The organism is Ferdinandcohnia sp. SAFN-114 (genome assembly GCF_059415045.1).
This window is the reverse complement of the sequence record NZ_JBPFDQ010000035.1, coordinates 1-53,667: the sequence shown is the minus strand read 5'-3', so window position 1 is coordinate 53,667 and position 53,667 is coordinate 1. Positions and strand designations below refer to the sequence as shown.

Annotated in this window: 48 protein-coding genes and 4 pseudogenes; 39 read left to right on the top strand and 13 right to left on the bottom strand. The window is 37.4% G+C overall.

What is annotated here, in order from left to right; translation table 11 throughout:
- Together ACR65M_RS12945 and ACR65M_RS12940 are read left to right on the top strand one after the other, a co-directional pair.
- On the top strand, positions 1 to 212 hold a 212-nt coding region (locus tag ACR65M_RS12945; protein ID WP_440273491.1), incomplete at its 5' end, for a helix-turn-helix domain-containing protein.
- Positions 213 to 575: 363 nt separating this feature from the next.
- Positions 576 to 722 carry a hypothetical protein gene (locus ACR65M_RS12940; RefSeq protein ID WP_018705607.1) on the top strand — a complete coding sequence of 49 codons (147 nt, stop codon included), beginning with the start codon at positions 576 to 578 and terminating at the stop codon, positions 720 to 722.
- A 188-nt stretch (positions 723 to 910) separates the two neighbouring features.
- Here ACR65M_RS12940 and ACR65M_RS12935 read toward each other — a convergent pair whose 3' ends face one another.
- Together ACR65M_RS12935 and drcA are read right to left on the bottom strand one after the other, a co-directional pair.
- Positions 911 to 2,836, bottom strand: a complete 1,926-nt coding sequence (locus ACR65M_RS12935; RefSeq protein ID WP_018705606.1) for an ABC transporter permease — start codon at positions 2,834 to 2,836, stop codon at positions 911 to 913.
- Positions 2,823 to 3,590: a daptomycin efflux ABC transporter ATP-binding protein DrcA gene (drcA, locus tag ACR65M_RS12930; protein ID WP_033826644.1), complete on the bottom strand. Its 768-nt coding sequence runs from the start codon at positions 3,588 to 3,590 to the stop codon at positions 2,823 to 2,825. The genes ACR65M_RS12935 and drcA overlap by 14 nt, the downstream gene beginning before the upstream one ends.
- A 206-nt stretch (positions 3,591 to 3,796) precedes the next feature.
- On the opposite strand from drcA, the gene ACR65M_RS12925 reads away from it, so the two are divergent.
- The 9 genes and pseudogenes from ACR65M_RS12925 to ACR65M_RS12885 all read left to right on the top strand — a co-directional run bounded on the left by ACR65M_RS12925 (position 3,797) and on the right by ACR65M_RS12885 (position 11,435).
- Entirely contained in the window at positions 3,797 to 4,468 is a 672-nt protein-coding gene (locus ACR65M_RS12925; protein ID WP_095239542.1) for a response regulator transcription factor, read from the top strand.
- Positions 4,465 to 5,490: a sensor histidine kinase gene (locus ACR65M_RS12920; protein ID WP_095312434.1), complete on the top strand. Its 1,026-nt coding sequence runs from the start codon at positions 4,465 to 4,467 to the stop codon at positions 5,488 to 5,490. The genes ACR65M_RS12925 and ACR65M_RS12920 overlap by 4 nt, the downstream gene beginning before the upstream one ends.
- Positions 5,491 to 6,103: 613 nt before the next feature.
- Complete coding sequence (locus ACR65M_RS12915; protein WP_033826641.1) at positions 6,104 to 6,325, top strand: hypothetical protein; 222 nt, start codon at positions 6,104 to 6,106, stop codon at positions 6,323 to 6,325.
- Between the two features lie 164 nt (positions 6,326 to 6,489).
- Positions 6,490 to 6,696 carry a hypothetical protein gene (locus ACR65M_RS12910; RefSeq protein WP_033826640.1) on the top strand — a complete coding sequence of 69 codons (207 nt, stop codon included), beginning with the start codon at positions 6,490 to 6,492 and terminating at the stop codon, positions 6,694 to 6,696.
- A gap of 545 nt (positions 6,697 to 7,241) precedes the next feature.
- Positions 7,242 to 7,388, top strand: a complete 147-nt coding sequence (locus tag ACR65M_RS12905; RefSeq protein WP_230199681.1) for a hypothetical protein — start codon at positions 7,242 to 7,244, stop codon at positions 7,386 to 7,388.
- 182 nt (positions 7,389 to 7,570) lie between these two features.
- Complete coding sequence (locus ACR65M_RS12900) at positions 7,571 to 7,714, top strand: hypothetical protein (RefSeq protein WP_440273490.1); 144 nt, start codon at positions 7,571 to 7,573, stop codon at positions 7,712 to 7,714.
- 364 nt (positions 7,715 to 8,078) lie between these two features.
- Positions 8,079 to 8,225, top strand: a complete 147-nt coding sequence (locus ACR65M_RS12895) for a conjugal transfer protein (RefSeq protein ID WP_306068122.1) — start codon at positions 8,079 to 8,081, stop codon at positions 8,223 to 8,225.
- Between the two features lie 61 nt (positions 8,226 to 8,286).
- Positions 8,287 to 10,047 (top strand): recombinase family protein, encoded by a 1,761-nt coding sequence (locus ACR65M_RS12890; RefSeq protein ID WP_440273489.1) that lies wholly within the window; start codon positions 8,287 to 8,289, stop codon positions 10,045 to 10,047.
- A gap of 419 nt (positions 10,048 to 10,466) precedes the next feature.
- Positions 10,467 to 11,435 (top strand): annotated as a pseudogene (locus ACR65M_RS12885) (cation diffusion facilitator family transporter).
- A gap of 55 nt (positions 11,436 to 11,490) precedes the next feature.
- Here ACR65M_RS12885 and ACR65M_RS12880 read toward each other — a convergent pair.
- On the bottom strand, positions 11,491 to 13,023 hold the full coding sequence (locus tag ACR65M_RS12880; RefSeq protein WP_440273488.1) for a glycine betaine uptake BCCT transporter: 1,533 nt from the start codon (positions 13,021 to 13,023) through the stop codon (positions 11,491 to 11,493).
- A gap of 238 nt (positions 13,024 to 13,261) precedes the next feature.
- On the opposite strand from ACR65M_RS12880, the gene ACR65M_RS12875 reads away from it, so the two are divergent.
- Complete coding sequence (locus tag ACR65M_RS12875) at positions 13,262 to 15,886, top strand: EAL domain-containing protein (protein ID WP_341332755.1); 2,625 nt, start codon at positions 13,262 to 13,264, stop codon at positions 15,884 to 15,886.
- 121 nt (positions 15,887 to 16,007) lie between these two features.
- Here ACR65M_RS12875 and ACR65M_RS12870 read toward each other — a convergent pair whose 3' ends face one another.
- A complete protein-coding gene (locus ACR65M_RS12870; RefSeq protein WP_099352882.1) occupies positions 16,008 to 16,301 on the bottom strand; it encodes a hypothetical protein in 294 nt (97 codons plus the stop codon).
- Between the two features lie 74 nt (positions 16,302 to 16,375).
- Positions 16,376 to 17,605, bottom strand: a complete 1,230-nt coding sequence (locus ACR65M_RS12865) for a benzoate/H(+) symporter BenE family transporter (RefSeq protein ID WP_341332754.1) — start codon at positions 17,603 to 17,605, stop codon at positions 16,376 to 16,378.
- Between the two features lie 277 nt (positions 17,606 to 17,882).
- Here ACR65M_RS12865 and ACR65M_RS12860 point away from each other — a divergent pair, with 277 nt between their 5' ends.
- The 22 genes and pseudogenes from ACR65M_RS12860 to ACR65M_RS12755 all read left to right on the top strand — a co-directional run bounded on the left by ACR65M_RS12860 (position 17,883) and on the right by ACR65M_RS12755 (position 40,665).
- Complete coding sequence (locus tag ACR65M_RS12860) at positions 17,883 to 18,680, top strand: enoyl-CoA hydratase-related protein (RefSeq protein ID WP_121447828.1); 798 nt, start codon at positions 17,883 to 17,885, stop codon at positions 18,678 to 18,680.
- Between the two features lie 250 nt (positions 18,681 to 18,930).
- Positions 18,931 to 19,380 (top strand): acyl-CoA thioesterase, encoded by a 450-nt coding sequence (locus ACR65M_RS12855; RefSeq protein WP_341332753.1) that lies wholly within the window; start codon positions 18,931 to 18,933, stop codon positions 19,378 to 19,380.
- 62 nt (positions 19,381 to 19,442) lie between these two features.
- Positions 19,443 to 20,316: pseudogene (locus ACR65M_RS12850) on the top strand (PaaX family transcriptional regulator).
- A gap of 241 nt (positions 20,317 to 20,557) precedes the next feature.
- On the top strand, positions 20,558 to 21,517 hold the full coding sequence (locus ACR65M_RS12845; protein ID WP_341332751.1) for an MBL fold metallo-hydrolase: 960 nt from the start codon (positions 20,558 to 20,560) through the stop codon (positions 21,515 to 21,517).
- 1,692 nt (positions 21,518 to 23,209) lie between these two features.
- Positions 23,210 to 24,151: a Phenylacetic acid catabolic protein gene (locus ACR65M_RS12840; protein ID WP_440273487.1), complete on the top strand. Its 942-nt coding sequence runs from the start codon at positions 23,210 to 23,212 to the stop codon at positions 24,149 to 24,151.
- Between the two features lie 2 nt (positions 24,152 to 24,153).
- Positions 24,154 to 24,483 carry an iron-sulfur cluster assembly protein gene (locus ACR65M_RS12835; protein ID WP_207899938.1) on the top strand — a complete coding sequence of 110 codons (330 nt, stop codon included), beginning with the start codon at positions 24,154 to 24,156 and terminating at the stop codon, positions 24,481 to 24,483.
- Entirely contained in the window at positions 24,480 to 24,704 is a 225-nt protein-coding gene (locus ACR65M_RS12830) for a hypothetical protein (protein WP_121447833.1), read from the top strand. The genes ACR65M_RS12835 and ACR65M_RS12830 overlap by 4 nt, the downstream gene beginning before the upstream one ends.
- Before the next feature lie 5 nt (positions 24,705 to 24,709).
- Positions 24,710 to 25,339 (top strand): Phenylacetic acid catabolic protein, encoded by a 630-nt coding sequence (locus ACR65M_RS12825; RefSeq protein WP_341332750.1) that lies wholly within the window; start codon positions 24,710 to 24,712, stop codon positions 25,337 to 25,339.
- Entirely contained in the window at positions 25,314 to 25,493 is a 180-nt protein-coding gene (locus tag ACR65M_RS12820; RefSeq protein WP_440273486.1) for a PaaD-like zinc ribbon domain-containing protein, read from the top strand. The genes ACR65M_RS12825 and ACR65M_RS12820 overlap by 26 nt, the downstream gene beginning before the upstream one ends.
- 215 nt (positions 25,494 to 25,708) lie before the next feature.
- The gene (locus tag ACR65M_RS12815; protein ID WP_440273485.1) at positions 25,709 to 26,569 is read left to right on the top strand and encodes a 3-hydroxyacyl-CoA dehydrogenase NAD-binding domain-containing protein; all 861 of its coding nucleotides are present in this window, start codon (positions 25,709 to 25,711) and stop codon (positions 26,567 to 26,569) included.
- On the top strand, positions 26,559 to 27,308 hold the full coding sequence (locus ACR65M_RS12810; protein ID WP_440273484.1) for a 3-hydroxyacyl-CoA dehydrogenase family protein: 750 nt from the start codon (positions 26,559 to 26,561) through the stop codon (positions 27,306 to 27,308). The genes ACR65M_RS12815 and ACR65M_RS12810 overlap by 11 nt, the downstream gene beginning before the upstream one ends.
- Positions 27,305 to 28,504 (top strand): thiolase family protein, encoded by a 1,200-nt coding sequence (locus ACR65M_RS12805; protein ID WP_440273483.1) that lies wholly within the window; start codon positions 27,305 to 27,307, stop codon positions 28,502 to 28,504. Before ACR65M_RS12810 ends, ACR65M_RS12805 begins: the two co-directional genes overlap by 4 nt.
- Before the next feature lie 17 nt (positions 28,505 to 28,521).
- On the top strand, positions 28,522 to 30,006 hold the full coding sequence (locus ACR65M_RS12800) for an aldehyde dehydrogenase family protein (protein WP_440273482.1): 1,485 nt from the start codon (positions 28,522 to 28,524) through the stop codon (positions 30,004 to 30,006).
- Positions 30,007 to 30,050: 44 nt separating this feature from the next.
- On the top strand, positions 30,051 to 30,845 hold the full coding sequence (locus tag ACR65M_RS12795; RefSeq protein WP_121447839.1) for an enoyl-CoA hydratase-related protein: 795 nt from the start codon (positions 30,051 to 30,053) through the stop codon (positions 30,843 to 30,845).
- A gap of 320 nt (positions 30,846 to 31,165) precedes the next feature.
- On the top strand, positions 31,166 to 32,740 hold the full coding sequence (locus tag ACR65M_RS12790; protein ID WP_341332745.1) for a benzoate-CoA ligase family protein: 1,575 nt from the start codon (positions 31,166 to 31,168) through the stop codon (positions 32,738 to 32,740).
- Between the two features lie 401 nt (positions 32,741 to 33,141).
- Positions 33,142 to 34,380: an ABC transporter substrate-binding protein gene (locus ACR65M_RS12785; protein ID WP_341332744.1), complete on the top strand. Its 1,239-nt coding sequence runs from the start codon at positions 33,142 to 33,144 to the stop codon at positions 34,378 to 34,380.
- A 288-nt stretch (positions 34,381 to 34,668) separates the two neighbouring features.
- Positions 34,669 to 35,532, top strand: a complete 864-nt coding sequence (locus ACR65M_RS12780; RefSeq protein ID WP_121447842.1) for an ABC transporter permease subunit — start codon at positions 34,669 to 34,671, stop codon at positions 35,530 to 35,532.
- Positions 35,533 to 36,546, top strand: a complete 1,014-nt coding sequence (locus ACR65M_RS12775; RefSeq protein ID WP_440273481.1) for a branched-chain amino acid ABC transporter permease — start codon at positions 35,533 to 35,535, stop codon at positions 36,544 to 36,546.
- Between the two features lie 11 nt (positions 36,547 to 36,557).
- Positions 36,558 to 37,322 (top strand): ABC transporter ATP-binding protein, encoded by a 765-nt coding sequence (locus tag ACR65M_RS12770; RefSeq protein ID WP_440273480.1) that lies wholly within the window; start codon positions 36,558 to 36,560, stop codon positions 37,320 to 37,322.
- Positions 37,315 to 38,013 (top strand): ABC transporter ATP-binding protein, encoded by a 699-nt coding sequence (locus ACR65M_RS12765; RefSeq protein WP_099364063.1) that lies wholly within the window; start codon positions 37,315 to 37,317, stop codon positions 38,011 to 38,013. Before ACR65M_RS12770 ends, ACR65M_RS12765 begins: the two co-directional genes overlap by 8 nt.
- Before the next feature lie 95 nt (positions 38,014 to 38,108).
- On the top strand, positions 38,109 to 39,038 hold the full coding sequence (gene glsA / locus ACR65M_RS12760) for a glutaminase A (protein WP_440273493.1): 930 nt from the start codon (positions 38,109 to 38,111) through the stop codon (positions 39,036 to 39,038).
- A gap of 124 nt (positions 39,039 to 39,162) precedes the next feature.
- Entirely contained in the window at positions 39,163 to 40,665 is a 1,503-nt protein-coding gene (locus ACR65M_RS12755) for a DHA2 family efflux MFS transporter permease subunit (protein WP_440273479.1), read from the top strand.
- A 39-nt stretch (positions 40,666 to 40,704) separates the two neighbouring features.
- Here the strand turns inward: ACR65M_RS12755 and ACR65M_RS12750 are convergent, their stop codons facing one another.
- Together ACR65M_RS12750 and ACR65M_RS12745 are read right to left on the bottom strand one after the other, a co-directional pair.
- Positions 40,705 to 41,457, bottom strand: coding sequence for a sensor histidine kinase (locus ACR65M_RS12750; RefSeq protein WP_440273492.1), 753 nt, complete (start codon positions 41,455 to 41,457; stop codon positions 40,705 to 40,707).
- Positions 41,458 to 41,476: 19 nt separating this feature from the next.
- Positions 41,477 to 42,175: a LytTR family transcriptional regulator DNA-binding domain-containing protein gene (locus ACR65M_RS12745; RefSeq protein ID WP_121447847.1), complete on the bottom strand. Its 699-nt coding sequence runs from the start codon at positions 42,173 to 42,175 to the stop codon at positions 41,477 to 41,479.
- 189 nt (positions 42,176 to 42,364) lie between these two features.
- Between ACR65M_RS12745 and ACR65M_RS12740 the strand changes: the two genes are divergently transcribed.
- Both ACR65M_RS12740 and ACR65M_RS12735 read left to right on the top strand, forming a co-directional pair.
- Positions 42,365 to 43,117 (top strand): ABC transporter ATP-binding protein, encoded by a 753-nt coding sequence (locus tag ACR65M_RS12740; RefSeq protein ID WP_341332735.1) that lies wholly within the window; start codon positions 42,365 to 42,367, stop codon positions 43,115 to 43,117.
- The gene (locus tag ACR65M_RS12735) at positions 43,107 to 44,264 is read left to right on the top strand and encodes an ABC transporter permease (RefSeq protein WP_341332734.1); all 1,158 of its coding nucleotides are present in this window, start codon (positions 43,107 to 43,109) and stop codon (positions 44,262 to 44,264) included. Before ACR65M_RS12740 ends, ACR65M_RS12735 begins: the two co-directional genes overlap by 11 nt.
- Positions 44,265 to 44,301: 37 nt before the next feature.
- Here ACR65M_RS12735 and ACR65M_RS12730 read toward each other — a convergent pair whose 3' ends face one another.
- Positions 44,302 to 44,643, bottom strand: a complete 342-nt coding sequence (locus tag ACR65M_RS12730; RefSeq protein WP_341332733.1) for a cupin domain-containing protein — start codon at positions 44,641 to 44,643, stop codon at positions 44,302 to 44,304.
- A gap of 196 nt (positions 44,644 to 44,839) precedes the next feature.
- Between ACR65M_RS12730 and ACR65M_RS12725 the strand changes: the two genes are divergently transcribed.
- Positions 44,840 to 46,330, top strand: a complete 1,491-nt coding sequence (locus ACR65M_RS12725) for an amino acid carrier protein (protein WP_494776424.1) — start codon at positions 44,840 to 44,842, stop codon at positions 46,328 to 46,330.
- Between the two features lie 45 nt (positions 46,331 to 46,375).
- Here the strand turns inward: ACR65M_RS12725 and ACR65M_RS12720 are convergent.
- Positions 46,376 to 47,206, bottom strand: a pseudogene (locus tag ACR65M_RS12720) (DegV family protein).
- Between the two features lie 174 nt (positions 47,207 to 47,380).
- Here ACR65M_RS12720 and ACR65M_RS12715 point away from each other — a divergent pair.
- Positions 47,381 to 48,547, top strand: coding sequence for a TraB/GumN family protein (locus ACR65M_RS12715; protein ID WP_341332731.1), 1,167 nt, complete (start codon positions 47,381 to 47,383; stop codon positions 48,545 to 48,547).
- Between the two features lie 642 nt (positions 48,548 to 49,189).
- Here the strand turns inward: ACR65M_RS12715 and ACR65M_RS12710 are convergent.
- Together ACR65M_RS12710 and ACR65M_RS12705 are read right to left on the bottom strand one after the other, a co-directional pair.
- Positions 49,190 to 50,683, bottom strand: coding sequence for a peptide MFS transporter (locus tag ACR65M_RS12710; RefSeq protein WP_341332730.1), 1,494 nt, complete (start codon positions 50,681 to 50,683; stop codon positions 49,190 to 49,192).
- Positions 50,684 to 50,890: 207 nt separating this feature from the next.
- Complete coding sequence (locus ACR65M_RS12705; protein WP_440273478.1) at positions 50,891 to 51,256, bottom strand: DoxX family protein; 366 nt, start codon at positions 51,254 to 51,256, stop codon at positions 50,891 to 50,893.
- A gap of 159 nt (positions 51,257 to 51,415) precedes the next feature.
- Between ACR65M_RS12705 and ACR65M_RS12700 the strand changes: the two genes are divergently transcribed.
- Positions 51,416 to 52,789 carry a TolB family protein gene (locus tag ACR65M_RS12700; protein ID WP_440273477.1) on the top strand — a complete coding sequence of 458 codons (1,374 nt, stop codon included), beginning with the start codon at positions 51,416 to 51,418 and terminating at the stop codon, positions 52,787 to 52,789.
- Positions 52,790 to 52,821: 32 nt separating this feature from the next.
- On the opposite strand, the gene ACR65M_RS12695 is transcribed toward ACR65M_RS12700, so the two are convergent.
- Both ACR65M_RS12695 and ACR65M_RS12690 read right to left on the bottom strand, forming a co-directional pair.
- Positions 52,822 to 52,998 (bottom strand): SE1832 family protein, encoded by a 177-nt coding sequence (locus ACR65M_RS12695; protein WP_341332727.1) that lies wholly within the window; start codon positions 52,996 to 52,998, stop codon positions 52,822 to 52,824.
- Between the two features lie 57 nt (positions 52,999 to 53,055).
- Positions 53,056 to 53,589 (bottom strand): annotated as a pseudogene (locus tag ACR65M_RS12690) (MFS transporter); the annotation flags it as partial.
- Between the last annotated feature and the right edge of the window lie 78 nt (positions 53,590 to 53,667).

Here is a 53,667-nt window from a genome sequence, read left to right as displayed (position 1 = left end):
GCTTATTACCGTATCCAATTATTTTAGCTGCAAATAAGGGTGATCCAGAAGCGATGAATTACGTTATTTTACATTATGGAAGCTATATGGCAAGTTTGTCTATGCGTAAACTTTATGATGAGCGTGGTAATACGTATTGGGGCATTGATGTAGACACACATGATCGTTTACGTTCGAAGCTTATGCAGGGCATTTTAGCTTTCAAGATTTAATTACATGGTTAAGTTTTCCCTTTCACATATATTGTTCTTTGACAAAGAAAGCACGGAAGATAACGCCGTGCAGTATAGACCGAAAATCAGATACGTTCTACTGATGACGAGCCACTTGATTCATACGCCATGACTTTCATTAGAAACGAGCGATAATCTATGAATCTAATGCAATCGTGGTGGATTGTTGGCGATAACCCATCAGTATAGATAATGATACTCCTCTACCGTCATGGTTCGAGCGTTCAAAGCGTCGCAAGCTATGAGTAGAGCTGGAAGGAATACTTGCAGGGGTGAAATTCCCGTGGAGCTGTACCAACAGCCGTCTGATTTTAATTGATTAATTATAAGGGGGCGTGTTTTTTGAAACAGAACTTGATTCCTTATAGTATGCAAATTGCTATGTTAAAACAACTGCTAACCCGTAAATTGATTACCAAGAAAGAATATTACATGGTTAAAAATAAATTAATGAAAGAATATGGCATCATTTCTGATATTACAGACTGAATTGTGTTTCTATTGGCGATACATTTTGTATAGGAGTTATCATTTTTTGTTGTTAGAAGATTTAAGGATGTTCAATTTGATCTTCAATAATATAATCGGTCTAGATTCCAGAGTAATGAGGATTTTTTTAACAAAGGAATACATGACAAAACACCCCCCGAACCGAACATTCGAGAGATGTTTCGCTCTTATTTGTTTACAATGCGATTGTACGTATTAACAGTTAATACGTAATAGACTGCATAGATGATAACAAAGAAGACTATAGCCATTAGAATAGGGAAGATAAGATTGATTCCAATGAGATTAGAAATAAAGTTGCTAGTAAAGTACAATGCCACACAACTGTGCAATATTCCTACGGTTAGTGGCAATCCAAACACAAATAATGACTGCCTTTTGATTGATTTACGTATATCCTTTTTATTGACACCGATTTTTCTAAGGATTTCATACTGTCCTTTCGCCTCATTCGCTTCTGTTAACTGTTTGAAATAAATGATACTTCCACTTGCCGCTAAAAATACAAGCCCCAAAAATCCAAAAATAAAAAGAGTAATTGCGTTTCCTTCTTTACCTTGCTTATACTCCGTATAAAATGATGAAGAAACTTGAAAATCGTTTCCAACCAGTTTATTTACTTTCTTTGATGTGGCCTGTGCCGTTACTTCATTTTCCACTTCATATACTTTATAAGTTAATGGAGCCTCTTTTTTGGCTATCTCAGCAAACATTTCGTTACTGACTACGAGAAAGAAATCGGGATAATCGAAAGGTAGCACATTACTTTCAACCATATGAACAAATGGCAGTTCGCTGCTTCCTTGAGGCAATTGAATCGTTATATTTTCTCCTTTAAAAACCGACTTCGTATATTCAGTAAACCTTGGCTGGATTACTGCTGCTTGATTTCTTGATAGTAAGACTGTTTCATCCTTATTTAAAGCATTCGCTGCTTTATTAAATGTACTTTCTGAGATTAATTGCACAGGATTTATGTCATAATCCAGTTGAAATGAGAGTATTCCTTTTACCTGAATGACGGGTATGTCTAGTTGGGCTTTTATTGGATGTCGATGATCTGCTTTTATTATTCTCTCCACCTGCGAATCAAATTCTGGACCTTTTGACAAATGCGAATAGCTGAACGGAACAACTTCCTCAGCTCTTTTTTCGTTGCTGTAATACCCACTGTAAGTTGCACCTAAGAAACAGATCGTTGCAGAACTCAACAATGCAATGACTGTAAAGGTACGTGCATTCCCTCTAATACGAAACAGTAAGCGAGATGTTTCAATTATTCTAGTTCCTCTGTAATAACGCGACTTATTTTTTTGTGATAATCTTAATAAATAGACCGTTACAGATCGAAAAAATAAATGGGTGCCAATGACGAGAGCAACAAAAGCAATACCATAATTTTTCATTAAATATTCCGTAGTAAATTCGTCAGGAAATGGTTTTAATATCAGCCAGTAACTAACGACAAGCAATATAACTCCGATAACAGCCGATATAAGTGAAACCTTTGGAATTTGTTCACCTTTTTTCTCATCATAGAATAATTCGATTAATGTAAAACGATAAATCAAACGGTAACCTTGAACGGAAGTGAATAAAATAATGACCATAAAGACTATGACTGTTTGGGTAATCGCTAGAATGGAAATACCGAAGTCCACCTCGGCAATTGAACCCATAAGTTTTATTAAAATCATTGCAAATAATTTGGAAAGTAAGGTTCCAAGAATAATTCCAATAACTATTGCAATGATTCCCATAATCAAATTTTCATAAAATAACATTTTTGCAATGGTTTTCTTGCGTAAACCAAGTATGGCGTACAATCCGACTTCTTTCTTCCTTTTTCTTGTGAAGAATGAATTGGAGTACAAAATAAAGATTGCTACGAATAAAATTAAGATAATTGATGATACCCCAAACATGAAACTCATTGTATCCGACAATTCAATGCTTTCCTGAATTTTTTCGCTATATTGCAAGGAAGTGAACGTATAATAAATAACCATGCTGAAGACGAGTGTAACAAAATAGACAAAATAATTATTGAAATTACCTTTAATATTTTTCCTTGCTAAACTAAATAACGTCATTTGCTCCACCCCCCAGTGCGGATAGAACATCCAACACCTTGTTGAAAAATTCTTTGCGGGATCTTTTCCCTTTTACAAGTTCTGTGAAGATTTTACCGTCTTTAATAAATAGGACGCGATTACAATAACTTGCCGCATAAGCATCATGGGTAACCATTAAAATTGTTGCCTTGTCTTGTTCATTAAGATCCTTTAAACTTTCTAATAAGTCTGTTGCTGATTTCGAATCCAACGCACCTGTTGGTTCATCTGCCAATATTAGGTTTGGCTTTGAAATAATCGCGCGTGATGCTGCCGTACGTTGCTTTTGTCCCCCAGAAATTTGGTACGGGTACTTATTTAAAATGTCGCGAATGCCAAACTTATCTGCCACTTCATCTGCTCTTCGTTCCAATTCCTCAACGTTCAATTTTGCCAAGGCTAACGGCAAGATAATATTTTCTTTCACAGTTAGAGTATCTAATAAATTATAGTCTTGGAAAAGGAAACCAAGTTTGTCACGGCGAAAGGCAGATAATTGCTCTTCATTCATCTTTGTCAAATTGATTCCATCAACCACGATGTCACCAGCAGTCGGCTCGTCAATTGTTGCCAATATATTTAGTAAAGTTGATTTACCAGAACCCGAGGGACCCATAATACCGACGAATTCACCTTCCATGACGGTTAAGTCTATATCCTCCAAAGCTGAAAATACATTTCCCTTTGCACCATAGACTTTTTTTATTTGTTTTGCTTCGACAATAGTTTTCATATTTAAATCCTCCATTCAGAATAGTTTTGTTTTATGTTTTTATTTTACAATAGTTGCCCTTTATATAAACTTACAGCTTGATCTCGTAACCTTACATTTTCGTCACATTGATAAAAAATATATTAAACACGATGTTTTCTTTGTATGTTGGTCGATATTCAATTAATATGATGTTACAGAAGGATGATTGTTTGGAGGGAAAAGGAATGAAAATCATGATTGTGGAAGATGATTTGACCATTCGTGATATGGTAGGGGAAACATTAGAAAAGTGGGGTTTTGAAACCGTTAAGATCGAAGACTTTGACCAAATCATGCAGGTATTTCTTAATCATGATCCTCACCTAGTCATCATGGATATCAATTTGCCATCGTTTGACGGATTTTACTGGTGTAATAAAATCAGAGAAATTTCAAAGGTCCCTATGATCTTTCTCTCTTCCCGTGATACACCAATGGATATAGTGATGTCGATGAACATGGGAGGAGATGATTATATTCAAAAACCTTTCCATATGGATGTATTGATTGCAAAAATTAATGCACTCCTTCGCAGAACGTATTCCTATATGGAAACACAGTCTCAGACAATGGAACATGATGGAATTATATTAAATCTTGAAAACGGAGAGGTCTTACATGGAGATCGAAAATCGGAACTCACGAAAACAGAATTTCTTATTTTAAAAATTCTTATGAAAAATAAAGGAATCATCGTCAGTCGTACGAAAATGATGCGTAGCCTTTGGAAGAATGAAAATTTCGTGGACGAAAATACATTGACGGTTAATATTGCTCGCCTGCGTAAAAAACTTGTTGAACTTGGAAAAGAACACTTTATTACAACTAAGAAAGGACAAGGTTATATAATTCAATGAATTTCTTTCATTACTTAAAAGATAAACGGAATTTCTTTATATTAAACATGATCATTATGTTCTTTGTTTCTTTGATGATGATTGTGAGCACAGATTCCAGAAACGCTGTAAGTAATATCGTATATACCAATATGGTTATCTTTTTTATTGTAGCTATATACGTAATCATCGAATACTATTACAATAGAGAATTTTATCGGGAATTAAATGATTTGGTTGAAAGTAATCATGAAGAATTTCTCGCAACTCTGCCTAAACCGCGAAACGATGAACAACTGTTATATCTTGAGTTATTAAAAAAAGTAAATAGTGTGCATGGCGATCAATTACAAAAGTTGTATAACGAAAAAATGGATCATCAAGACTTTATTACATCTTGGATTCATGAAGTCAAGGTTCCGATTGCGGCAGGTCGCTTGCTTATGGAAAACAGTAATGGAAGAACTGTTGAATACCTTGTGGACAAGTTTGAAGATGAGTTGGATAGAATAGAAAATTACGTAGAGCAGGCTCTTTATTATTCTCGCATCGATTCTTTTTCCAAAGATTATTTTATTTCCGAGGTAGTGTTGGATCAAGTCGCTAAAAACAGTGTAAAGAAATATGCTAAATCTTTTATTAACAAGCAAATTCGTTTTCATATGGACAATATTGAACAGGTTGTCCATACCGACAGTAAATGGCTTGGTTTTATTATCGATCAAGTTTTTTCAAATTCTTTAAAATATACAGGTGAAGGCGGTGAAATCTCCGTACAATTTGAGGAAGATCGAAAAGAAAAGCGGCTACAGATTCAAGATACAGGCATTGGAATTAAGCCAGAGGATATCAGCCGCGTATTTGAAAAAGGATTTACAGGATTTATTGGGAGAAGTCATGCCAAATCTACCGGTTTAGGTCTCTACCTTGCAAAAGAAATGGCTCTTAAATTAGGCCATGACCTTTCCATTCATTCAGAAGATGGGAAATATACGAAGGTCATCATCCACTTTCCAAAAATCAGAAATTATTATCATCTATAAGTATAATGGTGGGGTTAAAGAAATTGGTTAATCGGAAAAAAAGTATCAAATTAAAGGTGTTCAAGTAGAATAATGTTTTTCGTAAGGCTTAATAAATATTAAATAATATAGTCAATAGTAAGTGAATTAGGGTAACAAAAGGTTAACGCAATCAAAAATAAGGTAATAAAAGACGTAAAAAATATTCATTTATCTGGAGCTAGAATGGAAGAAGACCGGCGGATTTTTTGTTTATAAGAGCTATTAAATTAAATAAGGTTTAGTGAATTGTTTCCAACAGTAGATGTCGATAGTAGGGTCGATCTTAATTTAAAAACAATAAGTGAACTGAAACTATAGACTTTATACGTAGTTTAAATCAATATTACATTAATAAAAAAGGAGCATTCAATTGGATTCGTCGAAATTCAGTATTAGTCGGTTACTTTTGTATTTTATACCCGTTTCATTATTTCTCTTTGTATTCGGTAATGTTTGACATATTTGATAGAAATTCTAGGTATGGTTCGCAAATAGGTATGCTTTTACAAGGTACTCTATATGTTTAAAAGTAAAAATCCATCCATGTCTAAAAATAGGATTGAAGGGTGTAAATTCACGATCTAAATTGATCGTGGTAATTACGTTACCTTTTACATTACTTGTATCAGGTATTTTAACAGTTTTTTTATTTATTGGCATTGAAAATGTCAGGTTAAACTTAACAGCAAGTGTTTTAACTACAGTTTTAATCAATACAGTGACAGCATTTATCTATGAGGCATTTCCAGAGGAAGTCTTTATTCATGGATTAATATTTGAAGAGTTACATAAGAAATTTCGTTTCATCATCTAGCTGATTTACAACCATTAATTTTCATCTGTGTGCCGATTATGGTGATGGCATTGGAGCCAATATTCTTTAGTGAGCTAATTGAAATTACTATAGTTTATTTTATATTGCTCTTCACTTTTTGAATTGCTTTACAGCTATATAGAAAGTATGCAGGAACACTATGGATGAGTATTATCTTTCATATTATTTATCTTGAAGTTGCTAGATATATTTCCATGGGTGCGATGTATGATCCGGATTTTACTCTTTTGGAGTTTGATAAGACATTTGAAGGATTGATGACGTTATACTTGTTATTTCTGTTTATAGTGGTATTTAGTGTGGTTATGTTGACAGTATTATTACTAATTGATAAAAAAATGAGTAATTGAAAATAGCTATAACAGGTTTTTATTATTTTTTGATCGAACTTTTCAAAAATGGTTCTATTAATACCACGATAAATCAAAGTTATATGTCCTCTTTTTATCTCCAGTTCCAAGTATGGGAAATATTATCCATGGTTTCAACATGCATATGCTATGACTTTTGAAAATCGACTGAGGCTCAAATACTTTATTTAAGATTTTTATTTGGTTATATTTTTATGTTCTTACTATTTTATTTAGCTGGACCTTTCAAGTTTCATTACGTTTAACAGATAAGAAATGATTTTAAAAAAACTTTATTTTTGTATTATTCATTATTATGTTCGATTAGTTTTTATGTGAATTGTAATAAAATAGAGTTTGACATTTAAAGTATTTCTTGTTTTGGTTCTTAATAATAAAAATGATTCTACCTAACTGTTAATATTCAGTTGGGTTATTTTTTAAAACTTTTTCTCTGATTTTTGGCATTTTACAAAAAAAATTGTTGAAGATAATGAAAGGGGAAATCATCACACATCTTTACAGTTTCGAAGGGAGATGAGTGTATGGAGCCTTCTCGTACTGAACGGCAGAAACAGCTATCTAAGGGGATAACATTTTCAATTTTAACACTGCAAGAAGAAAATCAGCTCTATACCTTAGACATACACTACGAGGGAGAAGGAATAGAAGAACAATCAAGTAGCTGGTAAGAGAACTACTCCTACACTTCTTGCAAAAGCGATGCATAGCTTGCCAGTTTAGAAGCGTATTATCATCCTACTATACTACTTTTTTAATCTTTCTGATGTAAAAATCGGTCAATTGTTCAACATTTCACGTAGTACTGTACAGTATAGGCGAACGAGTTCTTTTAAACCGTTAAGACGCTTTTTTGAGAAGCATGCAGATGAATGGGATGATTAATACTATTATGGAAAACAATGAGCGTGGTAATACGTATTGGGGCATTGATGTAAACATACATGATCGTTTACGTTCGAAGCTTATGCAGGGCATTTTAGCTTTCAAGATTTAATTACATGGTTAAGTTTTCCCTTTCACATATATTGTTCTTTGACAAAGAAAGCACGGAAGATAACGCCGTGCAGTATAGACCGAAAATCAGATACGTTCTACTGATGATGAGCCACTTGATTCATACGCCATGACTTTCGATAGAAACGAGCGATTATCTATGAGTCTAATGCAATCGTGGTGGATTGCTGGCGATAACCCATCAGTATGGATAATGATACTCCTCTACCGTCATGGTTCGAACGTTCAAAGCGTCGCAAGCTATGAGTAGGGCTGGAAGGAATACTTGCAGGGGTGAAATTCCCGTGGAGCTGTACCAACAGCCGTCTGATTTTTAATTGATTAATTATAAGGGGGCGTGTTTTTTGAAACAGAATTTGATTCTTTATAGTATGCAAATTGCTATGTTAAAACAACTGCTAACCCGTAAATTGATTACTGAGAAAGAATATTACATGGTTAAAAATAAATTAATGAAAGAATATGGCATCATTTCTGATATTACAGGCTGAATTGTGTTTCTATTGGCGATACAATAGAAAGTAAATAGGGAACACAAAAGGAGGAACTGTTATGTCAAAAGTAGAAGTGATTCGTGCCAATAGTGACTTAGCCAGCCGGAAGCGTGGAAAAGAAATAAAACAGCTTAGGGTAGCAGCCTATTGTAGGGTAAGTACAGATTCGGAAGATCAGTTAAATAGCTATAAATCACAAGTCTCTTATTATTCTGATTTAATTCAGAAAAATGTTGAATGGGTGTTAGTTGATATCTATGCAGATGAAGCCATTACAGGCACACAAGTAACGAAACGTGAAGACTTTCAACGAATGATCAATGATTGTATGAATGGAGATATTGATATGGTGATTACGAAATCAATATCTAGATTTGCAAGGAATACATTAGATACGCTGAAATATGTTCGGATGTTAAAAGAAAGAGATATAGCCGTTTATTTTGAAGATGAAAAAATCAATACATTGACAATGGATGGAGAATTGTTGCTTGTCGTATTAAGTTCAGTCGCACAACAGGAAGTTGAGAATATATCCGCTAATGTTAAAAAAGGTTTAAAGATGAAAATGCAACGTGGAGAGTTAGTTGGTTTTCAAGGATGCCTTGGTTATGACTATCATCCAGAAGATAAAAGTATTTCAATTAATGAAAAAGAAGCGGAAATTGTTCGTTATATTTTTCAAAGATATATTGAGGGAGCCGGAGGGAGTATTATCTCAAGGGAGCTAGAGAATTTAGGCTACAAAACAAAGAGAGGTACTCCAACATGGGCTGAAACAACTGTACTCGGAATTATCAAGAATGAAAAATATAAAGGCGATATTTTAATGGGAAAAACTTTTACATTAGATCCCATTTCAAAACGTCGATTAGAAAACTTGGGTGAGGAAGATCAGTATTATTTACGAAATCACCATGAACCAATTGTCAGTGCTGAAATATTTGATAAAGCACAGGAAATCAGAATGAGAAGAAATCGGGGACGAAATACAGTAGAAAATTACGGCGGGAAGCGAGAGAAGTATAGTCGTAAATATGCGTTTAGTTGTATGATTGATTGTGCCTATTGTGGAGGTACACTAACAAGACGTAGATGGCATAGTTCAACGAAATATAGCAAAACGATTTGGCAGTGCGTTACAAGTACAAAGAAGGGAAAAAAGTTCTGTCCACACAGTAAAGGAATACCCGAAGAAGCTATTGAAAAAGCTTTTCTAGAAAGTTACCGAATTATGTGTAATAATAACAAAGACGTATTGGAAGAATTTTTGCAACGAATGGAAGAAGCATTAAGTTCCAATACGATTCATAAAGAAATAGCTAAAATAGAAAAAGAAATTCAAGGATTAGAAAACAAAAAGAATAAATTAGTGGATATGAGACTGGAGAATATTATCGATAAAGATACGTATGAAGATAAATATAATTCACTTATGCAAGAGATTAATGAGAAAGTACAAACAAGAGAAAAGTCCTTATCGAATTTAGAAGAAGAAAAGGATATTAAAAAACGCTTGTTAGCTTTCAAAAAAGTATTGGAACAAAATGAAGTGATTGATACGTTTGATCGGTATGTATTTGAAAGTGTCGTTGACAAGGTAATTGTAGGTGGAGTAGATGAAAATGGAAACAAAGATCCTGCCATGATTACATTTGTTTATAAAACAGGTTTAAGTAATTGTCTAGATGGCGAAAAATTTAAACCTGCCCGAAGAAATGCGAAAAAAGATAATACAAAAACATCTAACGAATTGTGTTCACATACAGACAACGAGGATAATAAATTGTGTTCACATAGTAGTGACGACACACGTTGAAGCAGTTGCATTACTTGTAAAAGAATAATGATAAGCTAAAGCCTTCCGGGTGTTCCGGAAGGCTTTCTATTTTGCTCCGAATCGAGGGTGTGTCCGATAAAATTAGGATAATGTCCGATAACTTGAAAGTAGTGTCCGATAAAATCAGGACTATGTCCGATATCTTGAAAATTGTGTCCGATAAATCAGTAACTTTGTCCGAAATCCAGCTAACTTCGTCCGAGGAAAATTATCCGATACATCAAAACTTTTCCATATAGTCGCCCTTCCGGAGAAACCGCCGGAAGGCTTTAAATAGGGCTCTAAATGGAAGTTTGCGGAACACACCCTTTCTAGATTACCGCAATTCTTCTGATAAATTTTTCAAAAGTAATAAATACTACAAGTATTACCAAAAGAATCATCCTTTGGAGGTCTCTATGTCGAAAAAACAAAGTTTATTAAAGAACGGAAATAAGTCATCTTTGATTGCTTCTATTGTAAATACTATAATTGCGATTATTAAAGGAGTTGCGTACTTCTTCACGGGGAATGTCGCGATGTTTGCTGAAACAATGCATTCACTAGGTGACGCAGCCAATCAATTTTTCGTATACATTGGTAGTGCATTAAGTAAAAAAATGCCGAACGAAAAATATCCAAACGGTTTTGGCCGCCTTGTTAATTTGGTTTTACTCGGTGCCGTGATCATTGTAGGGATTATGAGTTATGAAACAATAAAAGAGGGATATCATCATATTAAACACCCAACCGAATCGAGTGGGATTGCCATTAATCTGTCTGTTTTAGGGTTAGCTGTAATTTTGGAGTCTTATGTTCTTTTTAAGGCGATGAAGGAAGTTTTACATGAGGCACGGGTGGAAGCTAAAGGATTTGCAGCAATCGGCAAAAGTTTCAACAATTTAGGGAGAGCCACACCTGCCACGAAACTTGTATTCATGGAGGATTTAGTCGCAACCCTTGGTGGAGTCATTGCAATTCTTGGAATTCTGCTTTCCTATTATGGAGGTTGGCATGCCGCAGAAGGAATTGCATCAATCATAATTGGATTAATGATGTTTTACGTAGTGGGCAGAGTATTCTTGGATAATGCCAAAGGGGTACTTGGTGAAGCGGATGAAGAGCTAGAAAACAAAATTGCTGAGCTTATTTATACAAATCCAGAAATTAAAGACATAAACGCATTGTTTGCCATGAAGGAAGGAGAGGATTTCCATATCGAAATGAAGCTGGAGATAGACTGTAATATAACTGTTAGAGAGGCTGTTAAAATAAAAGAACGCATTTAGGAAAAAATCCAAGCAATGAATGGAGTGACTGATGTCATCATTGAATTTGTAGAAGATGATGGGGTTAAATCATGGAAACAAGGGTTAGTTACTAAGTGAAACCGAAAAGATTTTGCAAATCAAAAAAACCGGCACAATGCCGGTTTTTTGATTTTTACTGCTGTGGAGCAGGAGATTTTTTCTTAGGTTTTGGTTTCAAATACAAACCTAGTTCTTTTTTCTCTTTTGTTAATGAACGATATAGTGAAATCATCATCAGCACCATTATTATTGAAAATGGGAAAGCTGCTGCAATAAGGGCATTTTGTAATGCCTGTAAACCACCGCTATATAATAAAATAGCAGCTACTGTTGATTGAAGGATTCCCCAAGTCAGTTTTACAGTATTTGGGGGTGTTAGTGAACCGTATGTGGTTTGCATACCAAGTACAAATGTAGCTGAGTCCGCAGATGTAATAAAGAATGTTGAAACAAGTATAATCGCAACCACTGATAAAACCACCGATAGAGAAGATTCATTAAAGATTGCAAAAAGTACTTCTTCTGTAGCAAATTGTGAGAGATCCACGTTTCCTTCCTTTTGAACTTCTACAGCAGAAGTCCCAAATGCTGCAAACCAGAGAAAGCTTACTAATGCCGGAAGCAATAAAACACCGATAATAAATTGTCGAATTGTTCTTCCCTTTGAGACACGGGCAATAAAAATACCTACAAACGGTGACCATGAAATCCACCAAGCCCAGTAGAAAATAGTCCAACCGTTAATCCAAGAACGGTGTTCTTCATTAAGTGGAGCAATTCTAAAACTCATCTGTACAATATTTTGTATATATCCACCAAGTGTATCTGTAAACATATCAAGAATCAGAACTGTAGGACCTGCTACAAACATTAAAATGAGAAGGGCAAGTGCTAAAATCATATTTGCATTACTTAAATATTTAATCCCTTTACTTAATCCAGACCATGCGGAAATCATAAATAAGACGGTAACAACAGCAATAATGATTAATTGAATGAAGAAACTAATCGGTATATCAAGTAAATAAGCTAACCCCCCATTAATTTGTGCTGCACCAAACCCTAGCGTTGTCGCAACACCTACAACCGTTGCAAATACGGCTAGTACATCAACCAAGGTACCAAGTTTTCCTTCCATTGCTTTTTTGCCTAGAACAGGCTTTAATGTAGCTGAAATTAAACCTGGTTCACCTTTTCGAAAATTAAAATAGGCTAAGGCGAGTGCAACGAGTGCATAAATTCCCCAAGCATGTATTCCCCAATGGAAAAATGTATAGCGCATCGCTTCTTTTTGGGAAGCGTTTGTAGCACCCTCTGCTAAAGGGGGAGTCATATAATGGGAAAGAGGTTCTGCTGCCCCCCAGAAGACAAGTCCAATCCCCATCCCAGCACTAAATAACATCGCAAACCATGATATATTTGAATACTCAGGTTTCTCATCAGGTTTTCCTAATCGAATTGCCCCAACTGGGCTAAAAATAAGGAAAACGCAGAATATCACAATGATTGTGACTAAAATAAGGTAATACCATCCAAAGGCTGATGTAATAAATGATTGAATATTACCTGTTACTTCTTCAAAACTTTTTGGTGCTGCAACACCAAATATGACAGCTGCAAGAACGATAGCAACCGAAATCCAAAAAACATTTGATATTTTCTTCATCATATAACCCTTTCTTTTACATTAACTTTTATGTAAACATAGTTTTCCCACAAAAGTTTAGCTATATTAGGTTAACAGAGTTTACTACTTTTTGCCAATAATCCTGACTTTTGATCTGAGTTGAGACTGTATGATTTGGTTAAACAAAAACTGAAAAAAAGATGTAGATTTTATGATATTATTATCATAACCACAGAGAAAATATCGATTTACATATAAATAAATCAGGGGAGACTTTATGCTAGGATTTTTGCAGATTAAAGGCAAGATAAATACGGATTTAATCCTATTAGTAACCCTGGTAGGATTTGTATTATTAGCCTCTCATTTCAAATTAACGTTACTTTATGGAATTACTTTTACATTTGCGAGTATTTCAGTTTTTTTAATACTTCGCATTTTTGGCTATACCACCGCGATTGTAACGAGTTTAATTGCCATCTTTATTGCCATGTTTTTTTCAAACAGTCCCTATTATGCAGTGATCATGCTTGTTGAAGTCATATTTGTTGGAGCCTTTTTCTTAAGAGGGCGAAAAGCAAAAATGTTTTTCGTTGACTTTTTTTTCTGGACTTTTATAGGAATAGCCCTGCTCTTTATTTTCTGTCGAGAATCACTGTCAGGCAGTGCACTCTATTTTCAAATCTGTAAAGATGTTGCAAATGGTCTTTTTAATGTATTAGTTGCAGATATGTTGCTAGCTTATTTCCCATTCTATAAGTTTGTTAAAAATAAACGAATCAGCAAAAATAATGTATCAGTACACCAATTCTTATCCCAAATCACCATTTTAACAATTCTTGTTCCGTTCTTTATTAGTGTAGTTACAAATACATTAAACACCTTTGAAGTTATTAAGAAGGACTTAGTTAATGTTAGTGAAACGAGAGCAAATCGGATAGAAAACGACCTGTATCAACTAAAAAAAGCAAACGGAAGTATCGACATTAATCAAATTGAAGAAATATTATGGCGAAATAAGAACCAAGATACCGATATTACGGTATTGGACAATAGAAATCATGTCATTTCATCGACAGCGTTGGCGGATTTTGATCCGAAAAAGTATGAAATTCGGAAGATATCACCTAATGTTTTTGAGGCTTTACCGGTAGCTAACAATGAAATGCAGCCGATTACAAGGTGGGACGATGCTTTTTATTTTTATATAAGAGATACGGATTCATACCGAATTATGTTGCAGTACCCAATCGCTGGGTATCAACAACAAATTTTTAATATTTCTCTCGACCAACTAAAATACTTACTCATTCTAGCAGTTTCAGCCATATTGTTTGTAATGGCTGTTAGCAGAATGCTCACGAATAACCTAAGGCAACTGACAACAATTACAACTGGATTACCACAAAAGCTGCGTTCTTTAGAAAATATTGAATGGCCGCAAGGTTCAATATCAGAACTTCGCATCTTGAGTAAAAATTTAAAGAAAATGGCTGATAAGCTAAAGGAGTTATTTCAAGAGAGCATTGAGATGAACCACATTCTAAGAGAACAAACTTCAAGATTGAAGGAATCCGAGGACAAGCTTCATAAACTTGCTTTTTATGATAGTTTAACATACTTACCCAATCGTTATTTCTTCCAAAAATATGTACGTGAATTAATTCGAAATAACCATGACCAAATGTTTGCGATTATTTTTATCGACCTCAATCAATTTAAACAAATCAATGATACATTAGGTCATGATGCAGGAGATACACTTCTAAAAGCAACTGGTAACAAGCTAAAGAAGTTGCAAGAAGACACTAGACAGGTTTTCAGACTTGGAGGGGACGAGTTTGTTGTTGTCCATTCTGTTGATAGCAGAGATGAGATAGATAAAACATTAGACATGATTGTCAAAGAATTTTCATCCTATTATACAATAGCGGGTCAAAATCACTATATAACTGCAAGTATAGGGGTCAGTGTGTACCCGGAAGATGGTAAAGATTTAGATACATTAGTAAAATATGCTGACATTGCAATGTACACCTCGAAGGAGAAAGGTGGCAATAGGGTTCAGTTTTTCAATGGGTCCATGAAAAATAAATTTCAAGAGCGTTTAGAAATAGAAAATGCTCTGCGTACTGCAGTGGATAAGGATCGGTTTGAACAATTTTATCAGCCGAAGACAATGGCAGGTAAGATCACAAGTATTGAAGCATTGATTCGTTGGAATGATCCCATATTAGGGGTGGTTTCACCTGGAGTTTTTATTGGTGTAGCTGAAGAAATAGGTCTCATTTCGCAAGTTGATGAGTGGTCTCTCACCCAGGCCTGTAGACAAAATAAACAATGGCAGCTTGAAAACCTTCTTCATGTTCCGATTTCGGTAAACCTATCGGCCAAACATTTTCAACAAGATTATCTTGTTTCAATGGTCAATAAGGCATTGCAAGATTCTGGATTAGAGCCACAATATTTAAAGCTTGAGATTACAGAAAGTGTATTTATTACGAATCAACAGCATGTTGCTGATCGGATTCGAAAACTGAAAGAGCTAGGAGTTCAAATTTCAATTGATGATTTTGGAAAGGGATACTCGTCTCTCTACCAATTATTGAAGCTTCCAATTGACGAAATAAAAATCGACAGACAATTTATTCATAATATCGATAAAGATGAGAAAAAAGCGTTATTAGTAAAATCGATTTTTGATATTGCACATGGACTTCAGTTGAACGTGGTGGCAGAAGGTGTAGAAACTTGGAATGAATGTGATATCCTTGTGAACATGGGGTGCGACGAGATACAAGGCTTTTTATTCAGTCGGCCAATTAATAAAGTTGATATGGTTGAATTTATTCATAAAAAGTCAATAAGGTCTAAAGAGGCTGTCATAGGAGAAATAGACTGAATAAAAAGGAGGTTTCACATCGAAAACCTCCTTTTTACATGTATTTAGTGACACCTGCTCGAGGTCACAAATTTCTAAGGAAAGAGTTCGTCGCGTGTTTGTCGCCGATAAGAGGCTCTTTCTAGATTGTAATATTTACATCGCCATCTTCTGTAATTTCAACGGTTGTGTAGCTCTCAAATGTTGACATTTCCGTAATTTCACGTTTCTCATTGCTTGCAAAACTTTCCATGTATCTTTGATACGTTTCTGGATCCTTGACAATGTGATAGAAATACGTCATTTTTCCATCGCTATCACTATGTGTCCTTAAGAAAAATCTGTCCTTAAACTCATTTTTAAACCACTCTCTGGCTTCCATATGATTCGAAAAATCTGGCATGTTGTCATAAATAGATGTTATATCAATGTTCATGTTGATTCACCTCTCATGAGATTTTCGGATGTGTTTAGTATGTCCATCTATTTACAACACATCCATCGTGAATGCTATGCACCATGCTTGAGATTTTTTTCTACTTTTATCTTTCTTTCAAAGTCCTTTTTTTCAATCAAAAGGGAGACAAAAACACTACCTACAATCGCCCATAATGGGGCACCGATATGAAAGAAATTTACTCCAGACATTCCAATAATGAATGCAAAAAATGCCCCCATCTGAAACTTTGTATCGGAAAAAGCAATTTTAAGTGACGATAAGAGTACACCTATCATCGCTAAGCCTGCAATGGTACTCACAATTACACCTGGCATCGCAATTACAAAAGGAACAACAAGCGCTGCAAATATACCGAAGCTTGCAAATAAAACTCCATTTGATGCAGAAGCAGCATATCTGCCTTCTTTCTTACCTGATTCATCAGATGCACAAATAGCAGTCATTGGCCCTGCAGTGTTGATGGCGTGAGCTCCAAAAAAGGAGGCAATAAAACCAAAAATTGCGCCAAAGATGGCCATCGCACTAATTGGCGGTTTATATCCCTTTGCCATTAGGATTCCTGTAGTTTGTGCATTCTCTGTACAAATGATTAAGATTGCAAGAGGGATTGATAGAGAAATAATAGCGTTAAAACTAAAGGTTGGAAGTTCTAGTTGAGGAAGCACAAATGAACTTTGTACATTTGAAAAATTAAACTCATTCATGACAATGGCAAGGAGTACTGATACTACTAACGCTGATAAAACAGGTGGTACTTTTTTTATGTATCGTGAGGATAACAAATAGACTAAGATGGCCGAACCTGCTAACAGAGGGGACACTTCAACAGAAGTAATCATCTCAATTGCAAATCGCATCATGACACCAACAATCATTCCCATTACGATTGGAACTGGTATCCAATTCATCACCTTATCGATTAATCCAGTTATACCTAGTATAAGAACAATGAGGTTTGCTACAAGATAGGCACCGATTGCTTCTTGTAATGAAAAATGTGATAAAGCACCTGCCACTAGCACAGCACCAGCAATTGAATATGCCCCTGCAATCGGTTGTTTATATTTTAAAGATAAAAAGAGTCCCAATAAACCTCCAAAAAAATACACGGCAAATAACCAGCTGATTGTTTGTTCATGGGTTAAACCACCGCTTGATGCACCTCCGATAATAATCAGTGCAGGGCCTGTACACCCGAAAATAGCTGCAACAACACCTGAACTAATCGTATTAACGTTTAGATTTCCGTATAGATTCTTGAATCTACTATTACCTTTCATTTTAACCTCCTTGATTATCAAGATATCCATGTTTCTAATAGAGCTTATGTATTTAAATTAATAATACCACATCCTAAAACAAAAATTACGTATTTTTTACGAACGTTTTAAAAACCTTCAAAAAGATAGAATGAAAGAGTATTTAAGAGAAAAGATATTGTTTCCTTGCGAAAATGAGCAATTTACAGGCTTGATAATTAAAAAAAGATTCAGTATATTTGAAATTAATTACGAAAGGTTCAAAAACGTAATACATAATTCTAGGAGGTAATGAAGAATGACAACTACAGTAAATGAAACAAAAACATTAACAGTAAAGAAGGCTAATGGGATCGCTGAAGTTCACATTCATGTAAACAAAACAAACTCTTATGACCTCGAATATTACAAAGAATTAAACGCTGCAATTGATGATATTCGTTTTGACAATGACATTAAAGTAGCTGTATTAATGAGTGATATGCCAAAATTCTTCTCAGCAGGAGCGAATATTAATTTCTTAAAGTCGGCTGAACCACGCTTTAAAACACAATTCTGCTTATTCTGTAACGAAACATTAGATAAAATTGCACGCTCACCACAAATCTGGATTGCTTGTTTAGAGGGCCACACAGTTGGTGGTGGTTTAGAAATGGCTCTAGCTTGTGACCTTCGTTTTATGGGAGATCAAGCAGGTAAAATTGGGCTTCCTGAAGTTTCCCTTGGCGTACTTGCAGGTACAGGTGGAACTCAGCGTCTAGCTCGACAAGTTGGACACTCTAAAGCACTTGACCTGAATATTACAGGCGAAACATTAACACCTCAAGAGGCACTAGATATTAACTTAGTAGATCGTGTGTTTCCACAAGAAGAAACAAGAGCGAAAACGTTAGAATACGCAGAAAAGATTGCGAACAGCGCAAGTTATGCAACTTCTAACATTAAGCTATCAATTATGAATGGAAAAGAAATGCCACTTAACGTAGCAATCCGCTACGAGGGTGAGCTTCAAAACTTATTATTCCGTTCACAAGATGCACAAGAAGGCCTTAGTGCGTTCATCGAAAAGCGTGAAGCTAACTGGAGTGGAAAATAAGGTCAACTGAATCCATAGCGATGCCGGAAATTCCGGTATCGCTCTTTTAAAATAGCCTACTAATTTCAAATTAATTATCTTAGGGCTCAGCGACCTTCGCGAGCCTTTTAGTTTCTAATGACTAGTTTCGGCGCCATCGGTACTTAGGTCATAAACCAATTGCTTCGGAATGTATGTGCACCTTCTGTTAGCGTCTTTTACTGGTGGCCGATAAGCTGCGCCCTGCACTTTTCTAATAGGGGGATGAAATGTGAGATCAAATGAATTTCAAGTCATCGTTAACTGGGGAGATACAGATAAAGCAGGTATTGTATACTACCCAAATTACTTTAAATGGTTCGACATTGCGGGACATCAATTTTTTAGAAGTTGTGGATTGTCACCGAACACATTAGAAGAAGAACGTCAAATTATTTTGCCAATGCTTGATGCTAGATGTAGTTTTGAAAAGACATTATTATATGATGATATTATTACCATTAAAACTCAGGTTGAGGAAATTAAAACAAAAACAATCAAGCTAAGGCATGAGGTGTATAGAGGAGAAACACGAACTGGACATGGATATGAAATTAGAGGGTGGGTAAAACAAACGCCAGCTGAAATTAAAGCAGTTCCAATACCAAATGACGTATTAGCCATTCTTAAAGAAGAACTCCACACAAATGAATCAGGAAAAAGACCACTTTTTAATGCATAATCTCCAAAATCCTCTATAATGAAAGTAAAAATATTGAAAAATAATAAGTGTGGTGACGTTCTATGAAACCAAGGTCCTTAATGTTTACATTATATGGTGAATATATTAAATATTATGGGGGAGAAATTTGGGTAGGTAGCTTAATTGAATTAATGAAACAGTTTGGGATCTCCGAATCGTCTGTAAGAGGCGCATTATTTCGGATGGTCCAAAATCATTTATTGGAAGTACGAAAAGTAGGAAAGAAGAGTTATTATTCCGCTACCTCAAAAGGCCGTGTTGATGAGGGGGTAAATAGGGTATATGCCACTCAAAACCACATTTGGGATCAGCAGTGGAGAATACTTACATATTCGTTTCCTGAGGAAAAGCGAGAGATTCGAAATAAAATTCGTAAAGAACTAATTTGGACCGGATTTGGCAACCTTACGAATAGTACATTGGTGACGCCTAATCCAGTTGAGGACCAAGTAACAGAAATGATTAAGGCAAATGGAATTGAAGAATATGTGTTTTTATTTACATCATCCTCAATTGTTTCCCATGATAACCAAAGTATCATTGATATCGGTTGGGACCTGAACTTGGTAAGAGATGAATATCAAACGTTCATTGATAAGTTTACACCTAAATTTGAGGAACTTCGTGAAAAGGCTTTAAATAACACATTAAAGGATGAGGAATGTTTTATTGAGAAAACTGTGTTGGTACATGAGTATCGGAAATTCCTCTTCCAGGATCCAGGTTTCCCAAGAGATTTACTACCTGAAGGATGGGATTGGCATAAAGGCTAGAGAGTTATTCTGGAATATACATCAGCTGCTATCTATTCCGTCAATCCGCTATTTTGAGTCTGTCTTTGAGGGAGCTCCTGATTGTGAAATCCATATTGAACGTGATAAAGCAATCAATCCTTTTGGAGAAATCTACATTTAATTTATTCAGTAAAGTCCTTTATTTTAGTGTTTGAGGAATGTATTAAAAAAGTAACAATTCAGTTGGTGGAGAAACTCCGGCTGAACAAAATTAAGCCTCCGGCGGATGCAACGATTTTTTAGAGGATATTATTCGAGCATAAGATCGACATCCCGGGCAAAGTCTTTGTGATCCACATCGTGTGGGCCTAAAAATATCGGGTATAAATACGCCAAGGCACTTTTGATTATAGGGGTGAGCCATGAATATTGAAAAAATTGAATTTGGTGGCTATCGGATTGGGATCCCAGTTCCGTTTCCAATGAAGTATGTTTACTGTTACCTTTTTAAACAGAATGATGGCTATTGTCTGATTGATATTGGGTTAAACTATTCAGCTGCGCGAGATGCTTGGCAAGAAGTTTTTGATCACTTAGGAATTACTTTTGGTGATGTTCATACAATTTATCTCACACACTTCCATCCGGATCATTCTGGTCTTTCAGGCTGGATGCAAGAACAAACAGGTGCTGACCTTTTTATGAATGAAGTGGATGCAGCCATGATTGAGCGTGTATGGGGTGAGGGGAGCGTTCAGGTTGCGAGAATGAAAGAAATGGTTTTGCAACATGGGGTTCCTGAGGATTTAGCTGATGGTATCGCTGACCATATGAATAAATTACATAAGAATGTTCTTCCACTACCTGTTGTAAAACCTATTGGAGCTACTATTGAGTTTGGTGATCAACAATGGTCTGTTATCCACACACCTGGACATAGTGAAGGTCATGTATGTTTTTTTCATGAAAAAGAAGGTATCTTAATAGGCGGAGATCATATTCTTGAAAAAATTACACCGAATATTAGTGTATGGCCCGGTGCTAGCCAGCATCCATTACATGAATATATCGATTCATTACGTAAAGTTAGGAAATATCCGATAAAAAAAATATACTCTGCCCATCATTCACCGGTTCCAAATGTAACTGAACGAATAGATGAACTCATCCAGCATCACGAGGAGCGTCTCAATTATATTGAAAGCCTAGCCGATCATAAAACGACATATGAGATTGCGAAGGTCTTGTTCTCCCATAGAGAACTCAACCCTCACCAATGGCGTTTTGCTATTGCAGAAACTATAGCGCACTTAAACTATTTAGAACGCGAAGGCCGAGTTGCAAAGGTTAAGCAAGATCCTATTATTTACGATCAATGCTGAAGCAATACTAGGAAAATATCAAAGATAGATGAGGTTGGAACCCAAGATTGTTAGTAAAATAACAATCTTGGGTTTTTGTTTTGGATAGAAGTCCGTGTGAAGGCCTGTGCGAAATAGTTACTCGTTTGGAAAGTCCTTCATAGCCGTGATGAAGGCACGTGTGGAGCAGTGGTGCGCAAGTAAAGTCCTTCATAGCTGTGATGAAGGACCGTGTGGAGTGAGTGGGTGCGAGTAAAGTTCTTCATAGCAAATGAAGAGGAGAACGAAAAGGTCGACTATTTCGAATCCCCTTCATCCCGCAGATGAAGAGGAAAACGAAGCTAATCCCCGGACGAAACCCTCTTCATACCCTCGATGAAGAGGAAACCCGGGCAAATTCCTACGCTCAATCCTCTTCATCCCGCCAATGAAGAGGAAAACAAAGCTAATCCCGGCACGAACCCCTCTTCATAACCTCGATGAAGAGGAAACCCGAGCAAATTCCTGCGCTCAATCCTCTTCATCCCGCCGATGAAGGGGAAAACGAAGGTGATCCCCGGACGAACCCCTCTTCATAACCTCGCTGAAGAGGAAACCCTAGCAAATTCCTGCGCTCAATCCCCTTCATCCCGCCGAAGAAGAGGAAAACAAAGCTGATCCCCGCACAAACCCCTCTTCATAACCTCGCTGAAGAGGAAACCCGATCAAATTCCTGCGCTCAATCCCCTTCATCCCGCCGAAGAAGAGGAAAACAAAGCTAATCCCCGTACGAAACCCTCTTCATACCCTCGATGAAGAGGAAACCCGAGCAGATTCCCACGCCGAATCCTCTTCATCCCGCCAATGAAGAGGAAAACAAAGCTGCCCCAAGCACGAAACCCTCTTCATAACCTCGATAAAGAGGAAAACCGAGCAAATTCCCGCGTTCAATCCCCTTCATCCCGCCAATGAAGAGGAAAACGAAGGTGACCCAAGCACGAACCCCTCTTCATAACCTCGATGAAGAGGAAACCCGAGCAAATTCCCGCGTTCAATCCTCTTCATCCCGCAAATGAAGAGGGAAACAAAGCTAATCCGCGGACGAACCCCTCTTCATAACCTCGATGAAGAGGAAAACCAGGCAAATTCCCACGCCGAATCCTCTTCATCCCGCCAATGAAGAGGAAAACAAAGCTGATGCCCGGACGAACCCCTCTTCATAACCTCGCTGAAGAGGAAACCCGAGCAAATTCCTACGCTCAATCCCCTTCATCCCGCCAATAAAGAGGAAAACAAAGCTAATCCCGGCACGAACCCCTCTTCATAACCTCGATAAAGAGGAAAACTCACCAACATCACGCACTCAATCCTCTTCATCCCGCCAATGAAGAGGAAACCCGAGCAAATTCCTGCGCCGAATCCCCTTCATCCCGCCAATAAAGAGGAAAACAAAGCTAATCCCGGCACGAACCCCTCTTCATAACCTCGATGAAGAGGAAAGCCGAGCAATTTCTCACGCTCAATCCCCTTCATCCCAAGAACAACCTCTAGTATTACACCAACCATCGGGCATATAAAACAATTACCAAAACAAAATCTATATCAACATTCATTACGAATTTTAATTTAACGTCTAAAAAACATTATAAACATGTTGACAAACAATTTAAAATATTCTATATTACATATTATAAACGATAGTTAAAAAAACGTAATACAAAGAGGTGTTCATTGATGAGTATAAAAGAAGCTGAGGTATTACTGGAAAAGGTTCAAAATGGATTTATTGTGGAGCGCATGGAGGATATGAATGACGAATATTTGAAAGCGCTAAAACAAACACTCGCGATTGTAGGAGATACAGAACTTCTTAGTGTCCCGCCATTATTAACAGTCTACGATCAAGCCCCAAACTTAAACTATAAAATTACAGCTCTAGCAGTTATGCAAGATGAAATCGGTCATGCTCATATCGCTTATCGCTTGCTGGAAGACCTTGGTGAAGATATTGACGAAATGCTCTACAACCGACCAGCCAACCGATGGAAAAATCCTTACGCTTTTGATTTTAAATTAGACAACTGGGTTGAATTAGGAGTCTTTAACGGACTATTTGATCGTTCTGGATATACGCTTTTAGGTGACGCATACGAACACACTTCATATGGGCCTTGGAAACGTGCACTAGTCAAGGTTGATAAAGAGGAATTATTCCACCTTCGTAATGGCGAGATCATTATGAAAAATGCGATGAAGAAGCCAGAAACGGCAAAGCAAGTTCAAGAAGCTGTGGATTGGATGTTCCTAATGGCACTCGAATTCTTCGGTGTTGCAGATAACCTTAAGAGCCGTTCAGCGCAGTTGGATTATCGATTAAAAGGGCGAACTAATGATGAACTAAGACAAAAATGGTTGTCAACGGCTGTTCCGTTCTGTGAGTCAATCGGAGTGAAAGTTCCAGCTCATTACGATGAAGACCAAGGAAAATATGTAATTGACGTTCCATTCCCTTGTAAGTTTGATCCAGAAAACAAAAAATGGTTAACTGACCAACCGGATACATGGGAAGGTGCAATCGAGCGCTTTAAGCAGAGAGGTCCTCAAAACCAAGAATTTGTGACTCGCATTCAAAAGGGAGTTTGGGAGTTAGAAGCAATGAGAGCAGAGGAGGCATAAACATGAGTGGAATTATCCAAAAAGAACAAACAACAAAGTATTGGGATGCTCTTAAAGAAGTAATGGATCCTGAGTTTCCAATCAGTGTTGTGGATATGGGTCTAATTTATAACATTACCCAAAATGGAAGTGAATTAGAAGTTGAAATGACATATACCTCCACTGGTTGCGCATGTATGCAGTGGATTGAAAACGATATCAAAGAACGTTTGTTGAAAGAAGAAGAGGTGGAGGAAGTTAAGATTCAGGTCGTTTGGGATCCACCTTGGACGACAGCAAACCTAAGTGAAGAAGGAAAGAAAAAATTAAAGCACTGGGGGGTAAGTTCATGACAGTAGACGTTGCAAAAAAACATGATTACCTTCTTCTCACTCGAATCAATCGTGGAGATGAACTTATTCATGTGGGAACATTCAAGGCAGTTAATGATGATTTAGCAAAGATTTATGCACAACATATTTATGACGAAGAAGACTGGGTAGAAATGTTTGTTGTTAAAAAAGAAGCTCTTGTTTGTGTACGAAGCCCAGAACCATTATTTGCAAAGGAGTGAGACTGATGTCTAAGGAACATATTTCATTAATAGAACTTGGTGAAACAATTGCTGATAATAAATTTATTTTAGGTGATCGATTAGTTGAAATTGGTATCAGCGGGCCGACATTAGAAGGTACGCTTTCATCGATTGCGATGGCACAGCAGGAACTGGGCCATTCAAGACTGCTATATCGCTGGGTTTCCGATTTATCGGGTATTAAGACGGAAGTAAAACATCAAACCGGAAAAGCATTTAAACAAAATGTTGAAATTGGGAATTGGATTGAACTGATTGCTGGAATTTACGTAACAAATGTAGCTGTTGACTTAGTAATGAACGCCATGATTGAAGCAAATAATCCAAATGTGAATCCTCCTTTTACAAAAATGTTAAAGGAGCAGCAAGAACATCTCATTTATTCACAGAGTTGGTGTGATCAGCTTCTACTCGATAAAGGATCAATTCCAAGAAGAACGAAAGAAGCAATTTCAAAAACAGCGCAAGAAGCGAAGGAATGGTTAATTAAAGTAGAAAACGATATGTATTTCGTCACTGAAAACATCATTCCAAAGGATGCTAGATTAGTAGAAAATTTCGATGCAACACTCGGGGAAGTCTTAAAGGATGTGGAAAAGCAACATGTTGGCTAAAAAAGAGAACGCACAATGTTCATTTTGCTCATCTGAAGATGTAAAGAAAATTTCATCCTTTGGTACAGCCCAATTAGTAAGACAATACTATTGTAATGAATGTAAAAGTGTATTCGAATACATTCGATGGCAAAAGGAAGAGGCGGCTAAATAGAATGTGTGTTCAAAAAGGTGGATGAAGAGGACTAAGTCCTCATGTCTGGGCGACACTAGCACGTCCTGTACGTCGAAATTTCAAGGCGGCGTAGCTCCCTAGTACACGGACGTAGTAGTTAATACGTGATGAATGGAGAAGCAAGCCAACACAGAAATTCGATGTGTCATATTCAAAAGGACTTTTTGAACATCCTCTAGAAAGGATCGAATATTATGCAGCAAATAAAAAAAGTAGGTGTAATAGGATCAGGAACAATGGGAGCGGGGATTGCGCAATTACTAGTACAAAACGGATACCCTGTCATTCTTTTTGATATCGATGAAACAACTGTAACACGTGCGAAAGAGGCAATAGAGTCAAAGTTAGATAGATTAGTTGTCAAAGAAAGAATTACCCATGCCACATCAGAAAAAGCAAAAAAGAACTTAGGTATCACAACGGATATGAACTCATTTGCCAATTGTCGATTGGTCATTGAGGCAGCGCCAGAAAGGCTGGAAATTAAACGGTCCATTTTTTCTAAACTGGAAGAAATCTGTTCGAAAGATTCGATTTTGACGTCGAATACTTCCTCACTTTCGATTACAGAAATTTCAGGCCAAAGCGCAAATCCGGAACGAATCGCAGGCTTGCACTTTTTCAATCCGGCACCAATTATGCCGCTTGTTGAAGTCGTAAAAGGGTTAAAAACAGCTTCCTCAACTGTTGATACTCTTGTCCAATTTGCCCAAACAATTAATAAAAGTCCTGTGATGTGCAAGGATACACCTGGTTTTATTGTGAATCGAGTAGCACGACCATTTTATAATGAAGCATTGCGAATTATGAATGATAAGATCGCTACGCCAAGTCAAATCGATCGAATTATGAAGAATGCTGGTAATTTTAAAATGGGTCCTTTTGAATTGCAGGACCTCATCGGAATTGATATTAATTTTGCAACGACAAAATCAGTATATGAAGGATTTCACGGAGAAAGCAGATTCCGTCCTCACTACTACCAAGAGCGGATGGTCCAATCAGGTAGCCTAGGAAGAAAAACAAAAGGAGGGTTCTTTGATTATGACAATTAAAACAGTCGCTATCATAGGGGATAACCTAATTGCAAAAGAACTCTCCAACTCTTTTCAAGAAAATCCACACGTTCATTTGGTTGATGCGAAAGCTTTGACCGAACAGGTGGATGTCGTAATTGAAACGACGAATCTTGATAAGGAAGAAAAGAAACGTAGAGTCGAGGAAATTGAGGCAAGTGTTTCACCTACTACATTGATTCTATCGACTACCCTTGGCGTGACAGCGACTGAGGTTGCTTCATGGCTTTATCATCCTGAAAGATTAATAGGATTTGGGACTTTCGCTAATTTTAGAAAGGGCAGCTTAATTGAAGTGGCATTGCCATTACAAGCTGATGCAAGTTATCTGCAAACTGCCACAAACACTTTTTCATTCATTCATCAGGAAATTGAAGTTGTCGAGGATGAGGTAGGTTTTGTCTTTCCAAGGATTTTATCAATGATTGTTAATGAAGCGGCCTATGCACTTTCAGAGCAAACGGCAGAGGCTGAGGCAATTGATGTTGCTATGAAAAAAGGTACAAATTATCCTATGGGTCCACTTGAATGGGCTAATGAAATTGGGCTAGATGATATATTTGCAGTATTGAGTGGATTATATCGTGAATTAGGGGAGGAACGTTATCGCCCAGCTCCACTTATTCGAAAGCTTGTGTACGCAGGATGGATTGGTGGAGAAACCGATAAATGCTTTTACCATTATCAAAACAGCAAAAATAAGGAGCTTTCAGTATGAGAGAAGCTGTCATAATTGATGCAGTTCGGACTCCGATAGGAAAACTTAACGGTTCGCTTACTAGTGTACGACCTGATGATCTTGCAGCCCATGTGTTGAAGCAAATAATGGCTCGCAATGACTTGGATTCGAATCTGATTGAAGATGTATTTTTTGGATGTGCGAATCAAGCAGGTGAAGATAATCGAAATGTTGCTAGAATGGGATTGTTATTAGCTGGGCTACCTATTTCGATTCCGGGAGTAACGGTTAATAGACTTTGTGGTTCTGGATTAGAGGCAGTTAATCAGGCAGCCTCTTCGATTAAGTCAGGCTTAGGAGATGTCTTTATTGCAGGAGGAACGGAAAGTATGACCCGTGCTCCGTATGTAATGATGAAACCTCAAGTTACAAGTGCAAAGGGGAATCAAACTTTACATGACACGATGCTTGGTTGGAGACTTGTTAATCCAACCATGAATGAAATGTATCCTCCAATTAGCTTAGGAGAAACGGCTGAAAATGTTGCAGAGAAATATGGAATATCAAGAGCAGAACAAGATGAGCTTGCCCTATCAAGTCAGCAAAAGGCAGCCGCAGCGATTCAAAGTGGAAGATTTAATGATGAAATTGTGCCGATTGAAATTCCACAAAGAAAAGGAGAGCCCCTTCTTTTCAGGGAGGATGAACATGTTCGTCCTGGAACCACTTTGGAAACGTTGTCTAAACTTAAGCCTGTTTTCCGAAAGGATGGGACAGTTACTGCTGGAAACTCATCTGGTATTAATGATGGCTCTAGTGCCATTCTCGTAATGGAAAAGGAGCTTGCACAAAGGCTTGGATTAAAGCCGATTGCTAGAGTAGTGACATCTGCTGTTAGTGGTGTCCATCCTGACTATATGGGAATCGGCCCCGTTCCAGCGACAAGAAAAGCATTACAAAGGGCAGGTTTAACTGTTGATGACCTTGATTTAATTGAAATAAATGAAGCTTTTGCAGCACAATCTGTTGCATGTATCAATGAACTCGAGCTTGACATGGATAAAGTGAATGTTAATGGTGGAGCAATTGCTTTAGGTCATCCACTAGGATGCAGCGGCTCACGTATTGTAACAACGCTTGTTCATGAGATGCAAAAACGTGATGTGCGTTATGGATTAGCCACAATGTGCATCGGCGTTGGTCAAGGAATTGCAACGATTATAGAGAAAATGTAGGGAGTGAAACAACATCGATGGTAGAATTAAAAGAAACATACCAACTATTGATTAATGGAGAATACTCAAATAGTAGTAATAATGAATTTTTCGAGACTTATAACCCTGCAACTGGTGAGGTTATCGCAAAAGTAGCAAAGGCGACTAAGGAAGATGTGGATCGTGCTGTTGACGCAGCAAGAAACGCATTTGAAAACGGCAAGTGGCCGAAATTGCCTCAAGCAAGAAGAGCAAGAGTACTTAATAATATTGCGGCAATCATGCGCGAACGTTTCAATGACCTTGTTGAAGCAGAAGTATTAAATAGTGGAAAAACAGTTGCTGCTGCCAAAGGGCAAATTGGTCAAGCCATTGAAGACTTTGAATTTTATGCAGGTGCCATAACAACGTTTGGCGGACGTACGAATCCAGTTCCAAATGGATTTTTCAACTACACCGTAAAAGAACCTGTAGGAGTTTGTGCGCAAATTATTCCATGGAACTATCCATTAATGATGGCTGCTTGGAAAATCGCGCCTGCTATTGCAGCTGGATGCCCAGTTATACTTAAGCCAGCTTCACATACTCCGATTACTGCTTATATGCTTGCAGATATTTGCCATGAAGCAGGGGTTCCAGCAGGTGTAGTGAATGTTATTACAGGAAGTGGTTCAGTAATTGGTCCTTACTTAACGACTCACCCTGGTGTTGATAAAGTTGCCTTCACAGGTGAAACAGAAACCGGGAAAGATATTATGGCGAAAGCTTCGACAAACTTAAAGCGTGTGACATTAGAATTAGGTGGGAAATCTCCTAATATCGTATTTGATGATGCAGATATTGATGGTGCAGTAGCGGGTTCTATTTATGGAATCTTCTATAACACTGGCCAATCCTGTGAGGCACGTTCAAGATTATTTGTACATGAAAACATTTATGATGAATTTGTCGAAAAATTTATTGAAAAGGCACAAAAACTAAAGGTTGGTGACCCATTCGATAAGGAAACACATATGGGAGCCCTGATTTCTAAAGAACATGAAGAAGTAGTAGACGGCTATGTAAAACTTGCAATTGAAGAGGGCGGGGAAGTTCTTTATGGAGGAAAAAGACCAGATGGCAGCGAATTTGATAAAGGGTATTGGTATTTACCGACTGTTATCGGAAATGTCACAAACGACATGAGAATCGCTCAAGAAGAAGTCTTCGGCCCTGTTGTTGTTATCATGAAGTTTAAAGACGAAGCCGAAGTGCTAGAACAATCAAATGATTCTATTTTTGGACTTGGTTCGGCTGTCTGGACAAAAGATCACGGTAGAGCACATCGAATTGCAGAAGGCATTCGCGCAGGTATTGTTATGATAAATTGCCCAATATCAGCCTTCCCTGGAACACCATTTGGTGGCTACAAGCAATCAGGCTTTGGCAGAGAATTGAGTGTAGAAACACTTGATCTTTATTCAGAAACTAAGAGTGTTGTCTCTTATAATGGAGAACGTCCATTAAATATTTTCAGAATATAGTATATATAAATAATTTTCTAATAAGAAAACGGAGGTAAATATACATGTCAATTAATGTAGAAACAAAAAACCTTACTGTAAAAAAAGCCGATGGGATTGCTGAAGTTCACATTCATGTCAATAAAACAAACTCATATGATCTTGAGTATTACAAAGAGTTAAATGCAGCAATCGATGACATTCGTTTTGACAATGATATTAAAGTGGTTGTACTAATGAGTGATATGCCAAAATTCTTCTCAGCAGGAGCGAATATCAATTTCTTAAAATCTGCTGAGCCACGTTTTAAAACGCAGTTCTGCTTATTCTGTAACGAAACTTTAGATAAAATTGCACGTTCACCACAAATTTGGATCGCTTGCTTAGAAGGTCATACTGTTGGTGGTGGATTAGAAATGGCTCTAGCTTGTGACCTCCGCTTTATGGGAGACCAAGCAGGTAAGATTGGACTTCCTGAAGTATCTCTTGGCGTATTAGCAGGTACAGGTGGAACTCAGCGTCTAGCTCGTCAAGTTGGACACTCTAAAGCCTTAGATTTAAATATCACAGGTGAAACATTAACACCACAAGAAGCATTAGCTATTAAACTAGTAGATCGAGTATATCCACAAGAAGAAACAAGAGCAAAAACGTTAGAATATGCACAAAAAATCGCAAACAGCGCAACTTATGCCACATCTAATATTAAGCTATCAATTATGAATGGGAAAGAAATGCCACTTAACGTAGCGATCCGTTATGAGGGTGAGCTTCAAAACTTATTATTCCGTTCACAAGATGCACAAGAAGGTTTAAGTGCGTTTATTGAGAAGCGCGAACCAAATTGGCAAGGTAAATAATCAAATTATTTAAGCTTAAAAAATGCACCTGATGGCGACGTTGCCGTCCTACCTTAGGTATGAAAACACTATATTCATAGTGCTAATAATTAAAAATACCAACAGCATTATAAATGTAAAATGTCCGAATAATATCCAAAAAATAGAGTAATGGGTACAAAATTACAAATATTTTCATACTTCATTGCGGCTTAAAAGCACTATTTATACAGTGCTTATATCAAATATCAACTATGAATTACTCCAAAAAAGTGGAGGTAAACGATTACCTCCACTAACCTAAATTTTTTCTATCTATAAGATAGGTAAGGAGGAAAAGTGTGATAAAGGTAGCTTCGGATTTAAAGGGAATTGCAACGAAGTACAATGCAGCCGATCGATTTATTGAAAAAAATGTACGAAACGGGCTAGGGGAAAAAATAGCCATTATTAGTGGAGATGAACAAGTCTCTTATCAAGAACTTCTTAATCGTGTGAATCAATTTGGTAACGCTCTCAAGAAGTTGGGTGTTGAAAATGAAAACCGTATGCTGATGGTTATGCATGACACCGTTGAGAATATTGTATCCTTTTATGGGGCGATAAAAATTGGTGCACTTCCAATCCCCTCTAACACCATGTTACAGCCAGTGGATTATGAATATCTATTAAACCACAGTCGCTCGAAGGTGCTTGTTATTCACGAGGATCTTTGGAGCAAAATTAAGGCAAATAGAGAACGATTTGTCTTCCTTCAGCATGTTATCGTCGTCACAGAAAACACGACAGTAGATACAAATGAAATTGATTACTATGAACTGGTAAATGGTGCTTCAACAGAGCTAGAGTCGTTTTTGTCAGTCAAGGATGACCCTGCATTCTGGCTATACAGTTCTGGTAGCACTGGAAATCCCAAAGGTGTTATTCACCATCAACGAAGCATGGAAGCAGCATATAACACGTACGGGAAACAAGTTTTGGGGATAAATGAAAATGATGTTACCTTTTCCGCTTCAAAGCTCTTTTTTGCGTATGGGCTTGGAAATGGGATGTACTTCCCATTAGGAGCTGGAGCAACAACAGTTTTATTAAAGGATCGTCCTACGCCTGATAAAGTGTTTGAAACACTTGAAAAGACAAAACCAACGATCTTTTTTGGTGTTCCAACACTTTATGGTAGTTTGATTAACTATGTTGAGCGTACAGGAAAAATTCCTGACTTATCATCAGTAAGAGTATGTGTATCTGCTGGTGAGGCGCTCCCTGATACATTTGTGAACAAATGGAAGCAACTCTTTAATCTTGATATTCTGGATGGTATTGGATTAACAGAAGCACTACATATTTTTATTTCGAATCGGGTTGGAGATATTCGTCCTGGAAGCACAGGGAAGCCTGTTCCTGGATATGAGGCGAAAATTGTCAACGATAATTTTGTGGAAGTAGAACCGAATGAAGTTGGCGACTTAGTTATTAAAGGGGAAAGCCTAACTGGTGGTTATTGGGCAAATATCGCTGAAAATCAAAAAAAGCTCAAAGGTGAGTGGATGTATACAGGAGATAAATATTACAAGGATGAAGAGGGATATTTTTGGTATTCAGGGCGTTCAGATGACATGCTGAAGGTAGGCGGAATCTGGGTTTCTCCAATTGAAGTAGAATCAACTCTACTCAAACATGACTCCGTTCTAGAAGTCGCAGTAATTGGTGTCAAGACAGAGGATAATCTAGATCTTCCAAAAGCATGTATTGTCCTTAAAGAAGGGGTTGCTCCATCAGAAGAATTGAAAGCCGAATTAAAAGCTTATGTAAAAGCTAACTTAGCCCCTTACAAATATCCTAGGATTATAGAATTTATGGATGAAATTCCTAAAACAGCTTCTGGGAAGATGCAACGTTTTAAATTAAGACTCTAACTAATTGTTTCGGACGCGGAAGTATAATTAACGTAATAAATAAAAAAACGCTAAATTCAACTAAAGAAAAAGAATTTGTTTATTATTATAATACTGAATTTGTGGTATGTATTGGCTAAATAGAGGTCGTGTTGGTATTAAAGACGGAAATTGTAAGTCTTTATTCCAACCCTCCTCCATTTTTTTTGCATGAATTTACGGCGAAATTTATTACGTTTTTTTTATGGAAGTTGAAAATATGTATTGAATATTTAGATAGTTGTAACTATAATAATATTCAAAATACTAAGAATTCTAGAGAGGAGGTATCCATACATAATCCAAAAGTCCTGTTAGTTTAAAAAAATGTATAGCAAAGAGGGTCAGTATTGAATGCGTTTCCATTAAAGGGAGGGTTACCTATGAAACTAGTAAAAAGAAATTGGTTGATCATGTTGGCATTTGTTCTATTGCTCTCAGCATGTAGCTCAGGGGCAATCAGTACAACTACAGAAAATAACAAAAAAGAAGAAAATGCGGAACCAACAACAACTGATTCTTCAAGTGACGAGCCAATTAAAATTGGTGCTTTACTTCCTTCAACAGGTGTATATGCTTCACTTGGGGAAAATGTTAAGAATGGTATGGAGCTCTATTTTGATGAAATTGGTTGGGAAGTCGCTGGTAAGAAAATTGAGATTGTTCATGAAGATACGGAGGCAGACCCACAAGTTTCCTTACGTAAGCTTCGTAAGTTAATGGAGCAGGACAAAATTGACATTTTAACTGGTCCAATCAGTACCGCAGTAGCTTATGCGATTCGTGACGAGGTTGATAAGAACAAATTACCTTTCCTTGTTTCTCATGCTGGAGGAAATGATTTAACAAGAACAAAGCGTAGTGATTATATCTGGCGCTCGTCTTTCTCGTCCTACCAAATTGGACACTCTATGGGCCAATGGGCGTATGACAATATTGGTGGAAAAATCTATTTAACAGCTGCTGACTATGCCTTTGGTCATGAAGCTACGGCAGCATTTAAGGATGCTTATACGGCAGCAGGTGGAGAAATTGTTGAGGAAGTATTCGCTCCACTTGGAAATAACGATTTCTCTTCTTACCTAGCAAAAATGAATCGAGATGATATTGATGGGATCTATGCATTCTTTGCGGGTACAGATGCGATTCGCTTCGTTCAACAATACGAGCAATATGGATTAAAAGGCAAGATTCCTTTAATTGGTTCTGGATGGCTTACTGCTGAAGATACTCGTCCACAACAAGGAACTGCTCCTGAAGGCATCATTGCTTCAATCTTCTGGGATTATAGCTTAGATACGCCTGAAAACAAAAAGTTCGTTGAAGCGTATGAAGCGAAGTACGATGCTAGACCAAGTATTGAATCAGCAGAAGGATATGATGCCGCTGCGATTATGGCAAAAGCGATTGAAGCATTAAACGGTGATGTTTCAGACCCTGATAAACTAGTAGAAGAAATTTCAAAGGTTGAACTGGATAGCCCAAGGGGACCAATCAAGTTTGACCCAGAAACTCATCAAATTATCCAAAACTTATATATCGTAGAAACGTACCTTGATGGTGACAAGACGGAAAATAAAGTAATCGACACAGTACCAGAAGTTGTTGACCCAGGAAAATAAGCAAATAAGAAAAGAAGGAGGCAAGGTAACGAGTGTTGCCTCCTTCTTTTCTAGTTACCTAATATATTATTACTATTTTAACGAAATTTTCCGTGTCTAGTTCCAACGCATTACCAGTTTTCATCATGAATAGGCTTTTGGGAGAATTTTGCGAAAAGCTTTGCTTTGAGCAGCTTGAGGTCTTATAACCTGTTCCAAGAAAAGTCAAAGAGCGACTTTTTTGGTACAGAACATTAGCTTGTCCGGGCAGAGCAAGGCGCTTACACACTTCGGATTGGGAGGAAAGGAATGGATACATTAGTCTTGCAATTGATGAATGCGCTAAGCTACGGGTTTCTCCTATTCATTATCACATGTGGGATAAGTCTCGTCTTTGGTATTTTAGGAGTATTAAATTTAGCGCATGGTTCCCTATATTTATTAGGATCTTACATGGGTTATTCAATCGTTGTAAAGTCAGGATTACCATTTTGGGTTGCACTCTTGGTTGTACCTTTTATTATTGCAGTTATCGGATTGATTTTAGAAGTAATTCTACTTCGTCCTACCTATAAACTTGGCCATCTTTCCCAAGTATTGTTGACCTTTGGTCTTGCGTATATCTTTCATGATCTCTTCTCCATTATTTGGGGGAAAAACATCATGACCGTAACCCCACCAGCTTTCCTAAGCCAATCGGTCGAAGTGATGGGGAATATGATCCCATCATATCGTCTAGCTTTAATTGTAGTTGGAATCATCATCGCCGTAGCCCTTTGGTATACCCAGGAGAAAACAAAATGGGGTGCAGTTATCCGCGCAGGTTTATCTGATAAGGAGATGGTTGGTGGGCTAGGAATCAACATTCACCTCGTCTTTACACTCGTATTTTTCTTTGGAAGCTTCCTAGCAGGAATTGGTGGGGTACTTGGCTCCCCAATCCTAGGGGTAGCCCCTGGAATGGAATTTAATATCCTCATTTTATCCCTTGTTGTTCTCGTTGTAGGAGGACTTGGGTCGGTAAGCGGAACGATTGTTGCGAGCCTTTTAGTGGGTATGGTTGAAACATTTAGTCGTTTCTATGTCCCAGAACTAAGCTTAATCATTACATTTGCATTGATGGCTGCTGTATTAATTATCCGTCCGCAAGGATTGATAGGAAGGAGGGCATAAATGGGCAAACAGTGGATTAAAGGAAGCGTATTATTTTTATTAATGGTTGCTGCTCCATTTTTTGTTTCTCTCTATTACGTAAACATTTTTACGGAAATCTTGATTTTTGGGATATTCGCAATTAGTTTAAATATCCTAGTTGGTCAGACTGGATTGGTATCCTTAGGTCATGCTGCATTTTTCGGTGCTGGTGCCTATGCAACGGGTCTTGCGGCAAGTCATTTATCTACAAATGTGTTTCTAACGATTGCAATTGGAATGCTGCTTGCCTTTTTATTAGCCATTTTAATCGGCTTTGTATCAACTAAGGCACACGGTTTTTACTTTTTGATGCTAACACTTGCATGTTCCCAGATGGTTTACTCCATCATTTATCAATGGACAGATGTAACGGGTGGATCAAATGGATTGTCAGGAATTCCTGCTCCAAGCCTGTTTGGAGATTTTCTACTATCAAATCAAGTGTTTATCTATTACTTTGTATTAGTCGTATTTGCAATAGTTATGATCGTGGTTAACAGACTTCTTCATTCCCCACTTGGGTACGTCTTCATTGGAATAAAAGAAAATGAAGACCGAATGAAATCGATTGGCTATAACACAACCTTCTATAAAAACATTAGCTTTTTGATTGCTGGTACTTTGGGTGGATTGGCTGGAAGTTTATATGTGTTTTTCAATGGCTTCGTAGCCCCAACAGATGTGTACTGGACAGTGTCTGGTTCGGTACTGATCATGGTGCTAGTTGGAGGAGCAGGAACACTTTGGGGACCTGTTATTGGAGCGGCATTCATCGTTGTGTTGGAGACAATTATTAGTTCTTACACAGAAAGCTGGATGATGATTATTGGTACTGCCTTCATCCTATTTACGATCTTTGCTCCTTCCGGAATTGCAGGGCTGTTCTCTAATCTGACAGGGAGAATTTTTAAGACAAGGCCAAAACCTGTAGTGGAAGATTATGTCGAGCAAGCGATAGAACCAATTAAACAGCAATCAAAAATAAATGGATAGGGGGGAAAGTGATGACTACAATTCTTTCCATTCAAAATCTATCAAAGCACTTTGGTGGGTTAAAAGTAATTGAAGATATTACGTTGGATGTGACAGTTGGAGAACGTGTGGGATTAATTGGTCCAAACGGCGCTGGTAAGACAACCTTTTTCAATATGATCGCCGGAGACTTGAACCCGACAGGTGGAACAATTGCCTATTATGACCGAGATATTACAAAGGTACCAAACTATAAAAGGACAGAAAGTGGAATAGTGCGAACGTTCCAGAAGAACAATCTAATGTTTGGATTAACGGTGAAAGAGAATGTTCTCCTTGTTTTACAGAAAATGAGGAAAGAGCATACGCATTGGTGGAAGAAGGTAAGTCCCAAAAATTATCAAGCATTGCATGAAGAAACGGATGCCCTTTTACAGGAATGGAATCTTGATCAGTACAGCGATACAAAGGTACAAGAGCTATCTTATGGTGTGCAGAGACAAATTGAAATTGTCATGGCGATTGCTGGAAAGCCAAAGATTCTACTGTTAGACGAACCAACAGCAGGAATGTCACAGGTTGAAACCGACCAGATTATTGCTCTAATTAATAAGTTACCAAGAGAAGTAACGATTTGTATGATTGAGCATGATATTGATGTGTTGTTCGGTAATATGGACCGAGTGATTGTCCTACATACAGGAAAACTAATTGCAGATGGTACACCAGAAGCGGTTCGCGAAAATGAAGAGGTTAAGGAAATTTACCTAGGGCGGGAGGAGGCTGCACATGCTTAAGTTGAAAGATGTTAATAGCTTCTATGGCTCAAGTCACATCCTTCATGGAGTGAACCTTGAAGTGAAAGAAGGCCAAGTTGTTACCCTTTTAGGAAGAAATGGTATGGGTAAGACAACAACCATGCATTCAATTATTGGCTTTGTAAATAAAGTACAAGGTGAAATCTTGTTTGAAGGTAAAAATATTGCCTCTCTTCAAAGTCATCAAATTGCTAGAAAAGGGATTGGGATTGTTCCCCAAGGGAGAAGAATATTTCCGAACCTAACCGTAACAGAAAATTTAACCGTTTTCGCTGATTTGAAAAAAGGAGATTGGAATCTAGAGAAGATTTTTCACTATTTTCCGCGCTTAAAGGAACGTGAAAAATCTCATGCTGGCACCTTAAGTGGAGGGGAACAATCGATGTTATCTATCGGAAGAGCATTGATGAGAAATCCAAAAATCTTATTGCTTGATGAACCTACCGAAGGATTGTCACCCTTAATGGTCAGTGAAGTGATGGATGTCCTTTTAAAATTAAAAGAATCCGGAATGTCGATGCTGCTAGTAGAACAAAATATCTCAACTGCCTTGAGAATAGCAGATGATGTTTATATTTTAAGTAAAGGAAAAGTAGTTTACCACGACAATCCCGAAGAACTAAAAAACAATATGGATATCGCGTATCAACATCTCGCGTTAAGCAGCTAACAATAGCCCTTCCCATTCCCGGGAATGGGCTATTTATTTTCATTTCCTATAAATAGTAAAAAAACATTTGGTAAAGACTACTAGTGGTGATGAAAATGCCTTGTAAATCGAATGATGAATTAAAGGAATTAGTGAAAGAAGCGCGCCAAATAACAAAGAATGGGCGTGTAGCAGATTATATACCCGCACTTGGGAAAGCAAACCCGAATGACCTGTCTATTGCAATCAACTTTCCTGATGGACGTTGCTTTTCCGCAGGAGATATTGAAAAAAAAATCTCGTTACAAAGTATCTCCAAAGTCGTATCTCTTGCTCTCGTTTTGATGGATAGGGGTAAACAGTATGTTTTTGAGCGTGTTGGAATGGAGCCGACTGGTGACCCGTTTAACTCGATTGGAAAGCTAGAAACAATGGTTCCCTCAAAACCACTAAACCCAATGATTAATGCAGGTGCACTTGCAGTTACCCACATGATAAAAGGGGACACTGTGGATGAGAGATTTCGTCGATTACTAACATTCATTCGTGAATTAGCAAACAATGACACTATCCATTACAATGAGGAAATTGCGCAGTCTGAATATGAAACGGCACATCTTAATCGAGCCTTATGTTATTTTTTAAAACAACATCAAATCATTGATGAAAACGTAGAAGAGCTCATTGATCTTTATACAAAACAATGTGCAATCGAAATGAATTGCCTGGATTTATCTAGAATAGGTGTTGTTTTTGCTCTTGATGGTATCGATCCGGATACGGGTAAACAAATAATGCCGAAAAATGTAGCACGCATTTGTAAAACATTTATGGTGACTTGTGGCATGTACAATGCTTCTGGTGAATTTGCCATAAAGATCGGGATACCAGCAAAAAGTGGTGTATCCGGTGGGATAATGGGGGCTGTTCCAGGAAAATTTGGGATTGGAATATTAGGTCCCGCCTTAGATGAAAAGGGAAATAGTATAGGTGGAATAAGACTTCTTGAGCTCCTATCTAAAACCTATAACCTTAGTATGTTCTAGGAGTATCCAAACTGAGATACTTTTTATTGCAATCCAAAAAGTCGTGTTATAAGATATATCTTATGGCTAAATAAAACAGTAGTATAAAATTATGAACTTAACGTCTAATGCGGGGGGGAGTTTAATGGATTTTTCCGAAAAACAAGTACGCCCTCAATACGGTATTCTTGCCGTCTTGATGGTTGGTGCCTTTATTTCATTTTTAAATAATACATTATTAAATGTCGCGTTACCTTCAATTATGACGGAATTAAAGGTTGACCCATCGACAGTGCAGTGGTTAACCACGGGCTTTATGCTAGTCAGTGGTATCTTAATTCCGACTACAGCCTTTTTAATCGAAAAATATACCGTTCGCCGATTATTTATCGTAGCAATGGGATTATTTACTATTGGTACGATTCTTTCTGGTACCGCCCACGTATTTTCTATCCTCCTAGCAGGTAGGATGATCCAAGCATCAGGTTCGGCAATTATGATGCCGCTACTTATGAATGTAATGTTGGTAAGTTTCCCTGTTGAAAAAAGGGGAACAGCAATGGGGGTTTTCGGATTAATCCTCATGTTCGCACCGGCGATTGGGCCAACACTCTCGGGTTGGATTATTGAACACTATGATTGGAGAATGCTTTTCCACTTCATCACACCAATTGCAGCTATCGTGTTCATTCTTGGCTTTATCATGCTGAAGGATAGAAAGGAAAAAGTAATCCTAAAACTGGACTTTTTCTCATTAATATTATCAAGTATAGGATTTGGTGGATTATTATATGGATTTAGTTCTGCCGGTAATATGGGGTGGGGAAGTCCGGTTGTATATGGATCCATTATAATTGGAATAATCTCGCTAACTTGGTTTATTATCCGTCAATCAAAGCTTGATATTCCAATGCTTAATTTTGGGGTCTATCGTTATCCGATGTTCGCGTTGGCTTCAGTGATTACAATGGTTGTTAATATGGCCATGTTTTCAGGGTTTTTATTGCTTCCAATCTATTTGCAAACGATCTTAGGAATTTCTCCTATGAATACTGGACTTTTACTTTTACCTGGAGCGGTATTAAATGCATTTATGTCACCTATCAATGGACGTTTATTTGATAAATTTGGCGGACGCATTTTGGCAACCATGGGATTGGCCATCACAACGGTAACTACCTATCTATTCAGCCAGCTTACCTTTGATACTTCCTATATGTATCTTATGATTTTACATGCGGTGAGAATGTTTGGTATGTCCATGGTCTTTATGCCAGTTTCAACAAATGGATTAAATCAGTTACCGCGAAACTTATACCCACATGGTACAGCTGTTAATAATACATTAAATCAGGTTTCAGCTGCCATTGGTACAGGATTTTTAATTACATTGATGTCACTAAGAGAAGAGTCATCTGCAGCAAATTTACTAAAGAATATTCAAGGGCAGCCTACAGAGGCACAAGCTTTACAAATTCAATTACAAGCCATGCTTGAAGGAATTAATTTCACATTTTTCGTTTCAACCTTCTTAATACTTCTTGCTTTTATCCTCGCGTTCTTTATCAAACGGGCGAAACAGGAAGAAGATATTACGGGTAAGAAAAAACCTAAGCAAGGAGTCCAGCCTTCATTAGCAAAGAATTAAAAAAAGGAGAAATCGTCCAATTGGATTGATTTCTCCTTTTTAATTTCCTTTTATTGCAGGTATTTTTATTTTGACAGTGAATTCCTCGTCTTTACATACAAAGTCCAAAAATCCAGTTGCATCATCGACAACATCGTGAATCAACTTTGTACCAAGTCCTTCGTGACCATCACCTTTAGTCGTTTTTCCGAAGCTTTCAAACAAATGATCCAAGATGGACGCTGGAATTGGAAGTGTACTATTTTTACATGTTAAAATATACAAGCCACTCCGCTTATAAAATTGCAAAGTAAGGAAGGATTGGCTTTTATGCTCCTTTTGCCATTCTTCACACGCGTCAATACTATTGGATAGGAGATTTCCAATCAAGGTAACAATTTGCTGATCAGACAAAGGTAAGGATGAAAGTGGCAAATCAAAATCATATACAATTGCAATATCAAGTGCCCTTGCTTTGCGATACATTTGATGGAGAATACCTGCTACCACACCACGCTCACCTTTTATCGAAAGGTTTGTTTCTTTATAGCCCTCAACCAATTCATCCAAATAGTGTTTTGCTTCCTCGTTCTTTCCATTTTCAAGCATAAAATGCATGGCGGAAACATGCTTTAAAAACTCATGCCGTTCACTTCGAACGACTCGAAAGGTTTCATTGAATTGAGCACGTTGTTCATCAAAATGTTTGGCCTCTTCTAATAGAGTATTCAATTTTTTTGAAATTGAAAGTCGTGATAAAAATGCATAAAAGCATAAACCCCCCAATACCACGATTGTTCCCCAATAAAGCATTATCAAGTATTACGCCACCTTAAAAATAATTTTGTTGTAAAAAGTCTACTTTTTCTTTTGTAATCATTGCCTGTTCTTCGATGCCTTCGAAAGTGACAATATATGAGTTCTTCGCATAAAGCGAAAAGTTTTTTACGTAGTGAATATTGATGATAAACGACCGGTGTGATCGAATGAAGTCTCTTTCTCGTAATTCTCCCTCGAGCTCACCTAGCGTTTGATAGGTTTTAATCGGTCCTGATTTTGTATAAATGGTCGTTGAACGCCCAGAACGTTCAATAAAAATAATATCCTTCTTTTGAAGAATGTGGATTTCATTTTTTTGTTTTAAATAAAGTCTTCCATGAATTTCTGCCGACTTTGTTTTTTCGAGTAATCGCTCAATTGATTGTACTAAACGTTCTCTCGGATAGGGCTTCATAATATAATCATGCACATTTAGTTCAAATGCATGAACAGCATAGCCACTATTTCCTGTTACAAAAATTACTGAAATATTCAGTGCATGCGTGTGAATAATATCGGCAAGTTCATAGCCTGATAAATTCGGCATCTCAATGTCAGCAATCAACAAATCGATTTCCTCTTTTTTGATTTGTTCATAGGCTTCCTCGGCGGATAATGTAGAGAAGATAACCTCAATATCTGGAATGCCAGTTACAATTGCTTTTAATTTATCCAAATCAATCAAACGGTCATCTACAAGACCAACCTTCATTTTCAAATCTACCTCTCATAACCAACATTAAAATATTAATTTCCAAATATAGTATCTTTCTATTTTAACACCTTTAAAGGAAAATTTGACCTTTTCGCGACAAAAAAAGGAACATTCGCGACATAACTAGAGATTTTCTTAAAAAGGATGGCTATGATATAGACATAAGAACAAGACGAGGTGGAAAAAATGATCGAAATTAACGAAGTGACAAAAAGATTCAAAGATAAAAAGACTTCTATAACAGCATTAAAACATGTGAAATTTACTGTTGAAAAAGGGCAAGTTGTTGGATTGCTAGGAGAAAATGGTGCGGGAAAAACAACTCTTCTGCGAACCATTGCGACTTTACTAACTCCGACGGAGGGAAATGTTAAAGTGGCAGACTATGATACACAAAAAAATCCAGAGGAAGTAAAAAAGAGAATCGGAGTATTATTCGGTGGTGAGACCGGATTGTATGATCGGCTCACTGCACGAGAAAATCTAGAATATTTTGCAGCCCTTTATGGATTAAGCAAGCATGAAACGAAAGTAAGAATTGATGAACTAGCCCGGATGTTTGGTATGCGAGATTACTTGAATCGTAAAGTAGGTGGGTTCTCAAAAGGAATGAGACAGAAAGTAGCAATTGCGAGAACACTCATTCATAATCCAGACATCATCCTCTTTGATGAGCCAACGACCGGGTTAGATATTACGTCATCAAATGTGTTCAGACAACTTGTTCATCAGTTAAAACGTGATGGTAAGACAATTATTTTCTCTAGTCATATTATGGAGGAGGTTTCCATGCTTTGTGATTCAGTCGCAATGATGCATAAGGGAGAACTCGTCTATCATGGTGATTTAGATGAGCTTTATAAATCAGAAGGAAGCAAGGATTTGAATTATATTTTCATGAGTAAACTTGTTAGGGGGAACGAAACATATGCTTCGTAAGATATATTTGAAAGAATTAAAAGATTGCTTTCGCGATCGTCGAACATTAATACTAACTGTCTTATTACCAATTATCATGATGTCCGGAATGACATTTTTCTATGAAAATATGATTTCAGATGGCGAAGGTGATACGTTCCAACTTGCAGTTGAGGAATCTTCCATGATTGAAGCAGAAAGGGTACTTTTAGGAGTAGAGAACGTTGAGCTTATTGAATCGTCTAACCTAGAACAATCCATTCAGGACGGTGATGCACAAGTAGGGTTGGAATTAACACCAAATTTCGTTGAGGCTACACAAAATGGAGAGGAGGCAACGGTCACTCTAGTTGGGGATTCATTTAGTCAAAAGTCTACTCAATTAAATGCGATTATCTTAAATGCCTTAACCGTTTTTGAGAAAACAGTGGTTGTCGGGAACCTTCAGGAAGGCGGAATCGATCCTTCTATTATGCAACCATTTACGATTAAACAACAAGAAATGACAAATGAAGATCCAAATGTTGACATGCTTGCATTTTTGATTCCATTAATCTTATCAATTGCAATCGGAGTTGGTTCAGGTCCTTCTGCAGCAGATTTATTTGCTGGTGAAAAAGAAAAGAAAACAATGGAAGCCCTGTTAATGACCCCTGTTAAGAGATCTACCTTGCTGCTTGCAAAATGGTTAACGATTGCAACAATTGGGGCGGTAATCGGCATTATCACATTGGCTGTAGTTGCATTGGAGATTAGTTTGTTAACTGAAAATCTTAAAAATGCTGTATCATTTGGAAATGACGCTTATTTAATTATTGGAATCGGAATTTTACTTTCAGTGATTTACGCTGCGTTTACCGCATCATTAATTATGACTACAAGTATAGTCGCGAAGACGATCAAGGAAGCAGGAAGCTATAGCAGCCCTGTAATGATGATTGCCATGTTCCCTGCAATGATTATAGTAGGGGTAGGAGTGAATGAACTTACAAATTATCACTTCGCTGTGCCAATTATGAATTTATTTACTTTATTAAAAGAATTAATGTTTGGAATTATTGACTATGAACATATTCTACTAGCTTTTGGCAGCAACATCGCTTGTATGATTATCTTCTTTGCTATTGGTCGTATCTTGTTTATGAAAGATAAATGGGTAATGAACTAGTAAGGAAACTGCCAACCCTTTAGGGGCTGGCAGTTTTTTATACGTCCTGTGCGTATCTCTCATCAGGAATTTTTGTAAGTGTGACATACAAACTTACATTTTCTGAACCATCATTTACAAAGCTTAAGTTCTCGTCCCCATTACAAACGATCACATCGTTCTTGTTCACTTTTACTACTTGTTCATCAATTGTAAAGGTACCTTCACCTGAGAGTACTAATAGATAAACATTTGATCCTGGGTGCTTGTGGGCAGGTAGGGCTTGATTGGGCATGAAATTTAACAAAAAGACAGTACTACCGCCTCCTTTGGAGATGATGCGCTTTGTAAGTCTTTCCTCGTTATATTCAATAAACTGATCGAGTATTTCTTTCTTCATTCGAATCGCCCCTTTTGAATTTTTCTACTTTATATATCCATTATAATGTAGGAATAAAAGGTAGACTGTGATAAATATCATGGTCTATAAATGAGAGGGTTTAAACTGTTATACAACAATAATATTGAGTTGTCTATACACTTGAATTATAATTCTTAATATAGAGAATTTTCTAAATGAAGAAGGGGGAATGTATGTGCAGGCTTTTGCAGATTGGTTGAATGGTATCCTTTGGAGCCCGGTAATGATTTATGGAATGCTTGGTGTGGGACTTTTATTTTCAATTTTAACTCGTTTTTTACAGGTAAGGCACATCAAAGATATGACATCCCTAATGTTCAAAGGGAAAAGCTCTGATGCAGGGGTTTCATCTTTCCAAGCATTGGCTGTCTCACTATCAGGTCGTGTTGGAACAGGTAACATTGCTGGAACGGCTACCGCTATTGCATTTGGTGGACCAGGTGCCGTGTTCTGGATGTGGGCAATTGCCTTTATTGGGGCAGCAACTTCATTCATTGAATCGACATTAGCGCAGATTTACAAAGAAAAGCAAGACGGTCAATATCGTGGTGGACCAGCGTATTACATAGAAAAAGGAATCGGCTGGAAATGGTATGGAGTTATCTTTGCTCTTGCAGCCCTTCTAGCAATGGCATTTCTAATGCCAGGAATCCAATCAAATTCGATTGCAGCTGGATTGGACAACGCATTTGGGATTAATAAATGGGTAACTGCAGCTATTTTGGTTGTATTAATCGGTGCCATTATTTTTGGTGGTATTAAGAGAATAGCGAACGTTGCACAGTATGTGGTACCATTTATGGCTATAGGTTATATTATCATGGCAATTATTATCATGCTTATGAATATCGGTCAATTGCCAGCTGTAATTGCTTTAATTTTTAAAAGTGCTTTTGGAGCAGAGCAGGCATTTGGCGGAATAATCGGGATGGCAATCTCTTGGGGAGTAAAACGTGGTATTTACTCAAATGAAGCTGGTCAAGGTACAGGACCACATGCGGCTGCGGCTGCGGAAGTATCCCATCCTGCTAAACAAGGTTTAGTTCAAGCCTCTGCTGTCTACATTGATACTTTATTGGTTTGTTCAGCAACTGCGTTTATGATTTTGTTTACAGGAATGTATAATGTACAAGCGGATGATGGTGCATTTATTGTAAATAATTTAGGAGAAACAGTTGAAGCGGGGCCGGCGTTCACACAGGCAGCCGTTGAAACTGCACTTCCTGGATTTGGTGCAGGCTTTACAGCGATTGCTTTATTCTTCTTCGCCTTTACAACGATTATGGCGTATTACTATATGGCAGAAACAAATATCGCATATTTAATAAGAGGTAGAGATAGCAGGGTAGCCATGTTTGTCTTAAAAATTGTTTTATTAGGATCAATGACATACGGAACTGTGAATGAGGCGAAGCTTGCTTGGGCTTTTGGTGATATTGGCTTAGGTTTAATGGTTTGGTTGAATGTAATTGCCATTCTGATCCTAGCAAAACCAGCATTAGTAACATTAAAGGACTACGAGAAGCAACGCAAGGCGGGACTTGATCCAGTCTTTAATCCAGAAAAACTTGGAATTAAAAATGCTGACTATTGGGTGAATGATTATAAGCATGAAGATAATCCTTCAGGCTCGTTAGCAGAAAACGATAAGTCATTCCCAGGATAAAAGGTGAAAGGGACCAAAACATGTTTATGCTTGGTCCCTTTTTTATTATGCATAAGAAATAATCATGCCTCTCCTACCCGCGTAAGTACCCATTGTTGCACCCATATAATTTAGAATGACTTCTTTTGGATGAAACTGGGCAATAATTTCATTTTTTAACGCCTCAGCTTCCTCAAGGTTACCTGTGTGGGTGATTCCAAAAATGGTTTCAGAGAAATCCTTTTTTGAGTCTTTGATTATTTCCATTAATCGTTTTTGGCTTTTCTTTTTCCCTCAGATTTTTTCAAGAGTTTCTACGGTGCCGCCATCTCCTCTTTGTAATAAAACCTTTATATTTAATAGCTTTGCAAGAGAGCCTTGAAATTTGCTTAATCGACCGCCTTTCACTATATTCTCGATTGTATCAAGCAAAATGAAGATATTCATGTTTTCTCGGTATTTGGTAAGGATTGCGACGATTTCCTCCATTGAATGTCCACTTTCAGCTAGTTCAGCAGCTTTTATAATTTGTATACCATGCCCTAAAGAGCCAGCTAAAGTATCAAAGACAGTCACTTTATTTTTAGTAAGTCCCTTTGCTATGATTGCCGATTGATAGGTGCCACTTAATCCAGATGAAATTGTCAAACATAGAATCTCTGAATTAACTGGGAACTTGGAATACGCTTCTCCAAAAACAGCTGGAGATGGCTGAGAAGTCCTTGGTAGTTCGGCAGACGCAAACATTTTTTTAAAGAATTCTTTTGGTGTTATATCAACACCTTCTCTATAGTCAACACCTTCAATCGAAACGTTCATGGGAACAACTGTTATTTTATATTTTTCTAGCAACTCATTTGGAAGATCCGCTGAGCTATCAGTTACAATTTTTATCACCATAAATCCCTCACAATAATAATTAACTCTTATTTTAAGTATATCATTTCCAAATAAAATTCTACGTTTTCAACACTTCGAGCTGTTTTATAAAATAAAAGAATTCAAATCTATGCCATTCTAGTTTAGAATTAGACATATACACAAATTGAGCATGTATAAGGATGGTCTATTATGTCTGAAGAAAATATCACGAGGATCGAATTAGATGGTAAGGAATACATATTAATTGGAACTGCTCACGTTTCAAAACATAGTGCTGAACAGGTTAAGGAAGTTATTGAAGCGGAAAAACCTGATTCGGTTTGTATTGAGCTAGATGAACAAAGATATCAATCCATGATGGAAGGCAACAAATGGAAGGAAATGGACATCTTTAAGGTCATCAAAGAGAAGAAGGCTACCTTGCTTCTCATGAACCTAGCAATTTCCTCATTCCAAAAGCGAATGGCTAGTCAATTTGGAATCAATGCTGGGCAAGAAATGATGCAGGGAATCGAGTCAGCGAAAGAAGTAGATGCCGAATTAGTTTTGGCAGACCGAAACATTCAAATTACATTCTCACGCATTTGGAATGCAGTCGGGTTCACAGGAAAAATGAAATTATTAATGTCTATTATTTATAGTATTTTCAGCAACGAGACGATTACTGAAGAAGAACTGGAAAAAATGAAATCCAAGGATATGCTGAATTCAATGCTAACTGAATTTTCAACGAGCTTTCCAAAATTAAAAACGCCACTAATTGATGAGCGTGATCAGTATTTGGCACAGAAGATCAAACATGCTCCAGGAGAAAAAGTAGTAGCCGTACTTGGGGCAGCACATGTTCCTGGAATAAAGGAAGAAATTAAAAAAGAACACGATTTGAAGAAGCTTACACAGTTGCCGCCTAAATCAAAAGCCCCTAAAATTATCGGTTGGGCAATTCCGATTTTAATAGTGGCCATTATTGCCTATACCTTTATTGCCAACCCAGAAGCGGGCTTGCAACAAACCCTAAGTTTAGTCTTATGGACGGGTTCATTTTCCGCTATCGGAGCAGTGATTGCTCTAGGTCATCCACTTACAATTGTGACTGCATTTTTTGCAGCACCAATTGGAGTCATGCATCCCTTAATTGCAGCGGGTTGGATAGCAGGTTTTGTACAAGCTTTCCTACGCCGTCCTAGCGTGAAGGACTTTGAAACACTTTCAACAGATGTTTATAGTGTAAAAGGCTTCTGGCATAACAAAGTAACACGGATTTTATTAATTATTGTTTTGTGTAACCTTGGAACATCTCTCGGCTTATTTATTGGTGGCGCAGATGTTGTGAGATTATTTATTAAAAATTTATAATACACAAAAAGACCTGTTCAATCCCGAACAGGTCTTTTTAGTATGCGAATAAATCAACTAAGAATGGCGTGAAGTGAATCATAAAAAGCATAGGTGATTCTGAGAGCATGAGCGGAAAAAGGAGAGAGTGAGTCGGTAACGAGTGGTGATTCTGACAGCATGAGCTGAAAAAGGAGGGAGTGAGTCAGAAACGAGGGCTAATTCTGACAGAACGAGAGGAAGAAAGAGAGAGTGAGTCGGAAATCAGTGGTGATTCTGACAGCATGAGGGGAAGAAAGAGAGAGTGAGTCGGAAATCAGTGGTGATTCTGACAGTACGAGGGGAAGAAAGAGAGAGTGAGTCGGAAATCAGTGGTGATTCTGACAGCATGAGCTTAAAAAGGAGAGAGTGAGTCGGAACTCAGTAGTGATTCTGACAGAACGAGGTGAATCAGCAGGGAGTGAGTCGGAAATCAGTGGAGATTCTGACAGCACGAGCTAGAAAAAGTAGGAAGAGAGTCCAATAAGGCAATTCCAATTCGTACTATCTTACTCGAGTTATCCTCTAAAATATATTATTCCACAAAATATAAGAAAAGTAGCGTGAGATAGTCTCACGCTACTTGATATGTTGCATTTTTTTTTGAAAAATCAGAACTAATTATTAGTTGACACCCTTCATGAACTTATGAATCTTTGGTGATACGAATAATAGGATAATACCTAATACAATAGATGCCCCACCAATTACTCCAAAGTAAGTCATTTCTGTTTCAGGTGTATAGAATTTAACAAGTTGTGCGTTAAGTGCTTGTGCAGCAGCATTTGAAAGCATCCATAAACTCATCATTTGAGCTGTGAAGGCTGCAGGTGCTAATTTTGTTGTAGCGGAAAGTCCGACAGGTGAAATTAATAATTCCCCAATAACAACAATGAAATAACTTAGCACTAACCAAAGTGGATTAACTAATGAATCTGTTCCACCAAAATATGCTGGTAATAAAATTACAAGGAAAGAAAGACCGGCAAAAAGCAAACCTAATGAAAACTTTTTCGGAACAGAAGGTTGACGATCTCCAAGCTTTACCCATAGCCATGCAAATACAGGCGCAAAAATAATAATAAATAATGGGTTTAATGATTGGAACCAAGCTGGAGAAATATCAAAGCCAGCAAATTGTAATTGTGTTCGTGTATCAGCATAATTGGCAAGAATTGTTGCTCCTTGTTCTTGAATGGACCAGAACATAACGGCAGCTAAGAATAAAGGAATATACGCTAATACTCTTGAACGCTCAACATCTGATGTTTTTGAGCTACGATACATCGTAACAAAATAAATAGTAGGAATTAAGAAACCAAGAATACCAATAAGTGCGATAAATGAATCAAATGTTAGGAAACCGGCTGGAATTCCAACTGCTATTAAAATTGCAACTATAACTATACCAACAGCAATCTGTGTATACACTTTTTTCTTTTCATTTGGTGCAAGTGGATTTGGAACAATTGTACCTGCAAGACCAAGATTCTTTTTCTTTGTGAAAACAAAGAATAGTAATCCAAAGAACATACCGATCGCAGCAATTGCGAAGCCCCAATGGAAATTATGCTTTAATCCAATTTCACCTACGATAAGAGGAGAAAGGAATCCACCGAGGTTAATACTCATATAGAAGATACTAAATCCTGCATCACGACGTGTATCTTTTTCACTATAAATTTCCCCAACAACACTAGAAACGTTTGGTTTTAGTAAACCTGTACCAAGGACAATCAGAACCATTGACACAAAGAATAGTGAGATGTTACCAGGAATTGCAAGTGCAATATGACCTAGCATGATTAAAATACCACCATAAAATACCGCTTTAGAAGTACCGAAGATACGGTCTGCTAACCATCCACCGATAACCCCTGACATATAAACAAGTGACCCATAAATCGACATAATCGCCATAGCTGTATGTTGATCAAGTCCAAGTCCTCCATCAGATACTTCATAATACATATAGAATAATAGGATGGCTCTCATACCATAATATGAGAATCGCTCCCAGAATTCCGTGAAGAAAAGTGTGAATAGTCCTTTAGGATGTCCGAAGAATCCCTTTTGAGGAACACTGTCCACAATTTTCTGTCTATTATAGTCTGACATAACATAACCTCCAAGATAGTATATTGGTATAATAATTGAAATTGTTACACTATGTCAAACATAAGAAAATTCTGAGTTGGTCCAATATTTTATAAGGTTTTAAATCTTAGGTTAAATAAAAAGCTTTTTGGAATCATTATATTGATAAAAATAAACAGATTGCGTTTGCAATCTGTTTAATGTTTCCATTGAAGGATAAATTCACTATTATTTATGGTGTGATTTATAAAGAATGTATAATAATGCCAATAATACAATATCAAGTCTTACAGCAAAGGCAAATTGTAGAAAGCCTGTATGCAGAACGGGAATTTTAACTAAAAGGATTGCTGCAAGGATAATGATAAGTAATGGAATCGATGCTTTTTTAACTTCCTTATTAATAGTAAGAAGGATCCCACAAACAATTTCAAGAATAGCGACAATATACATGATGAGTTCGGGTGCAGGTAATGGTAGATTTAGAAAGACAGAGCTTAGTTCACTGCTAAGAAGTTTCATTGTCCCAGATGTAATAAATACAAATGCTACTACATAGCGTATTAGTTTCATAGTAGAAAATGTTTGGTTCATTTTTCTCCCTCCTTTTCTATAACTCTATGGTTGGAGAGGACAAACTATTCTCAAGGAAAGGGCATAAATAATATATAGACGAAAAGTAGTAAAGATGAACCTATTTAAGCTATATGAATAAAATAGGCAAAAGACATCTATAGATAGGAGGTTTGTCTTTTGTCTGTAAATTACAGAGTACGACCAACTGGAATAATTGCTTATACTTCAAGCCGTGGCGGGAGCTATGATATATGGCTTTTTTATCTTCAAAATGGAAATCGGGTTAAACTAACAAACGGATTAGCTGATTCCTTTTCAAAGCCTATATGGTCAGGTGATAATCGAAGAATTGCTTTTGTAGGGAAAAATCGGATCGTATATGTCATTGACCTTTCTACTGGCGGAATCGCGGCTATTGACCAAATCGGTCCAAATGAGGACATTACACTTGATTGGTCTCCAAATCATAGGATATTAGCCTATACAACGCGAAATCACATTATGATGTATGATGTATTGACTCATCGAGCAACAAGTATTTCAGAGCCTAGTGCATCAGATGCTCAGTGGTTCCCAAGTGGGCAAGAGCTATTGTTTCAAGGAGTAGATCCTTCAGGAAACCAGCAATTATACCGTATAGCGGCAAATGGATCTGGGAGGAGACAAATTACAAATAATACAGAAGGGCCATTAAATGAGGTTTCACTTTCACCAGACGGAACATTTGTCCTTTATACAACACCAGGAGCTAGTATATCACTTATCCGTACAGTGGAGTTGACATCAGGTCAGGTGTACGAAATTCAAGGTGGAGAACAAGCAAAAAATTTTTATCCAACATGGTCCCCGAACTCTCAGATGATAGCATTCAGTGCGACTGCTTATAGGGAAGGAACAGGATATTATAATCAAATTCGCGTAGTAGGAAAACGTGGTGACAATGAACGAATTCTTTCAACATCTTCTTGCTTTTCAACACCTGTTACATGGTCCCAAGATTCCCGAACTATTGCCTATTTATCTGGTTGCTCAGAACAAGAATTTGCAACTGAAATGTGGTTGGTAGGTATACAAAGTCCAAATCCTATCATCCTTACGAGGGAACCTCAAATTGTAAATCTAAGCTGGTCTTCAGGGAATGTTCCTCCTACAGGCGGGGTTTATACAAATGAAACGTATAGAGTGCGGTTCCAATATCCATCGCACTGGTACCAGGTAAATACGGAGAGATATGAGGGAGCGGATGGTTTCTTTCAAATTTCAGCAATTGGTGGTGGGGATGATATTCATGAAGTGTGTAGGGGAGAAGCCTTTCACAAGTTGATGCCATATGGCTCGTCACCTCGCATTTTCCAGACTAGAATTCGTGGGCAAGAGGCTTGTCTGATCTATCCATCTTCAGACCAACCACCTGAAATGAACCGCCAGGCAGCTGCAATAGTCAGATATCCTACCCCAGTTCAAATTGAAGGTTCAACCTATAATTACTTCATTTTATGGGCGGATGAAGCTCATCTGAATTCGATTGCAAGAACCATTTCGTTTATATAAAAAAAAGCTGCAACACTTGGTTGCAGCTCCTTTTACAATTGGCGTAATTTTCTTGATAGGGTGCTAATCTCATCCTCGATTTCTGCGATTTGCCGTTCCAATGGTGAGATATTGCCATTCACAGAATCTAACTTTTCCAAATCATTTTGAAGACGTACATAGTCTAATTTTAGCTCGCGAATTTTGTATTCAAGTTCTTTCTTATCCATTAATTGTCCCCATTTCTCAAGTTTTTTTCATTATAACATTGAGAAAGAGGATTTGCTCTATTTAACCTCACTAGGTTCTGGAACGCGGGTTAACACGATAAAACCAATGATGAAGAGGATAACTAAGCTGAAAACACCCATATTGGAATGACCTGTGATTTGAGCGGTTACCCCGACTAGTAACGGACCCATAATGGAAGCGAACTTTCCAAAGATATTATAAAACCCAAAAAACTCATTTGCCTTTTGTTTAGGGACAAGCTTCGCAAAATAAGAGCGGCTTAATGCCTGAATCCCACCCTGAGAAGTAGCGACAAGCATGGCGAGGATCCAAAAATCAAGAGTCGTTTTTAGGAAAAAAGCATACACACAGACAATGATATAAACGAAAATGCCGACATACAACATTTTTTTACCAGTGAATTTCTGTGCCAACCGACCATAAAGTATCGCGAATGGTGCAGCCACAACTTGTGTTACAAATAATACAATTAATAAATTTGTTGCATTGATTCCAAGGTCTGTTCCATATGCGGTTGACATGGAAATAACCGTACCAACTCCGTCGATATAAAAGAAGTAGGCCACTAAGATGAACTGACCTAGCCAAATGAGACATATATAAAACACCTATCCATATTAAATTTAACACTTTTTCATTAATTTGAT

Coding starts and splice junctions, on each gene's coding strand:
- ACR65M_RS12695 (WP_341332727.1), bottom strand. CDS start 52,998: ATGGATAAGAAAGAACTTGAATACAAAATTCGCGAGCTAAAATTAGAC.
- ACR65M_RS12750 (WP_440273492.1), bottom strand. CDS start 41,457: ATGCTTTATTGGGGAACAATCGTGGTATTGGGGGGTTTATGCTTTTAT.
- ACR65M_RS12820 (WP_440273486.1), top strand. CDS start 25,314: ATGTGGAAAAGCAACATGTTGGCTAAAAAAGAGAACGCACAATGTTCA.
- ACR65M_RS12870 (WP_099352882.1), bottom strand. CDS start 16,301: ATGAACATTGATATAACATCTATTTATGACAACATGCCAGATTTTTCG.
- ACR65M_RS12935 (WP_018705606.1), bottom strand. CDS start 2,836: ATGACGTTATTTAGTTTAGCAAGGAAAAATATTAAAGGTAATTTCAAT.
- ACR65M_RS12785 (WP_341332744.1), top strand. CDS start 33,142: ATGAAACTAGTAAAAAGAAATTGGTTGATCATGTTGGCATTTGTTCTA.
- ACR65M_RS12705 (WP_440273478.1), bottom strand. CDS start 51,256: ATGAACCAAACATTTTCTACTATGAAACTAATACGCTATGTAGTAGCA.
- glsA (WP_440273493.1), top strand. CDS start 38,109: ATGCCTTGTAAATCGAATGATGAATTAAAGGAATTAGTGAAAGAAGCG.
- ACR65M_RS12755 (WP_440273479.1), top strand. CDS start 39,163: ATGGATTTTTCCGAAAAACAAGTACGCCCTCAATACGGTATTCTTGCC.
- ACR65M_RS12830 (WP_121447833.1), top strand. CDS start 24,480: ATGACAGTAGACGTTGCAAAAAAACATGATTACCTTCTTCTCACTCGA.
- ACR65M_RS12740 (WP_341332735.1), top strand. CDS start 42,365: ATGATCGAAATTAACGAAGTGACAAAAAGATTCAAAGATAAAAAGACT.
- ACR65M_RS12880 (WP_440273488.1), bottom strand. CDS start 13,023: ATGAAGAAAATATCAAATGTTTTTTGGATTTCGGTTGCTATCGTTCTT.
- ACR65M_RS12860 (WP_121447828.1), top strand. CDS start 17,883: ATGACAACTACAGTAAATGAAACAAAAACATTAACAGTAAAGAAGGCT.
- ACR65M_RS12920 (WP_095312434.1), top strand. CDS start 4,465: ATGAATTTCTTTCATTACTTAAAAGATAAACGGAATTTCTTTATATTA.
- ACR65M_RS12800 (WP_440273482.1), top strand. CDS start 28,522: ATGGTAGAATTAAAAGAAACATACCAACTATTGATTAATGGAGAATAC.
- ACR65M_RS12905 (WP_230199681.1), top strand. CDS start 7,242: ATGGAGCCTTCTCGTACTGAACGGCAGAAACAGCTATCTAAGGGGATA.
- ACR65M_RS12715 (WP_341332731.1), top strand. CDS start 47,381: ATGTCTGAAGAAAATATCACGAGGATCGAATTAGATGGTAAGGAATAC.
- ACR65M_RS12815 (WP_440273485.1), top strand. CDS start 25,709: ATGCAGCAAATAAAAAAAGTAGGTGTAATAGGATCAGGAACAATGGGA.
- ACR65M_RS12735 (WP_341332734.1), top strand. CDS start 43,107: ATGCTTCGTAAGATATATTTGAAAGAATTAAAAGATTGCTTTCGCGAT.
- ACR65M_RS12710 (WP_341332730.1), bottom strand. CDS start 50,683: ATGTCAGACTATAATAGACAGAAAATTGTGGACAGTGTTCCTCAAAAG.
- ACR65M_RS12810 (WP_440273484.1), top strand. CDS start 26,559: ATGACAATTAAAACAGTCGCTATCATAGGGGATAACCTAATTGCAAAA.
- ACR65M_RS12745 (WP_121447847.1), bottom strand. CDS start 42,175: ATGAAGGTTGGTCTTGTAGATGACCGTTTGATTGATTTGGATAAATTA.
- ACR65M_RS12865 (WP_341332754.1), bottom strand. CDS start 17,605: ATGAAAGGTAATAGTAGATTCAAGAATCTATACGGAAATCTAAACGTT.
- ACR65M_RS12925 (WP_095239542.1), top strand. CDS start 3,797: ATGAAAATCATGATTGTGGAAGATGATTTGACCATTCGTGATATGGTA.
- ACR65M_RS12780 (WP_121447842.1), top strand. CDS start 34,669: ATGGATACATTAGTCTTGCAATTGATGAATGCGCTAAGCTACGGGTTT.
- ACR65M_RS12730 (WP_341332733.1), bottom strand. CDS start 44,643: ATGAAGAAAGAAATACTCGATCAGTTTATTGAATATAACGAGGAAAGA.
- ACR65M_RS12910 (WP_033826640.1), top strand. CDS start 6,490: ATGAGTATTATCTTTCATATTATTTATCTTGAAGTTGCTAGATATATT.
- ACR65M_RS12765 (WP_099364063.1), top strand. CDS start 37,315: ATGCTTAAGTTGAAAGATGTTAATAGCTTCTATGGCTCAAGTCACATC.
- ACR65M_RS12835 (WP_207899938.1), top strand. CDS start 24,154: ATGAGTGGAATTATCCAAAAAGAACAAACAACAAAGTATTGGGATGCT.
- ACR65M_RS12840 (WP_440273487.1), top strand. CDS start 23,210: ATGAGTATAAAAGAAGCTGAGGTATTACTGGAAAAGGTTCAAAATGGA.
- ACR65M_RS12805 (WP_440273483.1), top strand. CDS start 27,305: ATGAGAGAAGCTGTCATAATTGATGCAGTTCGGACTCCGATAGGAAAA.
- ACR65M_RS12775 (WP_440273481.1), top strand. CDS start 35,533: ATGGGCAAACAGTGGATTAAAGGAAGCGTATTATTTTTATTAATGGTT.
- ACR65M_RS12890 (WP_440273489.1), top strand. CDS start 8,287: ATGTCAAAAGTAGAAGTGATTCGTGCCAATAGTGACTTAGCCAGCCGG.
- ACR65M_RS12845 (WP_341332751.1), top strand. CDS start 20,558: ATGAATATTGAAAAAATTGAATTTGGTGGCTATCGGATTGGGATCCCA.
- ACR65M_RS12770 (WP_440273480.1), top strand. CDS start 36,558: ATGACTACAATTCTTTCCATTCAAAATCTATCAAAGCACTTTGGTGGG.
- ACR65M_RS12825 (WP_341332750.1), top strand. CDS start 24,710: ATGTCTAAGGAACATATTTCATTAATAGAACTTGGTGAAACAATTGCT.
- ACR65M_RS12875 (WP_341332755.1), top strand. CDS start 13,262: ATGCTAGGATTTTTGCAGATTAAAGGCAAGATAAATACGGATTTAATC.
- ACR65M_RS12795 (WP_121447839.1), top strand. CDS start 30,051: ATGTCAATTAATGTAGAAACAAAAAACCTTACTGTAAAAAAAGCCGAT.
- drcA (WP_033826644.1), bottom strand. CDS start 3,590: ATGAAAACTATTGTCGAAGCAAAACAAATAAAAAAAGTCTATGGTGCA.